The organism is Qipengyuania marincola (assembly GCF_029688625.1).
Lineage (GTDB): Bacteria > Pseudomonadota > Alphaproteobacteria > Sphingomonadales > Sphingomonadaceae > Qipengyuania.
Genome location: NZ_JARULC010000001.1, coordinates 956,524 through 1,012,835, shown reverse-complemented (window position 1 = coordinate 1,012,835; position 56,312 = coordinate 956,524). Strand labels below are relative to the sequence as shown.

The 56,312-nt window shown below is 61.3% G+C and carries 57 protein-coding genes and 1 tRNA gene (2 of these 58 only partly in view); 17 read left to right on the top strand and 41 right to left on the bottom strand.

What is annotated here, in order from left to right; genetic code table 11:
• From P8Q88_RS05025 to P8Q88_RS04995, 7 genes are all read right to left on the bottom strand, one after another.
• Positions 1–631, bottom strand: partial view of a hypothetical protein gene (locus P8Q88_RS05025; RefSeq protein ID WP_278322719.1) — the 5' portion only. The gene continues 23 nt to the left of window position 1, outside the view; 631 of the gene's 654 nt are visible here — the first part of the coding sequence; its start codon is at positions 629–631; the stop codon falls past the left edge of the window.
• Positions 632–675: 44 nt separating this feature from the next.
• On the bottom strand, positions 676–1,077 hold the full coding sequence (locus tag P8Q88_RS05020; protein ID WP_278322718.1) for a TadE family protein: 402 nt from the start codon (positions 1,075–1,077) through the stop codon (positions 676–678).
• Positions 1,077–1,532, bottom strand: coding sequence for a TadE/TadG family type IV pilus assembly protein (locus tag P8Q88_RS05015; RefSeq protein ID WP_278322717.1), 456 nt, complete (start codon positions 1,530–1,532; stop codon positions 1,077–1,079). The genes P8Q88_RS05020 and P8Q88_RS05015 overlap by 1 nt, the downstream gene beginning before the upstream one ends.
• The gene (locus P8Q88_RS05010) at positions 1,529–2,782 is read right to left on the bottom strand and encodes a pilus assembly protein TadG-related protein (protein ID WP_278322716.1); all 1,254 of its coding nucleotides are present in this window, start codon (positions 2,780–2,782) and stop codon (positions 1,529–1,531) included. The genes P8Q88_RS05015 and P8Q88_RS05010 overlap by 4 nt, the downstream gene beginning before the upstream one ends.
• A 268-nt stretch (positions 2,783–3,050) precedes the next feature.
• Entirely contained in the window at positions 3,051–4,436 is a 1,386-nt protein-coding gene (locus tag P8Q88_RS05005) for a pyruvate dehydrogenase complex E1 component subunit beta (RefSeq protein ID WP_278322715.1), read from the bottom strand.
• Between the two features lie 3 nt (positions 4,437–4,439).
• Positions 4,440–5,516, bottom strand: a complete 1,077-nt coding sequence (gene pdhA / locus P8Q88_RS05000) for a pyruvate dehydrogenase (acetyl-transferring) E1 component subunit alpha (RefSeq protein WP_278322714.1) — start codon at positions 5,514–5,516, stop codon at positions 4,440–4,442.
• Positions 5,517–5,644: 128 nt separating this feature from the next.
• Positions 5,645–5,959 (bottom strand): FtsB family cell division protein, encoded by a 315-nt coding sequence (locus P8Q88_RS04995; protein WP_446532531.1) that lies wholly within the window; start codon positions 5,957–5,959, stop codon positions 5,645–5,647.
• A 148-nt stretch (positions 5,960–6,107) separates the two neighbouring features.
• Between P8Q88_RS04995 and hppD the strand changes: the two genes are divergently transcribed.
• The 5 genes from hppD to P8Q88_RS04970 all read left to right on the top strand — a co-directional run bounded on the left by hppD (position 6,108) and on the right by P8Q88_RS04970 (position 10,910).
• A complete protein-coding gene (gene hppD, locus P8Q88_RS04990; protein WP_278322713.1) occupies positions 6,108–7,229 on the top strand; it encodes a 4-hydroxyphenylpyruvate dioxygenase in 1,122 nt (373 codons plus the stop codon).
• Positions 7,226–7,798, top strand: a complete 573-nt coding sequence (locus P8Q88_RS04985) for a VOC family protein (RefSeq protein ID WP_278322712.1) — start codon at positions 7,226–7,228, stop codon at positions 7,796–7,798. Before hppD ends, P8Q88_RS04985 begins: the two co-directional genes overlap by 4 nt.
• 78 nt (positions 7,799–7,876) lie before the next feature.
• On the top strand, positions 7,877–8,755 hold the full coding sequence (locus P8Q88_RS04980; protein ID WP_278322711.1) for a mechanosensitive ion channel family protein: 879 nt from the start codon (positions 7,877–7,879) through the stop codon (positions 8,753–8,755).
• 65 nt (positions 8,756–8,820) lie between these two features.
• A complete protein-coding gene (locus P8Q88_RS04975) occupies positions 8,821–9,735 on the top strand; it encodes a haloalkane dehalogenase (protein WP_278322710.1) in 915 nt (304 codons plus the stop codon).
• The gene (locus tag P8Q88_RS04970) at positions 9,732–10,910 is read left to right on the top strand and encodes an MFS transporter (RefSeq protein WP_278322709.1); all 1,179 of its coding nucleotides are present in this window, start codon (positions 9,732–9,734) and stop codon (positions 10,908–10,910) included. The genes P8Q88_RS04975 and P8Q88_RS04970 overlap by 4 nt, the downstream gene beginning before the upstream one ends.
• On the opposite strand, the gene P8Q88_RS04965 is transcribed toward P8Q88_RS04970, so the two are convergent.
• The 4 genes from P8Q88_RS04965 to grxC form a co-directional block, all read right to left on the bottom strand.
• Positions 10,911–10,987, bottom strand: a tRNA-Arg gene (locus P8Q88_RS04965). It abuts the gene before it with no gap.
• Positions 10,988–11,024: 37 nt separating this feature from the next.
• On the bottom strand, positions 11,025–11,504 hold the full coding sequence (locus P8Q88_RS04960) for a DUF1178 family protein (protein WP_278322708.1): 480 nt from the start codon (positions 11,502–11,504) through the stop codon (positions 11,025–11,027).
• Positions 11,501–12,331 (bottom strand): carbon-nitrogen hydrolase family protein, encoded by an 831-nt coding sequence (locus tag P8Q88_RS04955; RefSeq protein WP_278322707.1) that lies wholly within the window; start codon positions 12,329–12,331, stop codon positions 11,501–11,503. The genes P8Q88_RS04960 and P8Q88_RS04955 overlap by 4 nt, the downstream gene beginning before the upstream one ends.
• On the bottom strand, positions 12,332–12,595 hold the full coding sequence (gene grxC, locus P8Q88_RS04950) for a glutaredoxin 3 (RefSeq protein WP_278322706.1): 264 nt from the start codon (positions 12,593–12,595) through the stop codon (positions 12,332–12,334).
• Between the two features lie 157 nt (positions 12,596–12,752).
• On the opposite strand from grxC, the gene P8Q88_RS04945 reads away from it, so the two are divergent.
• Positions 12,753–13,226 carry an Hsp20 family protein gene (locus P8Q88_RS04945; protein WP_278322705.1) on the top strand — a complete coding sequence of 158 codons (474 nt, stop codon included), beginning with the start codon at positions 12,753–12,755 and terminating at the stop codon, positions 13,224–13,226.
• Between the two features lie 339 nt (positions 13,227–13,565).
• On the opposite strand, the gene pyrG is transcribed toward P8Q88_RS04945, so the two are convergent.
• The 3 genes from pyrG to tpiA all read right to left on the bottom strand — a co-directional run bounded on the left by pyrG (position 13,566) and on the right by tpiA (position 16,524).
• Positions 13,566–15,200 (bottom strand): CTP synthase, encoded by a 1,635-nt coding sequence (pyrG, locus tag P8Q88_RS04940; RefSeq protein WP_278322704.1) that lies wholly within the window; start codon positions 15,198–15,200, stop codon positions 13,566–13,568.
• Positions 15,201–15,303: 103 nt separating this feature from the next.
• Entirely contained in the window at positions 15,304–15,660 is a 357-nt protein-coding gene (gene secG / locus P8Q88_RS04935) for a preprotein translocase subunit SecG (RefSeq protein WP_278322703.1), read from the bottom strand.
• Positions 15,661–15,762: 102 nt separating this feature from the next.
• Positions 15,763–16,524: a triose-phosphate isomerase gene (tpiA, locus tag P8Q88_RS04930; RefSeq protein WP_278322702.1), complete on the bottom strand. Its 762-nt coding sequence runs from the start codon at positions 16,522–16,524 to the stop codon at positions 15,763–15,765.
• A gap of 203 nt (positions 16,525–16,727) precedes the next feature.
• Here tpiA and P8Q88_RS04925 point away from each other — a divergent pair, with 203 nt between their 5' ends.
• From P8Q88_RS04925 to lexA, 8 genes are all read left to right on the top strand, one after another.
• Complete coding sequence (locus P8Q88_RS04925) at positions 16,728–18,662, top strand: peptidylprolyl isomerase (protein ID WP_278322701.1); 1,935 nt, start codon at positions 16,728–16,730, stop codon at positions 18,660–18,662.
• The gene (trpE, locus tag P8Q88_RS04920) at positions 18,619–20,169 is read left to right on the top strand and encodes an anthranilate synthase component I (RefSeq protein ID WP_278322700.1); all 1,551 of its coding nucleotides are present in this window, start codon (positions 18,619–18,621) and stop codon (positions 20,167–20,169) included. Before P8Q88_RS04925 ends, trpE begins: the two co-directional genes overlap by 44 nt.
• A complete protein-coding gene (locus P8Q88_RS04915; RefSeq protein WP_278322699.1) occupies positions 20,166–21,011 on the top strand; it encodes a phosphodiester glycosidase family protein in 846 nt (281 codons plus the stop codon). The genes trpE and P8Q88_RS04915 overlap by 4 nt, the downstream gene beginning before the upstream one ends.
• Entirely contained in the window at positions 21,008–21,970 is a 963-nt protein-coding gene (gene pip / locus P8Q88_RS04910) for a prolyl aminopeptidase (RefSeq protein ID WP_278322698.1), read from the top strand. Before P8Q88_RS04915 ends, pip begins: the two co-directional genes overlap by 4 nt.
• A gap of 59 nt (positions 21,971–22,029) precedes the next feature.
• On the top strand, positions 22,030–22,644 hold the full coding sequence (locus tag P8Q88_RS04905) for an anthranilate synthase component II (protein ID WP_278322697.1): 615 nt from the start codon (positions 22,030–22,032) through the stop codon (positions 22,642–22,644).
• A complete protein-coding gene (trpD, locus tag P8Q88_RS04900; RefSeq protein ID WP_278322696.1) occupies positions 22,641–23,633 on the top strand; it encodes an anthranilate phosphoribosyltransferase in 993 nt (330 codons plus the stop codon). Before P8Q88_RS04905 ends, trpD begins: the two co-directional genes overlap by 4 nt.
• The gene (gene trpC / locus P8Q88_RS04895) at positions 23,630–24,415 is read left to right on the top strand and encodes an indole-3-glycerol phosphate synthase TrpC (protein WP_278322695.1); all 786 of its coding nucleotides are present in this window, start codon (positions 23,630–23,632) and stop codon (positions 24,413–24,415) included. The genes trpD and trpC overlap by 4 nt, the downstream gene beginning before the upstream one ends.
• Positions 24,416–24,561: 146 nt before the next feature.
• The gene (gene lexA, locus P8Q88_RS04890; protein WP_278322694.1) at positions 24,562–25,260 is read left to right on the top strand and encodes a transcriptional repressor LexA; all 699 of its coding nucleotides are present in this window, start codon (positions 24,562–24,564) and stop codon (positions 25,258–25,260) included.
• Positions 25,261–25,363: 103 nt separating this feature from the next.
• On the opposite strand, the gene P8Q88_RS04885 is transcribed toward lexA, so the two are convergent.
• Positions 25,364–27,550, bottom strand: a complete 2,187-nt coding sequence (locus P8Q88_RS04885; protein WP_446532530.1) for a ComEC/Rec2 family competence protein — start codon at positions 27,548–27,550, stop codon at positions 25,364–25,366.
• A 28-nt stretch (positions 27,551–27,578) separates the two neighbouring features.
• On the opposite strand from P8Q88_RS04885, the gene gltX reads away from it, so the two are divergent.
• Both gltX and gltA read left to right on the top strand, forming a co-directional pair.
• The gene (gene gltX / locus P8Q88_RS04880) at positions 27,579–29,030 is read left to right on the top strand and encodes a glutamate--tRNA ligase (protein WP_278322693.1); all 1,452 of its coding nucleotides are present in this window, start codon (positions 27,579–27,581) and stop codon (positions 29,028–29,030) included.
• 22 nt (positions 29,031–29,052) lie between these two features.
• On the top strand, positions 29,053–30,327 hold the full coding sequence (gene gltA, locus P8Q88_RS04875) for a citrate synthase (protein WP_278322774.1): 1,275 nt from the start codon (positions 29,053–29,055) through the stop codon (positions 30,325–30,327).
• A gap of 51 nt (positions 30,328–30,378) precedes the next feature.
• Here gltA and P8Q88_RS04870 read toward each other — a convergent pair whose 3' ends face one another.
• The 3 genes from P8Q88_RS04870 to P8Q88_RS04860 are packed head-to-tail and all read right to left on the bottom strand — an operon-like array spanning position 30,379 to position 34,015.
• Positions 30,379–31,821, bottom strand: coding sequence for a sensor histidine kinase (locus P8Q88_RS04870; RefSeq protein WP_278322692.1), 1,443 nt, complete (start codon positions 31,819–31,821; stop codon positions 30,379–30,381).
• Between the two features lie 2 nt (positions 31,822–31,823).
• Positions 31,824–32,771: a hypothetical protein gene (locus P8Q88_RS04865; protein WP_278322691.1), complete on the bottom strand. Its 948-nt coding sequence runs from the start codon at positions 32,769–32,771 to the stop codon at positions 31,824–31,826.
• 53 nt (positions 32,772–32,824) lie between these two features.
• Complete coding sequence (locus tag P8Q88_RS04860) at positions 32,825–34,015, bottom strand: hypothetical protein (protein WP_278322690.1); 1,191 nt, start codon at positions 34,013–34,015, stop codon at positions 32,825–32,827.
• 175 nt (positions 34,016–34,190) lie between these two features.
• Here P8Q88_RS04860 and P8Q88_RS04855 point away from each other — a divergent pair, with 175 nt between their 5' ends.
• Positions 34,191–36,827, top strand: a complete 2,637-nt coding sequence (locus P8Q88_RS04855) for an ATPase (protein ID WP_278322689.1) — start codon at positions 34,191–34,193, stop codon at positions 36,825–36,827.
• Positions 36,828–36,830: 3 nt separating this feature from the next.
• Here P8Q88_RS04855 and P8Q88_RS04850 read toward each other — a convergent pair whose 3' ends face one another.
• The 23 genes from P8Q88_RS04850 to P8Q88_RS04740 all read right to left on the bottom strand — a co-directional run.
• Entirely contained in the window at positions 36,831–37,103 is a 273-nt protein-coding gene (locus tag P8Q88_RS04850) for a DUF1467 family protein (protein WP_278322688.1), read from the bottom strand.
• 9 nt (positions 37,104–37,112) lie between these two features.
• Positions 37,113–38,762, bottom strand: a complete 1,650-nt coding sequence (locus P8Q88_RS04845) for a ribonuclease J (protein ID WP_278322687.1) — start codon at positions 38,760–38,762, stop codon at positions 37,113–37,115.
• The gene (locus P8Q88_RS04840) at positions 38,759–39,532 is read right to left on the bottom strand and encodes a type III pantothenate kinase (protein WP_278322686.1); all 774 of its coding nucleotides are present in this window, start codon (positions 39,530–39,532) and stop codon (positions 38,759–38,761) included. The genes P8Q88_RS04845 and P8Q88_RS04840 overlap by 4 nt, the downstream gene beginning before the upstream one ends.
• Before the next feature lie 3 nt (positions 39,533–39,535).
• Positions 39,536–40,258, bottom strand: a complete 723-nt coding sequence (locus tag P8Q88_RS04835) for a biotin--[acetyl-CoA-carboxylase] ligase (protein ID WP_278322685.1) — start codon at positions 40,256–40,258, stop codon at positions 39,536–39,538.
• The gene (gene nuoN / locus P8Q88_RS04830) at positions 40,255–41,718 is read right to left on the bottom strand and encodes an NADH-quinone oxidoreductase subunit NuoN (RefSeq protein ID WP_278322684.1); all 1,464 of its coding nucleotides are present in this window, start codon (positions 41,716–41,718) and stop codon (positions 40,255–40,257) included. The genes P8Q88_RS04835 and nuoN overlap by 4 nt, the downstream gene beginning before the upstream one ends.
• The gene (locus P8Q88_RS04825; protein ID WP_278322683.1) at positions 41,718–43,262 is read right to left on the bottom strand and encodes an NADH-quinone oxidoreductase subunit M; all 1,545 of its coding nucleotides are present in this window, start codon (positions 43,260–43,262) and stop codon (positions 41,718–41,720) included. Before P8Q88_RS04825 ends, nuoN begins: the two co-directional genes overlap by 1 nt.
• Entirely contained in the window at positions 43,262–45,319 is a 2,058-nt protein-coding gene (gene nuoL / locus P8Q88_RS04820) for an NADH-quinone oxidoreductase subunit L (protein WP_278322682.1), read from the bottom strand. The genes P8Q88_RS04825 and nuoL overlap by 1 nt, the downstream gene beginning before the upstream one ends.
• A 6-nt stretch (positions 45,320–45,325) precedes the next feature.
• A complete protein-coding gene (gene nuoK, locus P8Q88_RS04815; protein ID WP_278322681.1) occupies positions 45,326–45,631 on the bottom strand; it encodes an NADH-quinone oxidoreductase subunit NuoK in 306 nt (101 codons plus the stop codon).
• Positions 45,628–46,251 (bottom strand): NADH-quinone oxidoreductase subunit J, encoded by a 624-nt coding sequence (locus P8Q88_RS04810; protein ID WP_278322680.1) that lies wholly within the window; start codon positions 46,249–46,251, stop codon positions 45,628–45,630. The genes nuoK and P8Q88_RS04810 overlap by 4 nt, the downstream gene beginning before the upstream one ends.
• 27 nt (positions 46,252–46,278) lie before the next feature.
• The gene (gene nuoI / locus P8Q88_RS04805; protein WP_278322679.1) at positions 46,279–46,767 is read right to left on the bottom strand and encodes an NADH-quinone oxidoreductase subunit NuoI; all 489 of its coding nucleotides are present in this window, start codon (positions 46,765–46,767) and stop codon (positions 46,279–46,281) included.
• Positions 46,764–47,819: an NADH-quinone oxidoreductase subunit NuoH gene (gene nuoH, locus P8Q88_RS04800; protein WP_278322678.1), complete on the bottom strand. Its 1,056-nt coding sequence runs from the start codon at positions 47,817–47,819 to the stop codon at positions 46,764–46,766. Before nuoH ends, nuoI begins: the two co-directional genes overlap by 4 nt.
• On the bottom strand, positions 47,816–49,804 hold the full coding sequence (gene nuoG / locus P8Q88_RS04795) for an NADH-quinone oxidoreductase subunit NuoG (RefSeq protein ID WP_278322677.1): 1,989 nt from the start codon (positions 49,802–49,804) through the stop codon (positions 47,816–47,818). Before nuoG ends, nuoH begins: the two co-directional genes overlap by 4 nt.
• Positions 49,804–51,096 (bottom strand): NADH-quinone oxidoreductase subunit NuoF, encoded by a 1,293-nt coding sequence (gene nuoF / locus P8Q88_RS04790; RefSeq protein WP_278322676.1) that lies wholly within the window; start codon positions 51,094–51,096, stop codon positions 49,804–49,806. The genes nuoG and nuoF overlap by 1 nt, the downstream gene beginning before the upstream one ends.
• On the bottom strand, positions 51,096–51,239 hold the full coding sequence (locus P8Q88_RS04785) for a hypothetical protein (protein ID WP_278322675.1): 144 nt from the start codon (positions 51,237–51,239) through the stop codon (positions 51,096–51,098). Before P8Q88_RS04785 ends, nuoF begins: the two co-directional genes overlap by 1 nt.
• Positions 51,239–51,412: a hypothetical protein gene (locus P8Q88_RS04780; protein WP_278322674.1), complete on the bottom strand. Its 174-nt coding sequence runs from the start codon at positions 51,410–51,412 to the stop codon at positions 51,239–51,241. The genes P8Q88_RS04785 and P8Q88_RS04780 overlap by 1 nt, the downstream gene beginning before the upstream one ends.
• Positions 51,412–52,080: an NADH-quinone oxidoreductase subunit NuoE gene (gene nuoE / locus P8Q88_RS04775; protein WP_278322673.1), complete on the bottom strand. Its 669-nt coding sequence runs from the start codon at positions 52,078–52,080 to the stop codon at positions 51,412–51,414. Before nuoE ends, P8Q88_RS04780 begins: the two co-directional genes overlap by 1 nt.
• The gene (locus tag P8Q88_RS04770; RefSeq protein WP_278322672.1) at positions 52,073–52,255 is read right to left on the bottom strand and encodes a hypothetical protein; all 183 of its coding nucleotides are present in this window, start codon (positions 52,253–52,255) and stop codon (positions 52,073–52,075) included. Before P8Q88_RS04770 ends, nuoE begins: the two co-directional genes overlap by 8 nt.
• Entirely contained in the window at positions 52,252–53,463 is a 1,212-nt protein-coding gene (locus tag P8Q88_RS04765; RefSeq protein WP_278322671.1) for an NADH-quinone oxidoreductase subunit D, read from the bottom strand. The genes P8Q88_RS04770 and P8Q88_RS04765 overlap by 4 nt, the downstream gene beginning before the upstream one ends.
• Positions 53,460–54,002: a hypothetical protein gene (locus P8Q88_RS04760; RefSeq protein ID WP_278322670.1), complete on the bottom strand. Its 543-nt coding sequence runs from the start codon at positions 54,000–54,002 to the stop codon at positions 53,460–53,462. Before P8Q88_RS04760 ends, P8Q88_RS04765 begins: the two co-directional genes overlap by 4 nt.
• Complete coding sequence (locus tag P8Q88_RS04755; protein ID WP_278322669.1) at positions 53,999–54,847, bottom strand: NADH-quinone oxidoreductase subunit C; 849 nt, start codon at positions 54,845–54,847, stop codon at positions 53,999–54,001. The genes P8Q88_RS04760 and P8Q88_RS04755 overlap by 4 nt, the downstream gene beginning before the upstream one ends.
• An 11-nt stretch (positions 54,848–54,858) precedes the next feature.
• Positions 54,859–55,404, bottom strand: coding sequence for a NuoB/complex I 20 kDa subunit family protein (locus P8Q88_RS04750; protein ID WP_278322773.1), 546 nt, complete (start codon positions 55,402–55,404; stop codon positions 54,859–54,861).
• Positions 55,405–55,472: 68 nt separating this feature from the next.
• Positions 55,473–55,847, bottom strand: a complete 375-nt coding sequence (ndhC, locus tag P8Q88_RS04745; protein ID WP_278322668.1) for an NADH-quinone oxidoreductase subunit A — start codon at positions 55,845–55,847, stop codon at positions 55,473–55,475.
• A gap of 157 nt (positions 55,848–56,004) precedes the next feature.
• On the bottom strand, positions 56,005–56,312 hold the final stretch of the coding sequence (locus P8Q88_RS04740; protein WP_278322667.1) for a coniferyl aldehyde dehydrogenase. The gene runs 1,123 nt beyond the window's last position; the window shows 308 of its 1,431 coding nt (coding positions 1,124–1,431); its start codon lies off the right edge, out of view — the gene reads right to left on this strand; its stop codon occupies positions 56,005–56,007.

Here is a 56,312-nt window from a genome sequence, read left to right as displayed (position 1 = left end):
GCAATGCCACCAGAGCGCTGCCGCGATCGGCCAGCAATGGCCCGCCCCCCCGCGCAATCGCCCGTCGCGCCAATGCGTCGAGCACCGCTAGTGGGCGAAGCTCTCTGGGCAATGCGACTGTCGGTCCTGTCAAATGGTCCGCTGCGGTCATGATCGTGTCGCGACCGGCCGCGCTATCGATGTTATCGGCGAGTTCGGCCAAGGCCCAGCGCCGAGCAGCGACTTCGATTGCCTCTGTGTCTGCATGCACAGCGCACTTGCGCGCCACGGCCAGCCATCCTGCCGCACGGCCTGCCGCAAAGGCTTGGGCTCCGTCCCCGTCGACCGGGTCTGCGAGAAGAAAAGCCTCCCAGCCATCGACCAGTTTCGCCAGCGATCGACGTTCGCTTCCAAAGGAGGCGGCAATTGCGTCGAGCAGCGGATTGCCAGCAGGGAGAGTGCCATCGTCGGAACCCAAGGCATCGCGCCACCAGGCAAGTCGCAGCTGGCCCACGATGGGTTCGCTCGCACCTGCCACCGACCGGGCGAGATTGCGATCCAGGGACAGAAACAGTTCGAAGAGACTGCGATGCGCGCGCGGCGCATAGCCCAGCGCGACCATCGCCTCGGGTGGCAGGTCTTCGGTGATCATCGGTTCGGCAACACGCGAGGCATTGCCGAACCCTTTGCCGTGGATCAGGTCTGTACGAAAGCCCTGCGCGTCGATTTCACCGGGACCGAACCCAGGTTCAGGAACACCAGGTTGATTTTGTAGCTGCCCGTGCCTTCGAGATCTACGTACTTGCGTCCATCACCCGAGACCCCATGAGTGACAGTCAATTTCGCCGACCCGAAGCTTTTCGCTGTCAGCAACGAGTTTTCGAAATTGGTCTGCAATTGGCTGTCGTTGGGTGTCGGCCACAGGATCGCCGAGCGCGCGGTCGTGTCGATCGCCGCGGACATCGAGTTGGTAAAATAGAGGTAGATGCCGAAATTCATCACCGCCAGTATCAGGGTCATGGCGACCGGAAAGGCGAGGCCGAATTCCACGGCAGCGGCACCCTTGCGGTCGCGGCGAAGGAGAAGAAGGCGTTTCATCATGGGATCTGCAATGTTACCCGGCCGGTGGACGTATGTTTCTTCACGAAATCGGCGTATTTTTCGATGCTGAAAACCGGGTCGTAGTCCTGCGACACCTCGACCGAAACATATTGCGTGTAGCTGAAACCGGCGTTGACGCACGCGGCGAGACTGTTTTTAGATCCATTGCATTCGATCCAGCGATCGACCTTGATCTTGCTCATATCGACGCCGCTACCCTCATTCACACGGGCTTTGATCTCTACGTTCGACGGAACTTCTTCCATTCGCGACATGACATAGTCTGCACCGATCTGCGCATATTGCTGCACTTGCAGTCGATGCACGTAGCCCAGAGCCCCGTCGATACCGGCGAGCGACATCATGAGTAGAAGCGGCGTGGCGACGGCCAATTCGATGGTGGCGGTGCCACGTCGATTGGTCGCAAGCTTGCGAAGAGTTTGCGCAATCATTGGCGGAGCCTCAGAACTTTTGACCCGGCGAACGAGACGACACCGCGACCCGGCTTGCAAGTGTTAGCAACCGAGGTGTTGCCGGTGAAGGTGATGTACTGCGCAACGATCTGCAGACAGTCCGTTTTCATGCTGCTGTTGCCACTGAAATGCACGTCGTTGCTGGGAGCATAAATGGCGCCCTCGAATTCCGAGTCATTATTGCCATTGATGCTAAGTCCGCTCTTGTTTCCAGCGGGGGTCCGACTGTCCTGGTGCATGATAATGCCCGCGTATGGCCCTGTTTCGGGTGCCGTGAGCTGGACCGTCGACGAGCCATTGATCGAAGCAGTGCCGATGGCCGATGCGTTAAAGGTATTGTCGGTATTGGTGTAAACGATCGTTACGCCCTTGCCGATAACGGTGGCTTGGGCGTTTATGACTAGGCCCCCAGAGCCGATGTAATATGTGCCCGGAAGTAGCGTCACATGGGCCTTGCTATTGACCCGAATCCCTTTGTAGCAACCGGGAGACAATGTCGCCGAGCCTTTGACGTTTTCTGAATTATTGCACTTTTCGTTTGGATCAGAGATTTTGTTTGCGAACGGGTCAGTTTCGGCGCCAACCCCAGTGTTGATGCGCGTATCGCTGGTGATCCGATTGCCTTCGTTGACGTAGCCAACAGCTGACAACGCGCCGGCGCGGATCATGTCGCTGGATGTCGCGTCGAAATTCCCGTTGGACTGGAGTCCACAGTTCATATCGACCGACGCAGACCCGGTAATGGAAAGTCCGAACCCGGTCGGCGAGAGCGCAATCATGCAGTTCGCGACTTCGCTCGATGCTTGGGCGATCGCCTCGACCGATACGACGGGAGGCGTCTTTAAAAACAAGCTGGAGAACGGAAGCTTGTTCTGCGTCGAGAGGACGACGCGTACCATGCTCTTGTCGCCCGCGAATTTGCCTACGCTGGGCGGCCATTCGACCGTGTCGATCTTATAAGAGCGCTGCTGGTTGCGACCGAGAATGTTGCGTACCGCAGCGTTTACCGCGTCGCCGTCGCCGCCATTCTTCAATGCGACACCGCCAGCCATCGCTGCAGAGTCAGCGGCGCTGCGCAGGTCGCGCTTCCAGCTGATCCATTGCGCCACGTCGACGGCAAGGCCGAGCGTGCCGATCATCGGGATCATGGAAAGGCCCATCAATGTGAGCACATTGCCGCGCTTGTCCTCGCGGACATCACGGAGCAGATTCTTCATACGATCGATCATTGCACCACATCCTGGCTTTTGCAGAGCCTGCCTTGTGACATTGAGATGTGAGAAGCGCGTAAACCGTCAGGGTTAAGGAAGGATAAAATCGCGCATCCGCTTAACCTGATAAATGGCGCATTCGCGCGGATTTCGCGGCCCGCGGAGTCTCCCGTCGTAACCAATTGGCATCGCGCATGATAAGAATTCGATGCACAGATGCTCTTGGAAGCAGAAAGGCCCACGCCAATGTGGCGCGGGCCTGCTTATGCCGAACGCTGGCGCCCGATCAGTCTCGGTAGCACACCTTCTTCACGGCATCGACAATCCGCGGAGTGTCGATCAGCGCCAGCTTCTCGAGATTTGCCGCATAGGGCAGCGGCACGTCCTCATCGCAAACCCGTGTCACCGGCGCATCGAGATGGTCGAAGCCATCTTCCATGCAGATCGCGATGATTTCCGACGCGATCGAACAGGTCGGCCAGCCTTCCTCAGCGATCACGAGACGATTGGTTTTCGCCAGCGAAGCCAGCACGGCCTCCTTGTCGAGCGGGCGCAATGTGCGCAAATCGATGACTTCGGCATTAATCCCCTCGCCCGCGAGCTCATCGGCGGCCTCTAGCGCGAGGCCGACGGCAATCGAGTAGGCGACGATGGTGACATCGGATCCCTCGCGCATGATCCGTGCCTTGCCGATCGGAAGGACGTAGTCGTCCATGTCGGGAACGTCGAAGCTGCGCCCGTAAACGAGTTCATTCTCAAGGAAGACAACTGGATCCTCGCTGCGAATGGCTGCTTTCATCAGACCCTTTGCATCCGCACTGTCGTAGGGCGCGATGACAATCAGTCCGGGCACGCTGGCGTACCAGGGCCCGAAATTCTGACTGTGCTGGGCTGCTACCCGACTGGCCGCGCCATTGGGGCCGCGGAAAACGACCGGACAACGCATCTGGCCGCCCGACATGTAATTGGTCTTGGCGGCCGAATTGATGATGTGGTCGATCGCCTGCATCGCGAAGTTGAACGTCATGAACTCGACGATCGGGCGAAGGCCGCCCATTGCCGCGCCCGTGCCGATACCCGCGAAGCCGTATTCGGTGATGGGCGTGTCGATGACGCGCTTCGGCCCGAATTCGTCGAGCAGTCCCTGGGTGACCTTGTACGCGCCCTGATACTCGGCAACCTCCTCGCCCATTACGAAGACGCGATCGTCGCGGCGCATTTCCTCGGCCATGCCGTCGCGGAGCGCCTCGCGAACGCTGGTCGCAGTAAAACTCGTGCCCTCAGGTACTTCGGGATCGCGCACGTCGGTCCGGGCCTTGGGCTTGGTAATTTCCGCTTCACTCGGCTCGCGCCCGACATCCTTTCCCTCGCCCGGCACGTCTTCAATCTCGTTGGACGCAGCAGGAGCCTCGATTGCGGAGGCATCCTCGCCCTCACCCGCAAGCATGGCGATGACAGTGCCGACCTTCACGCCCTCGGTGCCTTCTTCGACCAGGATCTTGCCGAGAGTGCCTTCGTCGACCGCCTCGAATTCCATCGTCGCCTTGTCGGTCTCGATCTCCGCGATGATATCGCCGGCGACGATCTCGTCACCTTCCTGCTTGAGCCACTTGGCGAGCGTCCCTTCTTCCATAGTGGGCGAGAGCGCCGGCATCTTAAGTTCGATAGCCATCGCTCAATACTCCTCCACCAGCACATCGGTGTAGAGTTCTCCCGGCTCCGGCTCCGGCGAATTCTCGGCGAAATCAGCCGCCTCGCTCACGATCTTGCGGATATCCTTGTCGATCGCCTTCAAGTCGTCTTCGCTCTTGCCCTGTTCGAGCAGCAGCTTCTTCAGCCCTTCGATCGGGTCCTTGTGTTCGCGCACGTCCTGCACTTCTTCTCGCGTGCGGTACTTCGCCGGATCGGACATCGAATGTCCACGATAGCGATAGGTGTTGCATTCCATCAGCACCGGCCCCTTGCCTTCGCGAACATGAGCGAAAGCGATCTCCGCCGCCTGGCGCACCTCGAGCACGTCCATTCCGTTTACATCCATCCCAGGGATACGGAAGGCTGTGCCGCGGCGGTAGAATTCCGTTTCGGCTGAACTGCGGCCGACAGCGGTTCCCATCGCATACTGGTTGTTCTCCACCACGAACACGATCGGCAGCTTCCACAAGGCCGCCATGTTCATGGTTTCGTAGACCTGCCCCTGGTTCGCGGCACCGTCACCGAAATAGGCGAGGCACAGACCGCCATCGTCATTGTACTGATGCGCGAGCGCCAGGCCTCCGCCGAGCGAGACCTGAGCACCGACGATGCCATGCCCGCCGTAGAATTTATGCTCGGTGCTGAACATGTGCATCGAGCCACCCTTGCCTTTCGAGATGCCCGCTTCGCGCCCGGTCAGTTCGGCCATGATGACCTTGGGATCGATGCCATAGGCCAGCATGTGGCCATGGTCGCGATAGCCGGTGATGACGCTGTCGAGCCCTTCGGTCAGCGCCGATTGCAGGCCGACGGCCACCGCTTCCTGGCCGATGTAGAGATGGCAGAATCCACCGATCAGGCCGAGCCCGTAAAGCTGGCCCGCCCGCTCCTCGAACCGCCGGATGAGCAGCATTTGCTCGTAAAAATGCAGCAATTGCTCTTCGCTCGCATCGAAGCGCCGCTTCTTCTCCAGCGCTTCCTGCAGCGAATGAAGGACGAAATCCTGGTCCTCGGCAGGTGATTTCGTTTTGGTCTTCTTACCCTTGGGAGCTTTGGCCAAGACATCCAATCCTTGTTCTTCCGGGGAGGAATATGCGCTCAGCCTATAGGCACAGCAGGATGCGCGGCGCAACGGGGGGCTCGCATGTGCATACGAAAACCCTTACGAAATGGATGAATTCCGCGGGATCAGTCTTCGAGCTTGATGACTACCTCGTCGGGGTGGACGACGTTCAACTGACTGCGCAGCAATTCGCCCACCATGTCGGGGTCTGCGCGATCCTGATGAAGTAGGGCCACACGATTCTGGAGCGCGGCACGCTCCTGGTCCAGTTCGGCAAGCTGCGCCTTGCGCTGATCGAGGAGACGCAGGTTCTCACTCCATGCAAGGAGACCGGCAGGCCCGGCAATCGCGATCCCACCCATCAGCAGGAGTGCCGCAAGTGCGCCATGCTGGCGTGCCCGCCCTGCCTTGATGCCAGCCACTGGTCGCGTTCTCACCATGGCTGTACAGAATCACAGTTAATGTCTGGGCGCAAGACATATTGCGCGCGGCGGAACCGCATGGGGGCTGCTCAGTTCGAACCTTGACACGAAGCGGTATCAGATGTAACTAGTTTCCATTGCAACCAAGCCAGAACCGAGGACACAAATGCCCGATCTTTTCGAAAACCCCATCGGCCTCGACGGCTTCGAATTCGTCGAATTTTGCGCACCGGAAAAAGGTGTTGTCGAGCCGGTTTTCGAAGCGATGGGATTTACCCACGTCGCCACGCACCGGTCGAAGGACGTGCATCTGTGGCGCCAGGGCGGGATCAATCTGATCCTCAACTACGAACCGCGCAGTGCCGCTTGGTTCTTCGCCCGCGAGCATGGCCCATCGGCCTGCGGCATGGGTTTCCGTGTCCGCGACGCGCGCGAGGCGTACGACGAACTGCTCGAACGCGGTGCAGAACCCGTATCGGTGGACACCGGTCCGATGGAGCTTCGCATTCCGGCTATCCGCGGCATTGGTGGCGCGATCGTGTACTTGATCGACCGCTATGCCGATGAGAACGGCGATGGCCTCTCGATCTACGACATCGATTTCGAGTATCTCGATGGCGTCGAAAAATTCCCCAAGGGCGCCGGCTTCAACGTCATCGATCACCTCACGCACAATGTCTACAACGGCCGCATGAAGTACTGGGCGGATTACTACGAGACCCTCTTCAACTTCCGGGAAATTCGCTTCTTCGACATCAAGGGCGAATATACGGGACTCACTTCGAAGGCGCTCACCGCTCCCGATGGCAAGATCCGCATCCCGCTCAACGAGGAAGGCGAAGGCGGCAAAGGCCAGATCGAGGAATTCCTGAAGGAGTTCAACGGCGAGGGCATTCAGCACATCGCCCTCATCTGCGACGACCTCGTGAAGTGCTGGGACAACCTCAAGGATCTCGGCGTGCCCTTCATGACGGCGCCGCCCGAAACCTATTACGAAATGCTTGCGGAACGTCTGCCGAACCACGGCGAAGACGTTAACGAACTCAAGATGCGCGGCATTCTGCTCGATGGCACCACCGAAGGCGGCTCGCCGCGCCTGCTGCTGCAGATCTTCGCAGAAGCGCAGGTCGGACCGGTGTTCTTCGAATTCATTCAGCGCAAGGGCGACGAAGGCTTCGGCGAAGGCAATTTCAAGGCGCTCTTCGAAAGCATGGAGCGCGACCAGATCAAGCGCGGCGTGCTGAGTGTCGAGGAAGCTAAGTCGGTCGAAGCGGAGCCTGCAGAATGAGCGATATTGGCAGCCATCCCGTCAAGCTCGGCGGTGTCCACCACGCCGCATATCGCTGCAAGGACGCCAAGGAGACCGTCGAATGGTACGGCAAGGTGCTAGGCATGGATTACACCACGGCCTTCGCCGAGGATCACGTGCCTTCGACCGGCGAGTACGATCCCTATATGCACGTCTTCCTCGACGCGGGTAACGGCAACATCCTTGCCTTCTTCGAACTGCCCAACCAGAAGGACATGGGCCGCGACGAGAACACGCCTGCATGGGTGCAGCACCTCGCCTTTCGTGTGAACAGCGAAGACGAGCTGCTGGCTGCGAAGGATCATGTCGAAAGCCTCGGCATCGACGTGCTTGGCCCGACTCACCATGGCATTTTCAAATCGATCTATTTCTTCGATCCCAATGGCCACCGCGTCGAACTCGCTGCGGATATCGGAACCGACGAGCAATATGCGGAGCTCAAGCGTGTCGCACCGCTCATGCTAGAGGAATGGAGCGAGACGAAAAAAGCGCCGCGCCATGCCGATTGGCTGCACCAGATCGCCCGCGAGGAGCACGGGTCCAAGTAAGGCACGGTCGCTCGAAAACGACCGAGCGGAACCCTTTATGCTGCGATTGCGTTCGCTCCCAAAGGGAGTTTCCGAGACGTGAATTACATAGGCACGCTGCGCGACCAGCTGCAGGAGATGGCCGAAGGCTTCGTCGAAAGCCTTCCCAGCCTCGCCATCGCCCTGTTCATTCTGCTTCTTACGTGGATTATCGCGCGTTTCGCGGTGAAAATCTCCGACATGATCGTCGGCCGAACGGAAATTCGCGCGAGCCTCAAGAACCTTATCGACACTTTGGTGAAGCTGGGCATTTGGCTGATCGGCCTTTTCATCGCCGCAGTAGTCGTCATGCCGGATCTGACCCCTGCCAGCCTGCTTGCCGGCTTGGGTATCGGCGCCGTGGCAATCGGTTTCGCTTTTCAGGATATTTTTGAGAATTTCCTGGCCGGTGTACTCATCATGGTGCGCGAGAAAATGCGCATCGGTGACATTATCGAATGCGAGGGGATCACCGGCAAGGTCGAGCACATTACATTGCGTGAGACGCACGTTCGCAAGCTTTCCGGCGAATTGACCGTCGTGCCGAATTCGATCCTTTTCAAGAACCCTGTCGAAATCTTCACGGATGTCGACCAGCGCCGTCACGAAGTAGTGGTGGGCGTATCCTATGATACGCAGCTGGACCATGCGGCCGACGTGATCCGCCGCGCAGTCGAGGAAGTCGAGGACGTCCTGGCGAGCAAGGGCATCGATATCTTCGCGCAGGAATTCAATTCGAGCTCGGTCGATTTTCTCGTCCGGTGGTGGGCGGGATCGACGCCGCGCGCCGGTTGGGAAAGCAAGGACAAAGTCGTTCGCGCAATCAAGGCCGCGCTCGATGAAGCGAATATCGAGATACCGTTCCCCTACGTCACGCACACTTTCAAGGAGACGGTGCCGGTCAGCCAATTGGGTGACACGAAGAACAAGACTCCCTAAGGGTTTCAGTCAAAGACCGATCTGAGCGGCGCATCGCTGTACCGTCGTCCATACGGGAGAGACTCATGGAAATCCTGCGCACCCCCGCTGAACGATTTTCCGACATTCCGGATTACCCTTTCGAGGAAAACTGGTTCGAGGTCGATCTCGGTGAAGGACTTACCGCCCGCCAACACTATGTCGATGAGGGTGATCGGGCGGCACCGCCCCTCTTGTTGTTTCATGGCGAACCGAGCTGGTCTTTTCTCTATCGCAAGATGATCCCGGTCCTTGTCGATGCGGGTTTCCGCGTTCTTGCCCCCGACCTCATCGGCTTCGGCAAGTCTGACAAACCTGACGACATCGAATTTTACACCTATGCGCGCCACGTCGACTGGCTGAAGCAGTGGCGTGCAGCCGTCGAGCCGCGGCCGGCAGCGCTGTTCGTACAGGACTGGGGCGGCCTTCTCGGCCTGCGAATGTTGGCCCATGAGCCTCATCTCTTCGCATGCGTAGTGGCCAGCAATACCTTCCTGCCGGCCGGAGGCAGCCCTTCGGAAGCGTTCCTGGCATGGCGCGAGTTCTCGCGCAGCTCGCCGGATTTCGCTATCGGCCCCCTACTGGACCGGGCGACTGCGACCAAGCGTAGCCAAGCGGAAATCGCCGCATACGACGCCCCCTTCCCCTCGGAGGAATACAAGGCCGGAGCGCGCGCGTTCCCAAGCCTCGTCCCGGTCGAAGACGGCATGGAAGGGGTAAAAGAAAACAAGGAGGCCTGGCCTGCCCTTGCTGCATATGATCGACCCTTCCTGACGCTGTTCGGAGAGGATGATCCTGTGACCAAGGGAAGCGAGAAGTTTCTCATCGAGCGCATAGCTGGCGCCGCGGGTCAACCGCATCGCACTTTGTCCGGTTGTGGCCATTTCAGCCAGGAAGACAGACCGGAAGAACTGGCCGCAGGCGTTATCGACATGGCTCGCAAGGCGGGGCATCTCGCTTGAGCAACTTGGCGCGGCTCACGCGCGCGCAGGAATTCTCGCTTTCCATCGCGGTCGCGGTGGTCACGGCGAATGCCTACTATATACATCCGATCATCGGCGAGGTCGCAGACCATTTCGGCGTCAGCCACGCGCAGATCGGATTGGTCCCAGCTCTGAACCAGCTAGCGCTTGCAGTCGGTATTTTCCTTCTTCTGCCGCTCGGTGACCGGATTTCAAACCGGCGCCTGACGATCGTGTTCGCCTGTGGTCAGACCGCTTCATTGGCAGTGATGACGCTGGCTGGCAGTTTCGCCCTGTTCGTTGCCGGGTCGACCCTGCTCGGCTTCTTCACGATCGCGCCCTATCTGTTGCCCGCCTATGCTTCCAAGCGGGTGGCGCCGGACCGGCTCGGGCAGGTCATGGCCCTGCTGACCGCGGGCGTAATTCTGGGCATTCTGGTTGCGCGGGTCGGCGCGGGGGTGCTGGCCGAATACGGCGGTTGGCGTTCAGTCTATTGGGTGGCCACAACGCTCATGCTCTTGGTGACGCTAGCACTTCCGCGCCTGATGGAAGTGGGCGAACGAAGTGCCGCGACCCGCGAGAGCTATTTCGCGCTCCTGCAATCGGTTTTCCCGCTCATTACACGCCATCGGGAGATATTGCTGTCCGGAGCGATCCAGGCACTCAATTTCGCGCAATTCATCGCCCTGTGGCTTGCGCTTGCTCTGCATCTGACCTCACCCGAACTCGGATACGGGACGGACATGGTCGGCTATCTTGCGGGCATCGCGGCTATCAGCATCTTTTCCACTCCACGCCTTGGGAGCTGGGCTGATCGCGTCGGCGCGCGCAAGGCCCGTCTCGTGTTCGCCGCAATCCAGCTCGTCGGCATCCTGCTGTTGTATCCGCTGGGCTTTGCTCTAGCGACGCTCCTCATTCCCTTGGTACTGGCGAATCTGGTTGGTCCCGGCATCGATGTGACCGGCAGAATGACCTTCCTGACGCTGGAGCCGGATCTCAGGACGCGCCTGACGACGATCTATATCGTGCTGATGTTCCTTGGGGGCGGCATCGGCAGCTTTGCGGGTACAGCCATTTACGACGCGGCTGGCTGGGCAGGCACATGCGGGCTGCTGGCCGTATTTTCGATGGCGCTATGCGGCTTGAGCTTTCTGGCCATGCGGCTGGGTCGGTAGTGGTGCGCCCGACAGGATTCGAACCTGTGGCCCCCAGATTAGGAATCTGGTGCTCTATCCGACTGAGCTACGGGCGCCCGCAGCGGCGTCTAGCAGACGGGTGCCGCTTGGCAATCAGTTGAGTTCGTCCGGCGGAGCGACCGGGAATAGCAGCGGCGCGACCGCGATACCCTCGGCGAGCATTTCCTCGGCTTCGTCCTTGGTGGCCTTACCGTGGATCGGCGCCTCGTCTGCTTCTCCGTAGTGCATCGAGCGGGCCTGTTCGGCAAACTTTTCGCCCACCCAAGTGCTGCTTTTCAGGGCTTTCGCCTGCGCCTTGGCAAGCGTCTCGACGGCCTGCCTTACCTCGGCCGGAAGCTCACCTCGCATGATCGGTGTCGTGCTTCCGGCTGACTCGCTATTGCCCTCGACGACAGTACCGCTGTTGGATTTCGACGAAACGGCAGGCGCCATCGGTGCCTTCGCGACCTTGCTGCATCCGCATTCAGGGCAGGATACCAAGCCGCGCTCGCGCTGCGCTTCGAAATCGGCGGACGAGCCGAACCAGCCTTCGAACCGATGGCCTTCGATACAGGAGAGGTCGTATACTATCATGGTTGCGCCTGAGAGGGGATTTCTCGCCGGTTTTCAAGGCTGGGCACCTGTCGACGAGCTTCGCCGATCCTTGAAAGATCGAAGTCTACGTAGCCAAGTCCGGAACGCGTGTCGCCCATATCAAGCAAAACTTCGCCCCAAGGATCGACTACGAGGCTGTGTCCATAGGTGTGTCTTCCATCCTCGTGTTCGCCCGCCTGGGCCGCGGCAATGACAAAGGCGCTCGCCTCGATCGCGCGTGCACGCTGCAGCACGTGCCAATGCGCCTTTCCGGTCGGAACTGTGAATGCGGCCGGGATCGACAGTGCATCGCAGCGCTCGCGCGCGAGCGCTTCGTACAGTGCCGGGAAGCGGATGTCATAACAGATGGACAAGCCAAGACGGCCAACCGGCGTATCCTCGATCGTGACTACCTCGTCACCCGGCGCATAGGCATTGGACTCCCGCCAGCTTTCCCCGGTGGCCAAGTCTACGTCAAACATATGGATCTTGTCGTACCTGGCCGCGATATCGCCGTCGGGTCCGATCACATAGGCGCGATTGGCCCAGCGTTCGCCATCAGTGCGGACGGCCAGCGAGCCTAGCGAGACCCAGACACCCGCCTTTGAAGCAGCATTGCGTGCTGCGGCCAGGGCCGGCGTATCGTTTTCCCGGTGAATGGATCGTGCAGCGCGCTTCCGGTCACGATCGAGCAAACCGCTCATCTCGGGTGTGAAGAGCATTGCTGCGCCCTCGCCCGCCGCCACCGTGATGGCATCCGCAATGGCGCGAGCATTGGCATCAGGGTCGATGCCCGACGTCATCTGCAGCAAGGCAATGCGGGGCACTCAGGCCTCCAGCAATGTATCGAGTCTGCCTTCGCGCTCCATCGCAGCGAGATCGTCGGAACCGCCGACATGGGTATCCCCGATGAAAATCTGCGGAACCGTACGCGCATTTGGAGCGCGCTCGAGCATCTCGTCGCGCTTGGGACCACCCATGGTGATATCGTGTTCGGTGTAATCGACGCCTTTCTGGTCGAGCAAGCGCTTGGCCCGCACGCAGTAACCGCAACCGAATTTGGTGTAGATCGTGACGGGTGATTGGCTCATGCATTCCTCGTTTCGCAAGGGTTTCTAGGCTCGCGGCGGGAAACTTGAAAGCGCTTTCGCCGGCCCTATCTTGATCGTGTCGCCAAGCTAAGTGGCGGCGACGGGGTGCCACGAAGGGCCCCGCCTTATGAATCGCTCAACAAGAGGATTTGTTTCTATGAACCGTATGGATATGACCCAATACCGCCGTTCCACCGTGGGTTTCGATCGCTTGTTCGATCTTATGGAACGTCAGGCACGCAATGCCGGCGGCGACAACTATCCCCCCTTCAATATCGAGCGTCGCGACGAAGACGAATACCGCATTACCCTGGCGGTTGCAGGTTTCCGTCCTGCCGATCTCGACATCACTGCACAACAGAATCTGCTGGTCGTCCAGGGCCGCAAGCGCGATGAAGCGAGCGATGGCGAGATGTTGCATGTCGGCATCGCCAATCGCGGTTTCGAACGGCGTTTCGAGCTTGCTGACTACGTGCGTGTGGCCAATGCCGATCTGGCCGATGGGCTTCTCGTGATCGACCTCGTGCGCGAGGTGCCCGAAGCCATGAAGCCGAAGAAGATCGCGATTGGCGGACAGAAGCCGCTGGAAATCGTCTCGGACGAAGCTGTCAAAGGTAACGAAGCGGCCTGAGGCCTGAGGGCCTGAACTTTCAAAAAATTCTGGCTAAACGTTTAGGGGGCGGAACGAAAGTTCCGCCCCCGCGACGTTAAACGCCGCCCAACCTCGAAATCGGCCGTCCGGGTCGCAGAAGACGACCGTCATCGAGGCAAGCCCCACCGCGTGGCGGCACTACAGATGTCTCGATTTGCCGCGCCCCTTTGCGCGACAACAATTGTAGTCTGCATGAGATATATCAAAAGATAAACCGGAAAATCGGAGCGTTCTCAGATGCTGTCGCGTACATACAAGCCGCGCTGACCTGCATCCAATAATTTCAATGACTTACTAAAAGAGATAATCCGAAATTTCTCAAACCAGCCGCGCCTGCTCGAGGGCTGCGCCGATAAACCCTGCGAAGAGCGGGTGCGGATCGAACGGCTTGGACTTGAGCTCGGGATGGAATTGCACCCCGACGAACCACGGATGATCGGGACGCTCGACGATTTCCGGCAAAAGTCCGTCTGGCGACATGCCTGAGAATATGAGACCCTGCTTTTCCAGCGGCTCGATATAGGCGCCGTTGACCTCGTAGCGATGACGATGCCGTTCGGAGATCTCCGTCGCTCCATTGTAGACGGACGACACGTGACTATTGGCTGAAAGCCTGGCGTCGTAAGCGCCTAGGCGCATCGTGCCCCCGAGATCGCCACCCGCTTCTCGGGTCTGAAGCCCCTCTTCGGACATCCATTCCGTGATGATGCCAACCACCGGTTCGCTTGTTTCTCCGAATTCGGTGGAGCTTGCTTGCTCGAAACCGGCGGTCCGCGCCCCTTCGATGCACGCCATCTGCATGCCAAGGCAGATGCCAAGAAACGGTACCTTGCGTTCGCGTGCGAACCGGACCGACGCAATCTTGCCCTCCGATCCGCGCTCGCCGAAGCCGCCCGGCACCAAAATCCCGTGCATGGGTTCAAGTTGCGCGGCAATATCGCTCTCGTCCTGCTCGAACACCTCGGCATCGATCCACTTGATATTGACCTTGACGCGGTGAGCCATGCCGCCGTGGATCAGTGCTTCATTGAGCGACTTATAGGCGTCCTGCAAACCGACATACTTGCCAACGACGCCGATCGTGACCTCGCCTTCAGGATTGGAGTGGCGATCGACCACGTCGTACCAGCGTGACAAATCGGGCTCAGGCGCATCGGTAATGCCAAAACCGCGAAGAACCTCGGTATCGAGACCCTCCGCATGGTACTGCAAAGGCACCGAGTAGATCGACGGCGCATCGAGCGCCGGGATGACCGCCTCCATCCGCACGTTGCAGAAATTGGCAATCTTGCGGCGCTCGCCTTCGGGGATCGGATGCTCCGCACGACACAACAGCACGTCGGGCTTTATCCCGAGGCTCGCCAGTTCGCGTACCGAGTGCTGGGTCGGCTTGGTCTTCAGCTCGCCTGCCGCTGCGATATAGGGAACCAGCGTCACGTGAACGCTCAGCGACTGCATCGGCTCGAGCTCGTTCCGCAACTGCCGGATCGCTTCCATGAAGGGCAGACTCTCGATGTCGCCCACTGTCCCGCCGATCTCGCACAGGATGAAATCGTGATCGCCCTGGTCCGCCAGAGCGAATTCCTTGATTGCGTCGGTGACATGCGGGACGACTTGTACCGTCGCGCCGAGATAATCCCCGCGCCGTTCCTTTGCGATGATCTGCTGATAGACCCTGCCGGAAGTGACATTGTCGCCCTGATGCGCGGAAACGCCCGTAAAGCGTTCGTAGTGACCAAGGTCGAGGTCGGTTTCCGCACCATCGTCAGTGACATAGACTTCACCATGCTGATACGGGCTCATCGTCCCCGGATCGACATTCAGGTAGGGATCGAACTTACGGATGCGGACCTTGTAGCCGCGCGCCTGGAGGAGAGCGGCAAGCGATGCCGCCATAAGACCTTTGCCAAGCGAGGAGACCACGCCGCCGGTGATGAAAATATACCGCGCCATGGGAGTCGGGCCTTAAGCTGAGAAATGGATTCGGGGCAAGCGCAAAGCATGCGTGGTCACGCGGCGAATGCCGCGCAATCCACAGCTTCACGAGGGAAAAGGGTTATTCGGTCACGTCGGCCAGCGGATCGTCGCTCGCGGGGGCCGCATCGCCGGTTGTGGCCGGGCCCAGAGGATCGGCGGGAGCTGCGGGCGCGACCGTGCGGTCGAGGGTGGATTCGATCGCACTACCACTGGTCGATTCAACTGCGACGGCGGCCAGGGCGATCGACAGGACGACGAAAAGAACGGCCAGCCATTTCGTCGACCGTGTGAGGAAGTCTGCCGCGCCGCGCGCACTCAGCATGCCCGAGGGGCTGCCGCCAATTCCGAGACCGCCACCTTCGGAGCGCTGCATCAGAATGACGCCCACTAGGGCCGCTGCGACGATGGCCTGGAGCACGGTGAGAAACAGGAACATGACTTCGGGTACTCTTCGATTGAATTGGTCGTTGCCGCTGCGCCGCACTTAGGCGCAGGGCAGGCAAACGACAAGGGCGCGCTGCAATCGCGCAGATATGGGTTACGCGTCTTCGGTTTCCGAAGCGGCCACTACGATACCGAGGAAGGTTTCCGCGCTCAGGCTGGCTCCGCCGACGAGGGCGCCGCCAACCTCGGGCGTTGTCAGGATCTCGCGCGCATTGTCTGGCTTGACCGAACCACCATAAAGAATGCGGACGTCAGCAGACCGCTCGGCACCATACACCTCATCGAGCAAATTGCGGATCGCCTTGTGCATTGCCTCGATATCCAAAGGCGTTGCGGTGCGGCCTGTGCCGATCGCCCAGATCGGTTCATAAGCGATTGTCAGCCGATCGGCAGGGTCCTCGAACTTTTCGAGCGCCGGGCGCAGCTGCCCGAGAACGAAGTCTTCCGCCTGACCGGCATCGCGCGTCTCGAGCGATTCCCCACAGCACAGGATTACCCGCAGCCCGGCCTCGATCGCCGATTCGATCTTGGCGTTGATCAGATCGCCGGTCTCACCGTGATCCTGTCGCCGCTCGCTGTGGCCGAGAATGACGAATTTGGCACCGGCATCCGCCACCATGGCAGCGTTGATGTCCCCGGTATGGGGTCCTTCTTCGCCCGGGTGGCAGTCCTGCGCGCCGACGCCGATCTGCTCGGCTTCCTTATGGACTGCGTGAATCAGCGTATAGGGAGGCGCGACCGCGACCTCGACCTTCATGTAGCGCTGCGCGGCACGGTCGATGGCGCGCGCTTCCGAAAGCATGGCGCGCGTGCCGAACATTTTCCAGTTTCCAACGATATAGGGCCGCTCGGCCATTGCGTGTGTCCTGTCAGGATGGGATGACGGGGTCGCCCGCTATAGGGGCGATGTGTTGCGCTCCGCTAGACAAGGTTTCGCCGCGCGTCAAAACCCTTCGCAACCTGTTGCGGCGAGGTCGCATGGCAGATAAAGGCTGCGACCGAAGGCAGGCGCGCCGAGCGACTGCGGATTGTCAATTCTTCCGGGATCGCCCGAACATCATGCTCACGTTTTTCCGAAACATCTTCAAGACGAAGCTTGGCCTCGCGCTGGCGCTTGTTTTTCTGGGCCTGATCGCGCTCGCCTTCGCCAGTGCGGACGTGTCGAGCACCGGCGCCTTCGGCGGCGTAGCCGGTGGTGACCGCGTGGCTGTCGTCGGAGGGGAGAAGATCGGCACGGCTGATCTCGTTCAGGCGGCGAATAACGGCCTCGATCGTGCGCGCCAGCAAAATCCCACGCTGACGATGGAGGAATTCATCGCGCAGGGCGGTCTGGAGCAATCGCTGGAAACGCTGATCGATCGCTTCGCCATTCGCACATATGCCGAGAAATACGGCATCCGTGCGGGCGACAATCTGGTGAATAGCGAAATCCGCTTGCTTCCGGCCTTCCGAGGCGCAGACGGTAACTTCAGCGAGGACATCTATCGCCAGGCCCTCGCACAGGCGCGCATTTCGGATGCACAGGCGCGCGAGGATTTCGCCACCGGCCTTGTTTCGCAGCAATTGTTCGTGCCAGCCACCTTCGGCGCGCAAGTGCCCGAAAGGCTCGCCTACCGTTATGCCCAGCTTTTCAAGGAGCGCCGCGAGGGCACTATCGCGCTGCTGCCATCGGCCAGCTTTGCGCCGCAGGGCGACCCGTCGCCTGCAGTTTTGCAGCGCTATTACGAGGCCAACACGGCAGACTTCGTGCGGCCCGAACGCCGGATCATTCGCTTCGCCACCTTTGATAGCGAGGCACTCGGTGATCGAGTCAATCCGACTGCAGCCGAAATAGAAGCCCGCTATCAGCGCGATCGCGAGCAATTTGCGGCCAGCGAAACGCGCGACGTCACGCAATTGATCGTACCCACCAAGGCTGCGGCGACGTCACTTCGTCAGCGCATCGCAGGTGGCGCCTCGTTCGATGCCGTTGCCCGCGAAGCCGGTTTGCGCGCAACGCCGCTGACCGGTCTGGAGCAGTCCGAGTTGACAAGTCAGGCCTCGCGAGCGGTCGCTGACGCTTATTTTGCAGCGTCCGAGGGTGCGATCACCGAGCCCGCCCGCAGCCCGCTCGGCTGGCACATTGCGCAGATCGACGACGTCATCACCCAACAGGTGCGGTCGCTCGAGCAGGTGCGCGAGGAGATCGCCACGGCTCTGCGCGAGGAAAAGCGCACCGAAGGGCTGGCCGAACTTGCCATCGAGATCGAGGACCAGTTGGCTGACGGTGCGACCTTGACCGAAGTCGCCGAGGAACTCAACCTGGAGCTGACGACGACGCGCCCCGCGCTCGCCAACGGTCGCATTTACCAGGCTCAGGAAACCCTGCCCGAGGTCCTTGCTCCTGCGTTGCAGACCATCTTCCAGATGGAGGAAGAAGAGCCCGAGATCGCGCCACTGCAAGGGGGTGGATCATACCTCGTTTATGAAGTCGCGCAGATCACGCCTGCGGCCAGAGCCCCTCTTGCGGAAATCCGCGATCGGGTCGAAGCGAGCTGGCGGATTTCCGAAGGTCTCAAGCGCGCGCAGGCTGCGGCCGATCGCGTATTAAAGCGCGTTCGCGGGGGAGCAACGCTTGCTGCCGCGCTTGCGGCGGAAGAGGTCCAACTTCCTGCTCCCGAACAGATCAATCTCACGCGCGAACAGCTCGCTGCGCGGCGCGAGCAGCGCATTCCGCCGCCGCTGGCCCTTCTTTTCAGCATGGCTGAGGGAACAACGAAAAAGCTGGAGGCTGCTCAGGACATCGGTTTTTTCGTCGTCGATCTCAACGACATCACGATGGACGACATTGCTGATGACGATCCGCTTATCGCCCAGGCCCGCCAGCAGCTCGGGCCCGTGATTGGTGAGGAATACGCGCAGCAATTGCGCCTTGCGATGCGCGAGGAACTGGGCGTCGAGCGGAACGAAGATGCGATCGAAGCTGTCCGGCGTCAGCTCCTCGGCACGAATTGAGCCGCCCTTGTCGGACCAGCTAGAAGGCCTGGAAGAGGCGCAAGCAGAACTTGAGGCGGGACGTCCGGCACTGGTCTGGCGCAAGGTCGTCGCCGATACGGAAACGCCTGTCGGCGCCGCGCTCAAGCTGTTCGAACCCGATCGTGGCGATTTTATCCTGGAGTCGGTCGAAGGCGGAGAGACGCGCGGTCGCTACAGCCTGATCGGTATCGACCCGGACCTGGTATTCCGCGCAAGCGGCGAAAAAGCCGAGATAAACCGCAGCTGGCGCGAGGAGCGCGCGGCATTCGAATCCTATAGCGGCAATGCGCTCGACGCCCTGCGCGACCTCGCCAAATCATGCCGCTGCAAAACGCCGCCAGAATTGCCGCCGGCTCTCGCCTGCCTGGTCGGCTATTTCGGATACGAAACGATCGGCCTGGTTGAGAAATTGCCCCGGGCGCCCGCCGCCGAATTGGCTCTGCCAGACATGCTGTTCGTCCGCCCGACGGTCGTCCTCGTATTCGATCGGCTCGGCGATACGCTGTTCTGCGTCGCGCCCGTCTGGCCGGGCATGCGAATTGAGGTTGCGTCCGAACGGATCGACGCGGCTCTCAGCAGATTGGCGCAGCCGCTTGGCCGGCAACCCGAGCAGCAGCTCGAGGGACCGGAGCCTGAGCTGACCTCGTGCATCGCCAAGGATGATTACCGCGCAATGGTCGCGAAGGCGAAGGACTATATCGCTGCCGGAGACATCTTCCAGGTCGTTCTGTCCCAGCGGTTCACCAGTCCGTTTTCGCTGCCAGCGATGGCACTCTATCGCTCCTTGCGGCGCGTAAATCCTTCGCCTTTCCTGTATTTTCTCGACCTTCCGGGCTTCGCTGTGGTGGGCTCCAGTCCGGAGATTCTCGTCCGCGTGCGCGATGGCGAGGTTACCATTCGTCCGATCGCGGGCACGCGACCTCGCGGTGCTTCGCCGGATGCGGATCGGCTCGCCGAGAAATCCCTTCTGGCGGACCCCAAGGAGTGTGCCGAGCACTTGATGCTGCTTGATCTTGGGCGCAACGATGTCGGACGCGTCGCAGTGTCGGGCAGCGTCGCCGTCACCGATAGTTTCACCGTCGAACGGTACAGTCATGTCATGCATATCGTCAGCAATGTGATAGGGCAGCTCGATCCGGGCAAAGACGCCCTCGATGCCCTGTTCGCGGGTTTCCCGGCGGGCACGGTCAGTGGCGCCCCGAAAATCCGCGCATGCGAGATCATTGCCGAACTCGAACCTGCCACGCGCGGGCCATATGCCGGCGGCGTCGGATATTTCGCCCCGGACGGTTCAGTCGACAGCTGCATCGTCCTGCGCACCGCCATCGTGAAGGACGGTATCATGCATGTGCAGGCCGGGGCTGGCATCGTGGCAGACAGCGATCCCGATTACGAGCAGCGCGAATGCGAGGCCAAGGCAGGTGCCCTGCTGGCGGCCGCCCAGGAAGCCGTCAGGATCTCGCGACAGTCGGGATATGGCCAATGAGAGTCCTGTGCGCCTTTCTTGCGCTGACGCTGCTCCCTTCCTGCGAGCAGCAGCCTGCCGGCGAGCCGGTCGTCCGGGCGCGGATCGACGGGAACGGCCAGGCGGCCCAGCCCAGCGCCGCACCCTCGCCCGAAGAGACCGCGACCGTAGCGAGCTCGGTCGAAAGCGCCTGCCGCTCCATCATCTTCGAGGATACGCCGCTAACCCACTGCCTCGCCACACCGGTACGACACAGGATCAGCATGGATCTGGGTCCGTCTGGCGAGGCGCCCTACCGCAGCCTCGAAGCGCTAGCGCGCCAGCGCGGCAGCGGCGAAGTCGCATTCGCAATGAACGCCGGCATGTTCGATGACGACGGCAAGCCGATCGGCTACTTCGTAGAGGCTTCCCAGCGCTTGCAAACGCTGAACACCGCTGACGGCGAAGGCAATTTCCACCTCAAGCCGAACGGGGTCTTCTATGGGTCGGGTGGCGAGTGGAGCGTGCGCACCACCGAAAGCTTTCTCGCAAATGTCAGCGAGCGCCCGGAATTCGGCACGCAGTCCGGGCCCATGCTCGTCATCGATGGCGCGCTGCACCCTGAAATCACCCGCGATGGGCCGTCGCGACTGGTCCGCAATGCCGTCGGCGTCGATGCGGAAGGACGCGCGCATTTCGTTATTTCGAACGCGCCAATATCGTTCGGCAAGCTGGCCCGTTTTTATCGGGACGAACTCGATGTTCCCAACGCCCTGTTCCTCGATGGCAATGTTTCGCAGCTGTGGAACCCCGCAACCGACAGGCTCGATAGTGGCGCGCCGATCGGCCCGATTGTCGTCGTCACCCGCAAGGACACCGAATGACCGAAGAACGCCGCACGCTCTATCCCGAAATCACGCCGTATGAGACCGGCATGCTCGACGTCGGCGAAGGGCATTCGCTCTATTACGAGCGTGTCGGTACGAAGGGTGCCAAGCCGGCAGTCTTTCTCCACGGCGGCCCCGGTGGCGGCATGTCGCCCGATCATCGCCGCCAGTGGGATCCGGATCTCTATGACGTCTTGCTTTTCGACCAGCGCGGCTGCGGAAAGTCTCTACCTTTCGCGGAAATCGAGAACAACGATACCTGGCGCATCGTCGCCGATATAGAGCGACTGCGCGAGATGTGCGGGCACGAGACGTGGCAGGTGTTCGGCGGGAGTTGGGGCGCAACCCTCGCGCTTGCCTATGCCCAAACCCATCCAGGCAGAGTGAGCGAAATAATCCTGCGCGGCGTATTCCTCGCTCGCCAGACGGAAAAGCACTGGCTCTACAGCTATGGTGCCAGCGAGATCATGGCCGAGCAGTGGGACGATTTCACCGGCCTCATTCCCGAGGCAGAGCGCAGCGACCTGGTGCGCGCCTATTACAAACGGCTCACCAGCCCGGACGAGGAAACTCGCCTCGCCGCGGCACGCGAATGGTCACTGTGGGAGGGCAATGTCGCCACCCTTCTGCCAGATGCCGCATTGCTCGACAGCTTTGCCAATCCGGAAAAAGCAGTGCCTTTCGCGCGGATTTGCGCGAAATTCTTTCTTGAGGATTTCTTCCTGAAAGAAGCGCAATTGCTCGCCAATGTCGGGACGATATCTCATCTGCCGGGCATTATCGTGCAGGGACGCCACGATATTTGCACGCCACCCACATCAGCATGGGCGCTCAGGAAAGCCTGGCCGAATGCCGATCTGTGGATCGTGCCCGATGCCGGCCATTCGGCCGCCGAGCCAGGGATTGTCGACGGGCTTGTGCGGGCGACAGACCATTTCGCTGGCAAGCAGGCGTGACGTCACATCAATCCGACTTCCTTGAAAGCCTGGCTTTTCGACGCCATTGATCCGGACGAATGACCGACAACCGATCCATCCTCGTAATCGATAATTACGACAGCTTCACCTTCAACCTGGTCCATTATCTCATGGAACTCGGTGCGGAAGTGGAAGTGGTGCGCAACGATGCGCTATCCGTAGGGGAGGCAATGGCGCGCGACGTTGCCGGCGTTTTGATCTCGCCCGGCCCCTGCACGCCCAATGAAGCGGGCATCAGTCTCGATCTCGTCGCCGCCTGCGCTGAAGGAGCACGCCCGTTGCTGGGCGTTTGCCTCGGGCACCAAGCGATCGGCCAGCATTTTGGCGGCAAGGTCTCCCGTGGCGGATTGATGCATGGCAAGACCTCGGCAGTCGAACACGACGGCACCGGCGTTTTTGCGGGTTTGCCCTCGCCCTTTACCGCGACACGCTATCATTCGCTGATCGTCGAGAACATACCCGACTGCCTCGAGGTCAATGCCACGAGTAGCACGCCGGGGCTCGACGGTACGAGCATCATGGGGCTTCGGCACAAAGAATTGCCGATCCACGGGGTGCAATTCCATCCGGAGAGCATTGCTACAGAGCACGGCCACGCGTTGCTTGCGAACTTCCTCGCGGTTTGCGGCATCGCAGCCAAGGTGCCGGCGTGAAGGCGCTTCCGCAATCCGAAACGCATCTGAGCGAAGCGGAAGCGGAGGAAGTCTTCGGCTGGATCCTTGATGGCGAAACTAGCGATGCCGAGATCGCGCGGTTTCTCAGAGACATGTCGATGCGCAGCGAAACGGCGGACGAGATTGCCGGAGCGGCCCGCGCGCTGCGTGCGCGCCTGATCCCGATCGATGCTCCCGAAGGCACCGTGGATTGTTGCGGGACCGGGGGCGATGGCCATCACACGCTGAATGTTTCGACCGCGGTAAGCCTCGTGGTTGCCGCTTGCGGCGTGCCCGTGGCCAAGCACGGCAACCGAGCGGCGAGCAGCAAGTCGGGTGCCGCGGACACGCTCGAGGCGCTTGGGCTCGACATGGACGCGGCGGGAAGAACGGCCGAGAAGACTTTGGCAGAACTCGGTATTTGCTTCCTCTTCGCTAAGAATCACCATCCCGCCATGGGCCGCATTCAGCCGATCCGTCAGAAGCTGGGCGTACGGACAATCTTCAATCTGATGGGGCCGCTCTCCAACCCCGCGGGCGTCCAGAGGCAACTTATCGGTATCGCGCGTCCCGCATATGTCCCGATCTACGCCGCGGCAAAGGCGAAACTGGGCACGCAAAGGACCTTTATCGCTTCAGGTGATGAGGGATTGGACGAACTCAGCCTTGCGGGAGGGAATGAGCTTGCGGACGTGATCGGGCGAGATTTCGAAATGCGCCGCGTAAGCGCCGTGCAAGCCAATCTGCCCCATGCACCGGTTGAGGCCATCCGTGGCGGGGATCCCGTGCACAATGCGCGGGCACTCGAGGCGCTCTTGTCTGGCACACCCGGTCCCTACCGCGATGCAGTTCTGTTCAACGCGTCCGCAACGCTGATCGTGGCCGGAAGATGCGACGACTGGACCGAGGGCGCAGAAATCGCGGGAGAAGCCATCGACTCTGGCGCGGCAGGCAAGCTGCTGGCAGACTGGATTGCACTGGCACGATGAACAAGCTGCTTGAAATCTGCGAAACCAAGCGAAACGAGGTCGCCGCGCGCAAAAAGGAGCGCTCGATGGGCGCGCTTGATGCGCTCGCCAGCGAGCATTCTGCGCCGCGCGGTTTCCGCGCTGCGCTCGAGCGGGCGCAACGTCACGGTTTCGGGCTCATCGCCGAGATCAAGAAAGCATCGCCCTCCAAGGGGCTGATTCGCGAGGATTTTCAGCCCGCCGAACACGCCAGGCAATACGAAAGAGGCGGGGCGGCGTGCCTCTCTGTTCTGACCGATGCCCCCTATTTCATGGGCCATGAGGATTACCTCGTCGCCGCGCGCGCCGCTTGCGACCTTCCTGTCCTGCGAAAGGATTTCATGATCGATCCATGGCAGGTGGCCGAGGCCCGCGCGATCGGCGCAGATGCGATCCTGATCATAGTCGCCGCACTAGACGATGGCGCGATGCAGGAGATTGAGGCAGCCGCGATCGACTATGATATGGACGTCCTCGTGGAGGTGCACGATGCAGCCGAACTTGACCGCGCGGCCCGACTCAGGTCGCGCTTGATCGGGATAAACAATCGCGACCTGCGCACATTCACGACTGACCTCGCAACGACCGAAACCCTCGCCCCTCGCGCGCCCGATGGCAGCCTCGTCGTCGGCGAAAGCGGCATTGTCGATCATGCCGATTGCGAACGTCTGGCTCAGAGCGGAGTACGCAGCTTCCTCGTCGGCGAAAGCCTTATGCGGCAAACGGACGTTGCCTCGGCCACGCGTGCTCTGCTGAACGGCTAGACGTCCGAATAGCACGTTTCGGGAACGCCTGTTCCATCTGAACTGGATCGAAAATGGCGGAATTGCTTGACTGCCCGCAATCGGTTGCCTAATTGTTCCGTATTCGTTCACCTCTTTGTGAACAGAAGGCACGGGAGTTGCGCAAAATGCTGACGGCCAAACAGCACGAGCTTATCCGGTTCATCCAGCAGCGATTGGAAGAAACCGGAATCTCGCCAAGTTTCGAGGAAATGAAGGAAGCGCTCGATCTGAAGAGCAAGTCGGGTGTGCACCGCCTGATTTCGGCGCTCGAGGAACGCGGATTCATCCGTCGTCTTCCCAATCGCGCGCGCGCACTCGAGGTGGTGAAGCTGCCCGAGGATGCGGTGACGGGGTCAAGCAAGCCGACGGTCGCCAACGATACCGGTGCTACCATGGCAGCTGCTGTGACCGCGAAGGCCGTCGCGCCGGAACCGGCGAATGACATCATTGACGTGCCCCTGCATGGGCGGATTGCCGCAGGCGCTCCGATCGAGGCGATCGAGGGACAGAGCAGTATGCCGGTGCCTGCCGCTCTTCTCGGCCCGGGCGAACACTATGCGCTCGAAGTATCGGGAGACTCGATGATCGAGGCGGGCATCTTCGATGGCGATTTCGCACTTGTACGCCGCTCCGACACTGCGCGGGATGGAGAGATTGTCGTGGCGCTGGTGGACGATGAAGAGGCAACGCTAAAATATCTGCGACGCGACGGCGGGCGAATCCGGCTTGATCCTGCAAACGGCTCCTACGAGCCACAGGTCTACGAATCGCACCGGGTCAAGGTTCAGGGCAAGCTTGCAGGGCTTTTGCGCCGCTATCATTGAGTGCAGCTGGCTTCGAGATGAATATGCAGGAGGGCGCGGGCGGATACCGCGCCCTTCTTTTTGGATGATACCTGCCGTTATGGCAAAGTGCACCAAACCATTTTCACTTGCGTGCATGCGGTTTGAACCAGCCATGCTCGCCCTGCCCTTTTGCCACAGTCTCGATGCGTTCTTCGCCGAGATAGAGGGCAGTGCCGCCCTGCTCCTGAAGGAAGCGTCGATCAGCCTTCAACCACCGCGGTCGGCATGAACGCGGCAGGAAACGATCGGCAATGACAATGTCAGACTGGTCGCATGCGGCGGCCAGGGCCCGTTCCTCGATCAGTTCGCGGCTACGCGCAATCAGGAGGCGCCAGGACCGCCCATCAACAGTTATGACCAAAGTACAAAAGTCGCTGCTGCAGCGCGCTGCCGGCCAGCGCCCCAGCGGTATCGGTTGACCCTCCAAAGCCACCACCTCGCGCAGATTCTCCTGAGCGTAACTGCCATCACTGTCCCGCAAAACGAGCAGCCGCCCCTCAGCACTGGCGATGCCGACATCGCGACCGTCGCGCGTGATGACGACGTCCGGCGCAGGCGTTGCCCACATCCACAATGCACCGACCGCCATTGGCGCAATGCCCCATAGACGCAAGCAGCCGTGCCAGAGAGCCATCCACAAGGCGCCCGCGAGAAAGACGAGTATCGACGCCATCGGCATAGTCGGGGCGAGCTTTACCGCACCCGGCTGAGCAGAGACGAAATGAGCGATGCCGAGCAGCACCTCGAGCGATCGACCAACCAGCCACCAGGCAGGCGCACCCAGCCCGAACAGATCCAGAAACAAGGCCAATGCGACAAGCGGCATCGAGGCGAAGGTGACGAGCGGGATCGCGAGCAGGTTGGCGCCAGCACCGTACAATCCCGCTCGGTGAAAATGGAAGAGGACGATAGGCATGAGAGCCAATTCGATAACCAGACCTGTTGCGAAGAGCATGATCACACGCCGTCCGGACCGTCGGAACCAACTTTCCTCACGTGGTGAAAGAAATGCCCTGACCGGCGAGGAATTGTGAAGCGCGACGATCGCGATCACCGCGGCAAAGCTCATTTGAAAACTCGGTCCGACCAGTGCTTCTGGCCAAAGCAACAGGACTGCCATTGCAGCGATGGCCACAAGCCGCAAAGTCAGAGCCTCGCGGCCAAGAACCAGAGCGATCAGCACCAGCAGCGCGCCTAGACAGCTTCGCACCGTCGGCACCTCGGCTCCGGTCAGGAGGGTATAGGATATGCCGGCAAGGGCTGCTGCCCCCGCAGCGACCACCGGCAGTCTCAGTCGTAGCACCAGCCACGGCCACAAAGCCAGCAATTTCAATGTAATGAGATAAACAGCTGCGATGATTGCGCTGACATGCAGGCCACTTATCGAAAGCAGGTGGGTCAACCCTGCATCGCGCATGGCGGCCTCGTTCTCCTCGGAGATCGAGCCGCGGTCGCCGCTCGCCAGTGTGGCGGCTATGGCACCGGGCGCGCCTTCGACCCGCGACCTTACATGGGCGGAGAGCGCGCGCTGCACCTGCGCTATCCAGCCATCCCGCGCCCCCGCCCCTTCGACGATCTCTATGTCGCCGGTCACACTGCCTGTGGCTGACAACCCTTCGAACCAGGCCCGCCGCGCAAAATCGTAGGCTCCCGGCACAATCGGGGGTGACGGGGGCATCAAGCGAGCGGCGAGCCGGATTCGCGCCCCCTCGCGCAAAGCGTCGTTGGCTTCCGCAAGGGGTACGTTGATACGATAAGCTCGTGCGGTGCCCGTTTCGGCATCGCGAACCGCCACCGTGAGCCTGACGCGGTCGCGCGAGGGTTGCTCCTCACGTTCGAGAATCCGTGCGTCCATTCGCTCGAAACGGGGGCGCTCGATTGGCTCCGCTCCGACCAGTTCGGACCGCGCCCAGACAATTGCGAGCCCTGCAGCAATGACGAGCGCCGCTGCCACCGTCGCGAGCTTCAGATGCGCTCGCTCATCTCGGTCGCGCCAAAGCGCTATGGCAGCCAGCGCGATCAGCATAAGAAGGCCAATGGTCGCCGACCACTGCCATGGTGACTTAAGCGCGAACCAAAGGCCGATTCCTCCGGCGAATGCGACAGCGATCCACGGCCCCCGGTCAAACCCCGCCTGCGCCAGCATGGTCTCGCTGCGATCGGCAAATCTGGACAAGAGCCCGCGCATGCGCCAAGGGCGCGGCACAGCCTGCGCGGGCGCATCGCCCGTACCCCCCATCGGTACAGAAGGCGTCCCTCGCGTCGCCATGCAAGTCTTTGAAAGGAAGCGAGAGACAATGGCAAGCGATAGTGGAACGCCCGCCGGAATGGTCGTAACCCGCTTTGCCCCCTCGCCGACCGGATACCTCCATATCGGTGGAGCGCGCACGGCCTTGTTCAATTGGCTTTTTGCCCGCCACCATGGTGGGCGCGTCTTGCTTCGTATCGAGGATACTGACCGTAAGCGGAGCACGCAGGACGCGATCGACAAGATCATCGAAGGGCTGACCTGGCTCGGCCTCGATTTCGACGAGCCGCCACTGTTTCAGTCAGATCGCGCCGAGCGCCACGCGGAAGTTGCGAGGCAGCTGCTCGAGGCAGGCCATGCCTACAAGTGCTTCGCCACGCCAGAAGAGCTGGAGCAGATGCGCGCCGAACAGCGGGCGGCAAAGCAGCCCATGCGTTATGATCGTCGCTGGCGCGAGCGGGACGAGAGCGAGGCCCCCGAAGGCGCGCCCTATGCGATCCGTCTCAAGGTGCCCACCGAAGGTGAGACCACCATCGACGACGCCGTGCAGGGCAAGGTTACTGTCAAGAATTCGGAAATCGACGATTACGTGATCCTGCGGGCGGACGGCACGCCGACCTATATGCTCGCCGTCGTGGTCGACGATCACGACATGGGCATTACCCACGTTATTCGTGGGGACGACCATCTCAACAACGCCTTCCGCCAGTTGCCGGTGATCCGTGCGATGAATGAGATCGAGGGCAGCTGGCCCGACCCGGTCTACGCACATGTCCCGCTGATCCACGGGCCGGACGGTGCGAAAATGTCCAAGCGTCATGGCGCGGTCGGGGTCGAAGCCTATCGCGACGAAGAAGGGGTGCTTCCTGAAGCGCTGTTCAATTATCTGCTGCGACTCGGATGGGGTCACGGGGACAAGGAGGAGATCAGCCGCGACGAGGCCATTGCGCTGTTCGACCTCGATGGCGTGGGCAAGGGCCCGGCACGCTTCGACATCAAAAAGTTGCAGAACCTGAACGGTCATTACATCCGCGAGGCCGACGATGCGCGCCTCGCCAGCATTGTCGCCGACAATTATGACGACAAGGTAGATGTCGCCTTGCTCGAACAGGCCATGCCTGTGCTGAAAGTACGTGCGAAGTCGATCAATGAACTTATTGACGGATCGCAGTTTCTCTTCGCTCGGCGTCCACTCGAAATGACTGACAAGGCGGCGGCCTTGCTCGATGACGAGGCACGCGAGCGTCTCGCGGGCCTGTCCAAAATGCTGCATGTGCAAAATGACTGGACAACCGAGGCTCTCGAAGCCACTACGAAATCGTATGCCGAGCAGCTCGAACTGGGCCTTGGCAAGCTCGCGCAGCCCATGCGCGCGGCATTGACGGGGACGACCACGTCCCCCGGCATTTTCGATGTGCTGGTCCTTTTGGGCAAGGCAGAAGCGCTCGCGCGGATCGACGCGCAAGCGGCCGACGCCCCCGGGCCGGCCGGAGACCGTTGAGGAGAAACGCGTGCCCGACAACATGGCCACTCTCGATCTGGGCAACCAGACACAAGAATTCCCGGTGCTGCAGGGCAGCGTCGGCCCGGACGTCATCGACATTCGCAAGCTTTATGGCGGAACCGGCAAATTCACCTATGACCCCGGATATAAATCGACGGCCAGCTGCGAAAGCGCACTGACCTATATCGACGGCGAGGAAGGCGTCCTACTCCACCGCGGCTACCCAATCGGACAGCTGGCGGAACATTCGAGCTTCATGGAAGTCGCCTACCTTCTGCTCAATGGCGAACTGCCGAGCCAGGAAGACCTCGACGATTTCGATTACACCATCACGCGCCATACGATGGTGCACGATCAGCTCCGCCAGTTCTACCAAGGCTTCCGGCGTGATGCGCACCCGATGGCGATCATGTGCGGTGTCGTCGGAGCGCTCTCCGCGTTCTATCACGACAGCACGGACATCTCCGATCCGGAGCATCGCAAGATCAGCAGTCATCGCCTGATTGCCAAGATGCCGACGATCGCGGCGATGGCGTACAAGTATTCGATCGGCCAGCCCTTCATGCAGCCGAAAAACGACCTGAGCTACACGGGCAATTTCCTGCGCATGACGTTCGGCGTTCCGGCCGAGGAGTATGAGATTCACCCGGCCATCGAAAAGGCGATGGACCGCATCTTCATACTCCATGCCGATCACGAACAAAACGCTTCCACCTCGACCGTGCGGCTCGCCGGCTCGTCGGGTGCAAACCCCTTCGCCTGTATCGCGGCGGGCATCGCTTGCCTTTGGGGGCCGGCACATGGCGGCGCGAACGAGGCTGCGCTCAATATGCTGCAGGAGATCGGTTCGCCCGACAAGATTCCGCACTATATCGAGCGCGCGAAGGACAAGAACGACCCGTTCCGCCTGATGGGTTTCGGCCACCGCGTCTACAAGAACTACGACCCGCGGGCGACCGTTATGCAGCAGACGCTGCGCGAGGTCTTCGACGCGCTGAACGTGAACGATCCCGTTTTCGAGACCGCGCTGCAGCTTGAGGAAATCGCCCTAAACGACGATTATTTCAAGGAAAAGAAGCTCTTCCCCAATGTCGACTTCTATTCCGGAATCATCCTGAATTCGATCGGTTTCCCGACAACGATGTTCACCGCCCTATTCGCTCTCGCCCGCACGGTCGGCTGGGTGGCCCAGTGGAACGAGATGATTTCGGATCCCGGCCAGGTCATCGGCCGTCCGCGCCAGCTCTACACCGGCCCGACCGAGCGCGACTACGTGGCGATCGACAAGCGTTGAGCCTAGGACAAACCAAACGATCGAGGGGCGCTGCGGCGCCCCTTTTTCTTGTCAGTCGTCCGCTTTGGGACGGGATATGCCCTTGCCTGGACCATCTCGCTGTTCGGAGCGCATGTCGTCTGCCGCAGGCACGGAAAGGGTAAAGCGTGCGCCCTGCCCCGGCGCACTTTCGACCGTCAGATCGCCGTCCATGGCGCGCGCGATCCGGCGCGAGATATAGAGACCAAGACCAGAACCGCCATCGCCGCTTCGGCCCAGTCGCTCGAATTTCCTGAACACCTTTGCCTGCTGCTCTTGGTCCAGGCCGTGTCCTTGGTCGGCCACGGTGATGAGCGCCCTGCTGCCGATGCGATCGAGCCGGATCCACACCTGGCTGTCTTCAGGCGCATACCGGATCGCGTTGCCCACGAGATTGAGCAGGATTTGCAGCACGCGGCGGAATTCGGCGATAGCCAGCTGACTTTCTCCCTCCACCGGAGGCACCAGCGATATACCGCGCTCCTGTGCCCGCACGCCCAGAATGCCGCAGGCGCGCCGTGCGACATCGGCGAGCTCGATGCGGTCGGGTGCGGTCACGAATTGTTCGGATTCAACCACCTCAAGGTCCGAAAGATCATCGATCAGAGCAAGCAGATGCTGCGCTGCGATGGCAATATCGGCGGCATAAGAACTGTATTCGTCGGCAATCGGTCCGGCGAGTTTTGTGCGGATCGTTTCTGCATTCGCAATGATCCGGTTGATCGGCTGGCGTAGTACCGGGGTAAGATCTCGCCCGAAAGAAGCTCCATCGAGCGGTGTGGTGTTATCCGCTCCCGCACGGGTATCAAGGGGCCGGTCCGCGGTCAGATAGAGCACGAACCCGCTGCTTCCGGCATCGCCCTTACCGAGAGGTTCGAGATGGGCCGTCCACATACGGTCCGATCCATCGATCGCGCATCGCGCCCCGTCCAGCAACCGCCAGTGGAGCGGCTGCTCGTGGGCGTTACCCGGCAGTTCGACGAAATCCGTCCAGGGCGCACCCATCGCTGACGCAGTTCGTGACAGGAAGTCAGCGAGATCCGGCGCTTGCGTCTCGACTGAGAGAATGCCCTGCGAGGGATTCAGACGCACGAGGCAATCGGCAAGGTGACGATTGATCTCGATCCGGCGGCTTACTGCCTCGCGATCATTTTCTAGCGGGAGCGGCTCTGCATGCCAGCTGACGACGTCTATGTCGCACTCTGCGACACGTCCGTCGTCCGAGAAGTGTGGTGCGATTTCGACCCATGCGGTCACAGTGTTCTCGCCATCGACGGCGCTGAATTGCCGCGCGAGACGCAAACCATAGTCTGCCGCTTTGTGTACCAGACTCCTTAGTTCGGGAATTGCGACGGCGCCGCCGACCTCACCGCCACACGCCTCCTGAAGACTCGCAAGCGGCTCTTCAGCCGCTACGAGCGAGCCGTCTGCGTCCACTTTGCCATGGGCGATGTATTGGGTGCCGACATTGCCCATGATTATTCGATCCCCGAGCTCCGGCTCTCCGCCAAAATGGTTCGGGCGTCCGCCACGGACAGGCGACCGATCGTTACAGGCACCTCCCGGTTCGGATGCAGGCGCAACACCTCGGCATTTACTTCCTCGCTGGTTAGCCCAGCAGCACGCAAGCCGAGGGCGAGCCGACTCGACTGACCCTCATGCGTTGAGAGAATCGCAAGATCGCGCGACTGGCTTGAACGGACCGCAAGCGCGGTCACGAACAAGGCCACGCCCGACCGCTCCAGATCGAGCGCACCGGCCTGTTCGTTCCCCATGCCCGATACCAGCCGTGCAAGGAGCGAAAGTCTGGCCGATGCTTCGTCATAGGCGTTTCGCAACTTGGTCTCCGCCCGGATCATCGCATCTGATCGGCGATCACCGGCGTGAGCGCGCCATGCGAGCAAGACTTCGTGAAAAAGATCGCCGGGCAATTCGCTCACTGGCAGTTCCATGCGTCGTTGCGTCTGGGCAAAGCGCGCCTGTGCAGCAAGCGTTGCCATCGCGGCACTGGCGACGCCGGAGTCTTCTGAGGCGATAAGGTCTTGCAACAAGGGCGATAGGGCAGGATCTAGGCCATATTGCGCCTCCATGCGCGAAGCCAATTGCCACTCCATCGCCAGGGTATGGCAATGCGACAGAATATGCGGATTGCGATAAAATGCCGCTGCAAGCGCATCGCCGTGTTTCTCTGCAAAGGCCTCTCGCCCTGCCTCCCCGGTGGCCTCCGCCTGTGCCCGCAGAACCTGACCCGCCATGTGATGACACATGCCCTTGATGCGCGCGACAAGTTCATCGCTGAACAGTGAGTGATCGGGCGTCGCCACGAGGTGTTCCAGGATCGGGCCGACATGGGCGAGCACGGCATCGCCATCGGCCACGGCACGGCGAGCCGCAGCGATATCGGCGCTGCGAGCAGCGTCAGGCAAGGACGGGTCCAACCGCATGGCTTATCACTAGCAGATCCATGGTTAATCGACGGTTATTCACCGCGATGAGGCGCCAGAAACAGCGTGACGAGTACGATAAGAGCCAGAACTGCCGTCGCGGGCTGCACCAGGCCGAAGGCCACGCAAGGCACAAGTAGGCCTCCGACGGCAATACGGTCCCTATAGGTCGCCTTCCACCTGTCCGATCGCATCCGATTGCCCAAGCGCATCAGGGCAAACAGGATTATGGGTACGAACAGGCGCAGCCATTGGGTATCCTCAGGTGAAGCCAGCGCGATCAATATGATGAAGACGGGGTCGGTCAACCAATCCAGCGCTGCCGCCGTGCGTGATCGGCGACCGACGGCCTGCCCCGCGCCGGCGATGCGCTCGACCGTTTCTCCGGCAGCACTCAGGACGGCCATGAATGTACCCAGCAGCATTGCTGGAAGGTGCAGACCAACCAAGGCGCATCCGAGTGCGCCGAGCCCACAGATCGCGGCCCCGATGGCTGGCACGCTGGCCGCCCGCGTGCCAAGGGCATCGCGGGCAAGTCGCGCCCCTACGCGCTCCGCGACCGCCAGCCCGGGCGCATTGAACTCGGCGACTTCGGCATGGTCGCGGATCCATTGATCTTCCCGCTCGCCAAGCTCGTCCACAGTTGGCATCCAGTGCCACTTGCCCTCAATCAGCAACCGTTTCTCGAGAGGGAGAACCTTGACCCCCGCCTGTAGGCCAAGCCGCAGCAGAGCGGAGACGATATCACTGTCGGGCGGAAGCTCCGCCAGCGGCTCGACGATCGATCCGGGCAGCAACATCACGCCCGACCAAGCAAATTGCTGGTCAATCCGCTCATGACCGCGTGGGACGGCATCCTCAGCAGGAAAGGCCAGTATCACTGGCAGGCTGACGGATCGCAGCACGGGTTCCGCTGCCGGCAGGTTGCCCGCAGCCACGACCAGGATTTCGTCCGCGGCAGTTACCATACCCGAAAGGGACCGGGTTTGTTGCATGGCGACGAATTTGATCCCTGCCTGCTCGGCGTGACGCTGGGCCTCGGTGACCTCGCGACTTATGCCATCGACGAGGCAGGCGACGGTCTCGCAGCCGGCCGCCAGGGCAAGGTCGATCTGGCGCTCGAGAATGGTCCTGCCCGCAAACTGCCGAAAAGACGCACGCAGTCCTCCGCCCGGAACGGAATTATCGAGGATGGACAGGAGCGCGACGCGCAAAAGTATCTCCATTCGTGCGGCTACGGCGCGGTTTTAGAGTCGCTTCGCAACTACGACCAGCCTCCGGTTCGAGATTCCCCCCGCAGCGGTTTGGGCAGAACTGGAGAGATGATCGCTTGCCCCTGCCTCAGCAGAGCAATTGGTTAAAGTGGGTTTAAGCATAGTGGAAACGTGGTAGTTTCCATCCATGACCCAGCGCTCGATCATCAAGGCCGTCCCCGGCGACGAAACGCCTGCATCACCGGAAATCGAAGCATTCGAAGACGATACCGTCGAAAATTCAGACGCCTTCGAAGAACCCGGCGATGTCGATTTTGTCGAGGACTTTGCCGAAGACGACAGCGAAGTCGTTTCGCGCGAATGGATTGCCCCGGCTCTCGCCATTACGGCGATAGCCGTCTGGACCGGCTTCTTCGCCTGGGCAAACTGGGCCACGCTGTCGACCGGCGGGACACCGGCGCAATGGAGCGGCTGGATCGTCAGCTGGGCAATTCCGGTACTGCTGGTCGTCAGCCTGTGGATGCTGGCGTTGCGGAATTCACGCCACGAAGCACGGCGCTTCGGCGAGGTTGCCCATTCCCTATCAATCGAGTCCGCCAAGCTCGAAGAGAAGCTTGCAGTGGTCAATCGCGAGCTAAGCCTGGCGCGCGAGTTCCTCGGCTCGCAAACCCGCGATCTCGAATATCTTGGCCGTTCGGCGAGCGAGCGTATCTCCGAACATGCCGACCGGTTGCAGGGTCTAATCCATGACAATGGCGAGCAGGTCGAAGCGATTGCGCGAGTCAGCGGCACGGCGCTCGAAAACATGGACCGCTTGCGCGACAATCTCCCGGTCATCGCCAACTCCGCCAAGGACGTCTCCAACCAGATCGGCGCTGCGGGTCAGACAGCACAGTCTCAACTCGATGAACTGATCAAGGGCTTTCGCCGTCTCAACGAGTTCGGCACTGCGAGTGAACGGCAGGTCGCTTCGCTGCAAACACGCGTCGATGAAGCGCTCGTGGCCTTCGAAGCGCAGGCCGAGCAACTCGGTTCGATTACCGAACAACGGTTCGCGACCCTGCGGGCGGAAGGCGAAACCTTCCGTGGCGAGCTCGACAGCCGTGAAGTCGAGGCACTTGCTGCCATGCGCGCCCGGGCGGCTGCCCTGCGTGCAGAAATGGGCGAGAGCAATTCGATGATCGAGGGCGAGATCGAGGCGCTCTTCGCAAGCCTGCAGGTGCGGCTGGAAGCCATGCGAGGCGAAGCCGCGAGCGTGGCAGCCGAAGTTCGGGCGGGCGAGGATATGGCGCTCGCCAAATGGGGCGAACAGATCAACGCCATGCGCGAGCGGCTGGTCAAGGCGATCGAGGAGATTCGCGGCGTCGACAAGGGTGCGATCGACTTCGCCAACAAGAAGCTTCAAGCTCTGGTCGACGAAGCCAAGAAGGTCGACGCGCGCACAGCCGAACGTAATCGCAAATTCGAGGACGAGGCACTCAAGCGGCAGGCACGCCTTGCGGAAGCAGAAGAGCAGGCGGTCGCCCTGATGCAGGAACGGATAGCAGCGCTCGATGCGGCAATCGCGGAGCGCAGGGCGGCCCAGCTCGAGCAGTCGGAGGCGCTAGCGCGCGAAGGGGAAGCCTTGGCCGAAAAGATCGCGCTACTCGGCGAAGTCTTCGAAAAGGCGGATCAGCAGGGCCGCGAGGCGAGCGGGCAGGTTTCGGCCGGTGTCGACGCTCTTAATGCGAAGCTCGTCGAAAGCCGCGAAGCGCTGGACGGAACAGATATGGCTGTCGCAGCCCTAACCGATGCGAGTGTCCGCCTGCTCGAACTGATCCAGGCGAGTGCGCATCATACGCGCGAAGAGCTTCCTGTAGCGATGGCGACCAGTGAGGAACGTCTGGCTGGCCTCGAAGCGCGAGCGAACGAGGTGCATGCCTTGCTCGAAGAGGCGCGCATGGCCGGCGACAAGGCTGGCGCGAGCATGGAGCTTGCAGGCTCAAGCGCGCGCGGCGCAATGGAAGAAATCGATCGATTTCAATCCGCTTTCGGCGAAAATACCATGGCCCAAGCCGACAGTATCGAGCGGCTGCGCGCCGGGGTCGCCGCCCTTGGCGAGGAAAATGCGGCCGTGGCAGAACGCGCCCGAAACGAATTGCAGGCTGCGATCGACACGCTGCAAGCCAGCGCGAAGTCTGCTCTTGCGGCCATCGAAGACGAGCAGGCCGAACGTATCGCGTCACTCGCGGAAAAGGTCGGTGCCCAAAGCAGCGAAGCGATAGAACGCGCGCTCGCCGAGCATACCGAAGGCGCGATTGCAAAACTTGAGGAAGCTACAACCCGGTCGTCGGAAGCTGGGCGCGAGACGGTCCGCCAACTGCGCGATCAGCTAGCCAAGGTGAACGAACTGACCGGCAATCTGGAAAACCGGATCAAGCATGCCCGCGAACGCGCAGTCGACGAGGTCGACAACGATTTCTCTCGCCGCGTTGCGCTGATTACCGAGAGCCTGAATTCCAATGCCATCGATATCGCCAAGGCGCTCTCGACCGAAGTGACCGATATGGCCTGGGCAAGCTATCTGCGCGGCGATCGCGGCATCTTCACCAGACGTGCGGTCAATCTTGTCGACAGCACCGAAGCGCGAGACATCGCCGAGCTATACGATGCGGACAGCGATTTCCGCGAGCATGTGAGCCGCTATATCCATGACTTCGAAGCCATGCTCCGGACGATGCTGAGCACGCGCGATGGACATGCGGTCAGCGTCACCTTGCTGTCGAGTGACATGGGCAAGCTCTATGTAGTGCTCGCCCAGGCGCTCGAGCGTTTGCGCGAGTGATCCCTAGCCGGCCGAAGGTCCCCAGAAAATGAGGTCTTCGGCGACGATCCAGCCATTGATGTAATTGGCCACATAGGCCGTCGTCAAAACGGCAGCGAGAATTGTCGCGCGGAGCATCAATCGTCCGGGGCGAAACTCGACGGGCGCGCTGTCTGCCTGACCTCTGACTTTCTCAATTCCTGCCTCGTCATGCGTCTTCACGCCAAAGGGCAACAGCACGAAGGCGCTGAAGACGAGAAACAGGAAATAGATCGCCAGGATGCTGGTCCACTGCATGGCTGCGTCTCACAGATTTGGCAGGATCACGCGGACCTGCGGTCGCTTGCCCGACCAGCGCAAAGCGGCGCGGCGTGCCGCGAGCCGCGCGGTCTCGTGCACCAGCGCCGCGTCCTTTCGGGCTGCGCCCTTGAGCTTGCGAATTGCAGCCACGACATCCTGCTGTGCCTCGTCGAGAAACTCCGCATAATCCTCATCCAGCGGCAGCCCGACGCTGTCGATGCGTGGATTGAGGTCGCCGTCGAGCGCAACGATTACCACGCCTTCGCGCATGATGCGACGGCGCATGGCGATCGCCTCGCCATCCGCGGGAACGATGATGTCGCCGTCGAGCACGAGCCGGCCGGCCCGAACCTCTGCGATCTTGCCTGGCGCGCCAGGCGCCAGACGCACGATGTCGCCATTTTTCTGAACGACATTTACGGGGATGGCATTGGCTGCACCCAACCGCGCCTGTTCCTGCATATGACGTATCTCTCCATGCACCGGAACGAGCACATCGGGTCGCAGCCAGCCATAGAGCGCTTCGAGTTCAGGGCGCCCGGGATGACCCGAGACATGAATCATGCTCTGCCGGTCGGTGACCATGGTGATCCCACGTTCCGCAAGCTTGTTCTGAACCGATCCAATGCTGATTTCATTGCCCGGGATCTGGCGGCTCGAAAACAGGACGACATCGCCGTCGACAAGCTCGAGCGGATGGTTCCCTTCGGCGATCCGGGCGAGCGCGGCGCGCGGCTCCCCCTGCCCGCCGGTCGCCAGAATCAGCACCTCGCCACGCGGCAATGCCATGGCGGTGTCGAAGTCCACCGGGTCGGGCAAATCCGCGAGATAGCCATTTTCCTGCGAGACCTCGATGATTCGGTCGAGGGACCGGCCGGCAACGCACAGCTGGCGCCCGGTTTCGCGCGCGACATCGCCCAAGGTCTGCAAGCGGGCAACATTGCTGGCAAAGGTCGTCACCAGGACGCGCTTGCCAGCATGCCGCTGCACCTCCTCCAGGAGGCCCCTGTGAACCGCGCCTTCGGATCCGCTCGGGGCTGGGTTGAAGACATTGGTGCTGTCGCAGACCAGCGCAAGCACACCCTCGTCGCCAATTTCGGTAAGCTCCTCTTCGGTCGTTGGCTCGCCGATGATCGGGTCTTCGTCGAGCTTCCAGTCACCGGTGTGGAAAATCCGCCCGTGAGGGGTGTCGATCAGCAAGGCGTTACCCTCCGCGATCGAATGCGCGAGTGGGAGATAGGTAATCGCGAACGGCCCTACTTCGAAGGAGCCATGGTCGTCATTGATGATGTTGAGCTCGATCTCATGCTCGATCCCCGCTTCCTCGAGTTTGCGACGGACGAGTTCGGCCGTGAAGGGGGTCGCGTAGATCGGGACACCCAAATCGGCGGCGAAATAGGGGACCGCGCCAATATGGTCTTCGTGCGCATGGGTCAGCACGATGGCCTCGAGCTGGTCTGCACGCTCCTCGATGAAATCGAGATCGGCAAAGACGAGATCGACACCTGGATACTGATCGCCGGAAAAGGTCATGCCGAGGTCGACCATGAGCCAGCGGCCCTGGCAGCCGTAAAGATTGACGTTCATGCCGATCTCGCCCGAGCCTCCAAGGGCCAGGAACAGCAGCTCGTCTTCCGGCGTAAAGTTTTTCTTCAACGCACCTGCTCCGCCAGAATTGCGAGACCTTCCAGAGTGAGGTCGCTGTCGACCGCATCGAACAGGTCGGTATGCTCATTGAAAAGCAGCGCCAGCCCCCCGGTTGCGACAACCCTGGCCGGGCGCCCGATTTCACGCTTCATCCGCTCGATTAGCCCTTCGATAAGCGCGACGTAGCCCCAGAAGACACCGATCAGCATCTGGTCTTCGGTATTGCGCCCAATCACGCTTTCGCTGGCCGGCTTTTCGATCGCGATACGCGGCAGCTTTGCGGTATTGCCGACCAGCGCGTCGAGCGACAGGTTGATGCCCGGTGCGATAATGCCGCCTTTGTACGCCCCGTTGAAATCCACCGCATCGAAGGTGGTTGCAGTGCCGAAATCGACGACAATGAGATCGCCCTCATATTTTTCATGCGCGGCAAGCGTATTGAGCGCACGATCTGCGCCGAGCGAACTTGGCTGCTCGATGTCCAGCTCGAAGCGATAGGCTGTTTCGCCCTGCCCGGCGACCAGCGGTGTTATGCCGAAGTACTTCTCCGCCAGGACAGTGAGGTTGTGGATCGCGCGCGGTACGACTGACCCGATGATGATCTGGTCGATATCCTCGCGCCTGAACCCCTGCAGTTTGGCCAATTGCAGAAGCCACACGGCGTATTCATCGCCCGTGCGGCGCGGATCGGTGGCGATCCGCCACCGGGCCTTGATTTCGCGACCCTCGAACAGAGCAAAAACCACGTTGGTGTTACCGACATCAGCCGCGAGCAGCATGATCTAGCCCTCCTTGCCTACAAGCATCACATCGCCCGCATGAATGGTGCGGTGGTTGCCGTCCGCCAAGCGGAGCAACAAGGCACCTTCGTTTGTAAGACCAGCGAACGCCGCCGTAATCGGTTCCTCCCCAGGCGGGTACACGGTGAGCAGAGTGCCCGCAGGGTGAGCAACCTCCTGCCAGCGCCGCACGACAGGGTCGATGCCATATGTCCGCCAGCGATCGAGCTCGCGGTCGAAATTCGCCGCCAGATTCTTCGCAAACACATCACGATCGGGTGCCGGACCCAGTGCTGTCAGTGCGATCGTCTTGCGGTCGGGGAGGTCGGGCGCGGCCGCCAGATTCACTCCGATCCCGACGATGATCGCATCCCCTTCGCGCTCCAACAGGATACCGGCAAGCTTGGCATCACGAAGCATGAGATCGTTTGGCCATTTGAGCGATAGCTCCTGCGGAGCGGCGAGATACGAAGCGACCGTTTCGTGAACTGCAAGCCCGGTAACCAGAGCGAGCGTCGCAGGCTCCGGATCGCGCGGATGCAAGCGCACGATCGTCGAGCCCATGAAGTTGCCAGTTCCATCGAACCAGCTCCTCCCCTGACGGCCACGACCTGCGATCTGGCGGTCTGCGACCAGCCAATCGCCCTCGTGAACGGCCTCCGCGTTCCGGATCTGTCCGACAAGATCGCTATTGGTGGACCCGGTCTCGGTTATGAAGCGGATCACATCGCGGCGACGAAACTTGCGGCAGCGGCAGCGCTCCACTCACCGAGCGGAATGGTCAGGAAATAGCCAAGCGGTGAAATCACGGCGACGCTGAGACCCAAGACGACCCAGTGCCCGGCGGGACTCTCGTGTTCCAGATCCCGGGTCGGTTCGTCGAAGAACATCACCTTGATGAACTTCAAATAATAAAACGCACCGATCACGCTAGCGGCGATACCGATGGCAGCCAAGGCAATCAGATCGGCCTGCACGGCTGCCTGGAATACAACGAACTTACCCCAGAAACCGAACAGGGGCGGAATTCCCGCAAGGCTGAACATGAGCGCCAGCAGGCACCATGCCAATACCGGGCGCCGTGTGGACAGGCCAGCGATGTCCGCAAAGGTTTCAAGGTTCTCACCCATCGGATCGCGAAGCATCAGCAAAGCGGTAAAGCTGCCTACGGTCATCGCCACGTAAATCGCGAGATAGGTCATCACACCCGCAACGCCTGCGGGGGTGGCTGCGGCGAGACCGATGAGGATGAAGCCGACATTGTTAATCGAGGAATAGGCAAGCAGGCGCTTGAGATTCTGCTGCCCGATTGCACCCAGAGCGCCCACCACGATCGAAGCAAGCGCTGCGAAGATCACGATTTGCCGCCACGCGTCGACCTGCCCGGCGAAGGGCTCCATCGCCATGCGCACCAGCATGCCCATTGCCGCGACCTTGGGCGCGGTCGCGAAGAAAGCGGTGACCGGCGTAGGGGCGCCCTCGTAGACGTCGGGCGTCCACATGTGGAATGGCACAGCGCTGACTTTGAAAGCGAGGCCAGCCAGCACGAACACCACGCCGAACAGTGCGCCAGTCGAGAACTCGAGCGAGAATGCCGCGCGAATGCCGTCGTAATTGGTGCTGCCGGTGAAGCCGTAGACCAGGCTCACACCGTAAAGGATAATGCCCGAAGCGAGCGCGCCGAGGACAAAATACTTCAGGCCCGCTTCCGCCGAGCGTGTGTCATTGCGCAGGAAACTTGCGAGCACGTAGCTCCCAAGGCTCGACATCTCGAGGCCGATGTAGAGCGTCATGAGATCGGTGGCCGAAACCATCATACCCATGCCGACGGCGTTGAACAGCATAAGCACCGGATATTCCGGGCGGTAAGCGCCGCGCTGGTCAAAGAAGCGCGGCGTGACCATCAGGACGGCGATCGTCGCGAGATAGATGAGGATCTTGGCAAAGCTGCCGAACGTATCGGCACGATAAAGATCACCGAAGGCGCGGCCTGCCATATCGCTCGCCGCGAGGTCGAACAGGTGCCCACTGAACAGCGTTGCGCCGAACAGCGCCGATACGGTCAGAATGGTGACCATCCGCGCCGAGCGCGGGCCACCCCAGGCCGACACCAACAACAGCACGAGGCCGACAATCGAAAGCCCGACCTCCGCGCCGGTGAAATAGAGGGAACTGCCGAGATTCATCAGTGCGCTCCCTCCGCACCATGTGCGGCTGCGACAAAATTGGCGTTGCGCTCCATCGGCTCGCCGACCCGGAGCTGGCTGTCGCCCTCCGGTGCGGCGCGCGCCATACGGACTTCGAGCGCGGCGATGTCCTGCCGCATCGGCGCGAGGAAGCTTTCCGGATAGACGCCCATCCACAGTGTGGCCGCAGCGATGGGTGCAAGCATCATCCACTCGCGTGCATTCAGGTCGGGCATGCGCGCCGCATCGGCATTGCGCTGCTCTCCGAAGGCCACGCGGCGGTAGAGGTAAAGCATGTATGCGGCACCGAGGATGATGCCCGTGGTGCAGACCAGCGTCACAAGGGTCGAGACCTTGTAAAGGCCGGCCAGCGCGAGGAATTCGCCGACGAAATTGCTGGTCCCCGGCAGGCCGATGCTGGCCATGGTGAACAGCAGGAAGAACAAAGCGTATTTCGGCATGTTGATGCTGAGCCCGCCGTAACGGTTGATCTCGCGAGTGTGCAGCCGGTCGTAGATCACCCCAACGCACAGGAACAGCGCGCCGGACACGAGGCCGTGGCCGAGCATGACCATCATCGCGCCCTCGATGCCCTGCACGTTGAAGGCGAACAGGCCCGCCGTAACAATCGCCATGTGCGCGACCGAGGAATAGGCGATCAGCTTCTTCATGTCGTGCTGCACCAGCGCGACGAGCGAGGTGTAGATCACTGCGACCATCGACAGGGCGAAGACCAGCCAGGCGAATTGCGCGCTGGCCTCTGGAAACATCGGCAAGCTGAAGCGGATGAAGCCGTAACCGCCGAGCTTCAGCAAGACGCCTGCAAGGATGACGGAGCCGGCCGTCGGTGCCTGGACGTGCGCATCGGGGAGCCAGGTATGGACCGGCCACATCGGCATCTTCACCGCGAAGCTCGCGAAGAAAGCCAGCCACAGCCACGTCTGCGCTTGCGGGCTGAAGTCGTAATTGAGCAGCGTCGGGATGTCGGTGGTGCCCGCTTCGTTCACCATCCACATCATCGCGATCAGCATCAGCACCGAGCCGAGCAGCGTGTAGAGGAAGAATTTGTAGCTCGCGTATATGCGGTTGTCGCCGCCCCACACGCCGATGATGAGGTACATCGGGATGAGGCCTGCCTCGAAGAAGATGTAGAACAGGAACATGTCCTGCGCCGCGAACACGCCGATCATCAGCACTTCCATCAGCAGGAAGGCCGCCATGTATTCGCCCACACGCTTGGTTATGCCGTCCCAGCTTGCAAGGATGCAGATCGGCATCAGGAAGACGCTGAGCATGATCAGCATCAGCGCGATACCGTCGATCCCGAGCGCGTAGCTGAAACCGGCGAAGATCTCGGCTCGCTCGACGAATTGCCACTGCGCGCCGCCGATATCGAAGTTAAGCCACAACAGCACGCCCAGCGCCAGATCGAACAGCGTCGCGAACAGTGCGACCATCCGGGCACTCTGCGCACCGAGGAACAGGCAGGCGATGGCGGCGACAAGCGGCACCGCAAGCATCAGCGAGAGGATGGGGAATTCCATCAGAACAGCACCCAGGTGACAGCGGCGACGAGCCCGAGGAGCATCACCAGCGCATAGCTATAGAGATATCCGGTCTGAAACTTCTTCGCGCCGACCGAGCCCTTCTCGACCACCCAGGCCACTCCATTGGGACCGAAGCGGTCGATCGTGCCGACATCGCCGAGTTTCCAGAACTGGCGTCCGAGCCAGAAGGCAGGGACGATGAAGAGGTAGTGATAGAGCTCGTCGAAATACCACTTGTTGTAGAAGAACCGGTAGATCGGTCCGAGTTGTTCGGCGCCCTTGGCCGGGATCGACGTGTCCTTGATATAGGCCAGCCAGGCGATACCGAGGCCGATCAGCATGACAAAGGTCGCCGTCAGCTTCACCCAGTACGGCACATTGTGCAGGGCGTAGATTAGGTTCTCGTTGAAATAGATCGAGCCGTCCCAGAAATCCGCGCCGTCGATGAAGGCGTCCTTGAAGACAAAGCCGGCAAAGACCGCGCCGATCGACAGGATACCGAGCGGGATCAGCATGCTGAGCGGGCTTTCATGCGGGTGGTAGCCGCCCGTCCCCGCTTCGTAGTTCGGCGATGGCACGGCATGTGTCACATCGTGGCCGGCATCTTCCTGCGCGGCGGGATTGTGATCGTCCGGCTCGTCGTGGCCGTGGTGGACGGCGTGCTGGATATGCTCGCTATCGGCCCAGCGGGGCTTGCCCCAGAAGGTGAGGAACATCAGCCGCCAGCTATAAAAGCTGGTCAGCAGGGCCGCGATTGCGCCCATCCAGAAGGCGAACATGCTCATGTCGGTGCCGCGCGCGAAGGCAGCTTCTAGAATGGCGTCTTTCGAATAGAAGCCCGCGAAACCGAATACGTAGAGCACGCCGACACCCGTGATCGCGAGCGTACCGGCCATCATGGCCCAAAAGGTCCACGGGATTTCCTTACGCAGCGCACCGTAATAGCGCATGTCCTGCTCGTGGTGCATGGCATGGATGACCGAGCCTGCGCCGAGGAACAGCAGTGCCTTGAAGAAAGCGTGCGTAAACAGGTGGAACATGGCTGCGCCATAGGCTCCGACACCGGCAGCAAAGAACATGTAGCCCAGCTGCGAACAGGTCGAATAGGCGATCACACGCTTGATATCCCACTGCGTCGTACCGACGGTGGCGGCGAAAATGCAGGTGGCAGCGCCGATGAAGGTCACGACGCCGAGTGCGACCGGCGCAGTCTCGAACATGGGCGAAAGGCGGCAGACCATGAACACGCCGGCGGTCACCATGGTGGCGGCGTGGATCAATGCGGAAACCGGCGTCGGGCCTTCCATCGCGTCGGGCAGCCAAGTGTGCAGGCCGAGCTGCGCCGACTTGCCCATCGCGCCGATGAACAGGAGGATGCAGAGCACGTCCATCGTCGCGACGCGGTAACCGAGGAAGCCGATCGTCGCGCCGCTCATCGAAGGTGCAGCCTCGAGGATTTCGGGGATCGAGACCGTGCCGAACACCAGGAAGGTGCCGAAGATGCCGAGCATGAAGCCGAGGTCGCCGACGCGGTTGACGACGAAGGCCTTGATGGCCGCGGCGTTGGCGCTGGGCTTCTTGAACCAGAATCCGATGAGCAGGTAGCTGGCGAGGCCCACCCCTTCCCATCCGAAGAACATCTGGACGAGGTTGTCGGCCGTCACCAGCATCAGCATGGCGAAAGTGAACAGCGAGAGATAGGCGAAGAACCGCGGCTGGTCCGGGTCCTCCTCCATATAGCCCCAGCTATAGAGGTGAACGAGCGCCGATACGGTAGTGATGACCACGAGCATCACGGCGGTCAGAGTATCGACGCGCAGGGCCCAGTCGAAAGCGAGATCGCCCGATTGCATCCACTGAAGCACAGGGACGACGGTGGCGGTGCTGTCGCCCAGCCAGAAGCCGATGAACACCGGCCAGCTCAGCGCGCAGCTGATGAATAGCGCACCCGTCGTGATCGACTTGGCAACGACGCTCGGCGCGGACTTGTTGATGAAGCCGCCGACGATCGCTGCCAGCAGGGGCAGGAAGACGATGAACAGGATGGGATGCACCGGTGCTTACCCCTTCAACCGGTCGACGTCGTCGACGGCAATCGTGCCGCGACCACGGAAATAGATGACGAGGATGGCAAGCCCGATGGCCGCCTCGCCCGCCGCGACGGTCAGGACGAACATGGCGAACACCTGCCCGACCAGATCGCCCAGGAAGGCGGAAAAGGCGACGAGGTTGATATTCACCGCCAGCAGGATCAGCTCGATCGCCATCAGGATGACGATGATGTTCTTCCGGTTGAGGAAGATGCCGAGCACGCCAAGCACGAAGAGGATCGCACTTACGACAATGTAATGTTCGATGCCGATCACAACTCGACCCCCGTGCCGATGCCCGGCTGCTTCATCACCGTGGCCTCTTCGGGCCGGCGGCGGTTCTGCTTGCCGATGTCCTGCTGGCCGCGCGCATCCTTCGGACCCTTGCGATGGGTGAGGACGATCGCGCCGATCATGGCGACGAGCAGAATGATGCCGGCCGCTTCGAACAGGAAAATATAGTCGCGATAGAGCAGCGCGCCGATGCTCTCGATGTTCGAACGGTCGAGCAGCGGAGCGGATTCACCGTCCGGCGTGCCCAGCTCGATTGCTCCGACACGATAGGCGCCGATGCCGAGAACCAGTTCCGCCAGCAAGACGGCAGCGATGGCTATGCCAAGGGGGAAGTTCTTGATGAAGCCAGCACGCAACTCCGCAAAGTCGATGTCGAGCATCATCACGACGAACAGGAACAGCACGGCGACCGCACCCACGTAGACGATGACCAGCAGCATCGCGATGAACTCCGCGCCCACCAGCACCATCAGCCCCGCCGCATTGAAGAAGGCGAGGATCAGCCAGAGGACCGAATGCACCGGGTTGCGCGACATGATGACCATGACGGCGCTGGCGATCACCAACACGGCGAACAGGTAAAAGGCGAAGGTCTGAATCATGTGCCCCGTTTCTCGTTGGCGCGGCGGTTAGCGATAGGGCGCGTCGGCTTCAAGGTTTGCGGCAATCGCCCGCTCCCACTTGTCACCATTCGCGAGCAGCTTGGCCTTGTCGTAAAGCAGCTCTTCGCGCGTTTCCGTCGCGTATTCGAAGTTCGGACCCTCGACCACAGCATCCACCGGGCAGGCTTCCTGGCAGAAACCACAGTAGATGCACTTCGTCATGTCGATGTCGTAGCGCGTGGTGCGGCGGCTGCCGTCCTCGCGCGGTTCGCTTTCGATCGTGATCGCCTGCGCCGGGCAGATCGCCTCGCATAGCTTGCAGGCGATGCAACGCTCTTCTCCGTTGGGATAGCGGCGCAGCGCGTGTTCGCCGCGGAAACGCGGGCTGATCGGGTTCTTCTCGAACGGGTAGTTGATCGTGACCTTGGGCTTGAAGAAATACTTCAGCGTGAGGGCATGCGCCTTCACGAATTCCCACAGGGTGAACGATTTTACCAGATGCGCGATCGTGCTCATGCCGCGCCTCCGAAGTGACCGGTTGCCATTAGATAGCCCGAAATAACGACGATGAAGAACAGGCTGAGCGGGAGGAATACCTTCCAGCCAAGCCGCATCAGCTGGTCGTAACGATAGCGCGGAACCGTCGCCATAACCCAGCTGAAAAAGAAGAAGAACATGAACGTCTTGAGCAGCAGCCAGACGATGCCCGGGACGTAGTAGAGCGGCTCCCAGTCGATCGGCGGCAGCCACCCGCCCCAGAACAGCAGGGCGTTGAGGATGCACATCAGCAGGATGTTGGCATACTCGCCCAGCCAGAACATGGCGAAGGCCATGGAGCTGTATTCGGTCTGGTAACCGGCGACGAGCTCGCTCTCCGCCTCGGTCAGGTCGAACGGCACTCGCTGCGTTTCCGCGAGGCAGGAGATGAAGAACATGACCCAGATCGGGAAGATCAGCGGGTGCACGACGAAGGCATTGACGACGCCCAGCCCGAACTCCGCCTGCGCGTTTACGATGCCCGACAGGTTGAAGGTGCCGGCAAACAGCACGACGCACACCAGGATGAAGCCGATCGAGACCTCGTAGGAAATCATCTGCGCCGCGGCGCGCATGGCGGAAAAGAACGGATATTTCGAGTTCGACGCCCAGCCCGCCATCACCACGCCGTAAACCGACAGCGAGCTGATCGCGAGGATGTAGAGCAGGCCGACATTGATGTCCGCCAGCACCACGCCCGCATCGAAGGGCACCACTGCCCAGGCGGCCAGCGCCACGGTGAAGGTGACGATCGGCGCGAGGATAAAGATGCCCTTGTTCGCGGCCGAGGGAATGATCGTTTCCTGCAGCATCACCTTCAATGCGTCGGCGAAGCTCTGCAGCAGGCCGAACGGGCCGACCACATTGGGGCCGCGACGCAGGTTGATCGCCGCCCAGACCTTGCGGTCGACATAGATGACCATGGCGACGGCCAGCATTACCGGCAGCGCGATCAGCAGGATGCCGGCGATCGTTGCGGTGAACCACGCGAACTCGTAATTCATGCCGAGGGATTGGAAGAATTCGGTCATTCCGCGGCCTCCGCCAGATCTTCGCCGTGCAGCAGTTCTGCCGAGCAACGCTGCATCACTTCGCTGGCACGGGCGATCGGGTTGGTGAGGTAGAAATCCTTGATCGGATAGGCGCTGATCGTGCCTTCCGCCTTCGCCTTGGCGTCAGCCTTGGGCAACGCACCGTAGTCGGCGAGGCCTTCTTCGCCCAACGCAGGCACTTCCTTGATCATCGCGGCCTGCAATTCGGCGAAGCTGTCGAAGCCGACATCGACCTTGAGAGCATCGGCCAGCGCTCGCAGGATCGTCCAGTCTTCGCGCGCATCGCCTGGCGCAAAAACGGCTTTCTCGGCAAACTGCACGCGCCCTTCGGTGTTGACGTAGGTCCCGTCCTTTTCGGCATAGCTTGCCGCGGGCAGGATCACATCCGCTGCATGCGCGCCCTTGTCGCCATGGTGACCGATATAGACCTTGAGTGCGTCGGCAAACGGCTCGAAATCCATCTCATCCGCACCGAGGCTCAGGACGACCTTGGGCTTGGCATTCACGATATCCGCCATGCCGCCGGTCTGTGCAAAACCGAGCATCAGCCCGCCCATGCGCGCGGCGCTGAAATGCAGGACGTTAAACGCCGCGCCGAACTTCTCGGCGAGTGCCAGCACCTTGCCATGCGCGCCCTTGAGACCAGCTCCGCCGACGATGATCGCGGGGCTCTCGGCATTCTTCAGCGCATCGCCAAGCGCCTTGGGCAGCTTGTTGAGCACGCCCAGGTCTTCGCCGAGGAATTCGGCCGGATAGGTCGTATCCCACCACGGGCCGACCACAAACACCTTCGCGCCGCGCTTCACCGCCTTGCGGATGCGGACATTCACCAGCGGCGCTTCCCAGCGCACGTGGCTACCGACGATCAGGATCGCATCGGCTTGCTCGATACCGGCGAAGGTCGAATTGAAGTTGACCGCGGCAAGGTTCGAGGTGTCGTAGTCCATGCCGGTCTGGCGGCCCTCGACCAGCGTCGAACCGCAAGCCTTCAGAAGCGCCTTGGCCGCGAACATGGTTTCGCAGTCGAGCATGTCTCCAGCGATGGCCGCGATGTTCTTGCCCGGCTTGGCCTTGGCGATCGCCTTGAACGCCTCGTCCCAGGTCGCCGCCTGCAGCTTGCCGCCCTTGCGGATATAGGGCTTGTCGAGGCGGCGGCGCATCAGGCCATCGACCTGATAGCGGGCCTTGTCCGAAATCCACTCCTCATTGACGTCGTCATTGATGCGAGGAAGCGCGCGCATGACTTCGCGGCCCTTGCTATCGAGGCGAATGTTCGAACCGACCGCATCGGATACGTCGATGCTGAGCGTTTTCTTGAGCTCCCATGGACGCGCTTCGAAAGCGTAGGGACGGCTGGTGAGCGCGCCGACGGGGCAGAGGTCGATCACGTTCGCAGACAGTTCGTGCTCGGCCGCCTGCTCGAGATAAGTGGTGATCTGCATGTCCTCGCCGCGATAGAGCGCGCCGATTTCGTCCACGCCGGCGATCTCTTCGGAGAAACGAACACAGCGGGTGCAGTGGATGCAGCGGGTCATGACCGTCTTGATCAGCGGGCCCATGTATTTCTCGGTCACCGCGCGCTTGTTCTCGTGATAGCGCGTCGCGCCGCGACCATAGGTCATCGACTGGTCCTGCAGGTCGCATTCGCCTCCCTGGTCGCAGATCGGGCAGTCGAGCGGGTGATTGATGAGCAAAAACTCCATCACCCCTTCGCGTGCGGTCTTAACCATTTCAGTGTCGGTGCGGATTTCCTGCCCGTCGGTGGCCGGGAGCGCACAGCTAGCCTGCGGCTTGGGCGGCCCGGGCTTCACCTCGACGAGGCACATGCGGCAGTTGCCGGCGATGCTCAGCCGCTCGTGATAGCAAAAGCGCGGGATTTCCTTGCCCGCAAGCTCGCACGCCTGCAGGACGGTGGCGCCGTCCGGAACCTCGATTTCCTGTCCGTCTACGGTGACTTTAGGCATTATTCGGCTGCCTCTGCGAATTTCGCATTGTGTTCTTCGATCCTGCGTTCCAGCTCGGGGCGGAAGTGGCGGATGAGGCCTTGGATCGGCCAGGCTGCCGCATCGCCGAGCGCGCAGATGGTGTGGCCTTCGACCTGCTTGGTGACCTGCTGCAGCATGTCGATTTCCTCGATTGCCGCGTCGCCTGTGCGCAGACGTTCCATCATGCGCCACATCCAGCCCGTGCCTTCACGACAAGGCGTGCACTGGCCGCAGCTCTCGTGCTTGTAGAAATAGCTGATGCGGCTGATCGCGCGGACGATGTCGGTGGACTTGTCCATCACGATGATCCCGGCGGTGCCGAGGCCCGAGCCGAGTTCCTTGAGCCCGTCGAAATCCATGATCGCCTGGCGCATCTGGTCGCCGGGGATCAGCGGGACGGAAGAGCCGCCGGGGATCACGGCCAGCAGATTGTCCCACCCGCCGACGATGCCGCCGCAATGGGTATCGATGAGTTCCTCGAAGGTGATGCTCATGGCCTCTTCCACGACGCAGGGCTTGTTTACGTGCCCGCTGATCTGGAAGAGCTTGGTGCCCTTATTGTTCTCGCGCCCGAAGCTTGCGAACCAGCTCGCGCCGCGGCGCAGGATGGTCGGGACGACGGCGATCGATTCCACGTTGTTGACCGTGGTCGGGCAGCCGTAGAGGCCTGCGCCTGCCGGGAACGGCGGCTTGAGGCGTGGCTGGCCCTTTTTGCCTTCGAGGCTTTCGATCATCGCGGTTTCTTCGCCGCAGATGTAGGCACCTGCGCCGCGGTGCAGAAAGACGTCGAAATCGTAGCCCGACTTCGATGCGTTCTTACCGATGAGGCCCGCATCATAGGCTTCGTCGATCGCGGCCTGCAGCGTCTCGGCCTCGCGGATATATTCGCCGCGGATGTAGATATAGGCCGCGCGCGCCCGCATGGCGTAACCGGCGACCAGCGCGCCTTCGATCAGCTTGTGCGGATCGTGGCGGATGATCTCGCGGTCCTTGCACGAACCGGGCTCGGATTCATCGGCATTGATGACGAGGAAACTGGGACGGCCGTCCTTCGATTCCTTCGGCATGAAGGACCATTTGAGGCCGGTCGGGAATCCCGCCCCGCCCCGCCCGCGCAGGCCGGACGCCTTCATTTCTTCGATAATGTCGTCATGCCCGCGCGCGATCAGCGACTTGGTATCGTCCCAGTCGCCGCGCTGCTGCGCTGCCTTCAGGCCCCAGTCCTGGAAGCCGTAGACATTGGTGAAGATGCGGTCCTTGTCGGCAAGCATCAGGCGAACCCTCCGAATACAAAGACGGCAGCGGCGATCAGGATCGCAGCCAGCACAGCCGTCTTCACCACGCCCTTGAAGACTTTCCACGCGATGACGATCAGGATCAGCGCGACGATGATCGAGATGAGATTGCTATCCATCAGTGATCCTCCGGTCCGCCCTTGGCACGTCCCTGGCCTGCTCCGATAGCAAGGAAGACGATTCCGAGCGCCAGAAAGGTCGCGCCCATCGAGCCGCGTTCAGCGAGGAAATATGCAATCGCAGCGGCAATGAAAAACAGCGCGGCCGCGATCATGAAAAGCGTTTTGCTCATCACCACTCGCTCCGGTAATCGTGGTTGGCGTCGACCATTTCCTTCAGCGTGCTCAGCGCATTGGCAGGCTCGCTCGTGTGGCGGCCGGGCTCCTGCGTACCGGTCTTCGGCTGCTCGCCTGCGGCCAGCGCGTCGAGGATCGCGTCAAGGCGCTCGGGCGTGAGGTCTTCGTAATTGTCGTCGTTGATCTGGACCATCGGCGCGGTGGCGCAATTGCCCATGCATTCGACTTCGGTCAGCGTCCAGAGGCCGTCGTCGGAGACATGGCCCTTGCTCATGCCGCGCTTCTTGCAAGTTTCGATCAGGCCATCGGACCCGCGCAGCATGCAGGGCGTCGTGCCGCAGACCTGCACGTGGTACTTACCAACCGGCTTCATGTTGTACATGAAATAGAAGGTCGCGACCTCGAGCACGCGGATGACCGGCATGTCGAGGTAGTCGGCGACATATTCGATCACCGGCAGCGGCAGCCAGCCCTGCGTATTGGTCTCTTCGCCGACCTGACGCTGGGCGAGATCGAGCAGCGGCATCACTGCGGAGCGCTGGCGCCCTTCAGGATAACGCGCGATCGCCTTGTCCGCCTTAGCGCGATAGGCATCGGTAAATTCGAAGCCGCCCCAGCGCTCACGCAGTTCGGGCGTGTCGGGTGCGGGAGTACGGTCAGCCATGGGTCAACCTGTGCTGGAGATAGCGGCCGAGGTAGAGGCCGATGACGGCAGCGAAGGCCGTCGAAAGGATTTCCTTGAGCGAGCTTTCGCCATGGAAGGCGAGCAGATAGGCCGCCACCGCCGAAGCGAAGGCCGCGAACGCCGCGATGAAGATGAAGATTTCGCGCGCGATCACCGGTCGCACTCCCCGAACACGACGTCGATGGCGCCGAGGATGGCAGTGGCGTCGGGCAGCATGTGGCCACGGCTCATGAAGTCCATCGCCTGCAAATGCGAGAAGGCCGTCGGGCGGATCTTGCAGCGATAGGGTTTGTTCGACCCGTCGCTGACGAGGTAGACACCAAATTCGCCCTTGGGGCTTTCAGTCGCGACATAGACTTCGCCCGCAGGCACGTGGAAGCCTTCGGTATAGAGCTTGAAGTGGTGGATCAGCGCTTCCATCGACTGCTTCATCTCGGCGCGCTTGGGCGGCGCAACCTTGCGGTCGTCGCTGGCGATGGGACCGGAGGGCATGTCGCGCAGACACTGCTTGATGATCTTCGCGCTCTCGTAGACTTCCTTCACGCGCACCACGAAGCGGTCGTAGCAGTCGGAATTGGTGCCGACGGGGATGTCGAACTCCATCCGCTCATAAACGTCATAGGGTTGCGACTTGCGCAGGTCCCACGGAATGCCGGCCGCGCGGATCATCGGACCGGAGAAGCCCCACGCCACGGCGTCGTCCTTGCTAACGACAGCGATATCGACGTTGCGCTGCTTGAAGATGCGGTTGTCGAGCACGAGGCTCATCGCATCGCCGAACAGTTCGGGCAGCCGGGTGTCGAGCCATTCGCCGATATCCACGAGAAGCTTTTCCGGCACATCCTGGTGGACGCCGCCGGGGCGGAACCACGCCGCGTGCATGCGCGCGCCCGATGCCCGTTCGAAGAAATTCATGCAGTCTTCGCGCAGCTCAAACACCCACAGGTTCGGCGTCATCGCGCCGACGTCCATCACATGCGCGCCGATGTTGAGCATATGGTTGCAGATGCGCGTCAGCTCGGCGAACAGCACACGCAGATATTGCGCCCGCTCCGGCACTTCGACGTTGAGGAGCTTCTCGATCGCGAGGACGTAGCTGTATTCCTGTGCCAGCGGGCTGCAGTAATCGAGCCGGTCGAAATAGGGCAGCGCTTGCAGATAGGTCTTGTTCTCGATCAGCTTCTCAGTGCCGCGATGCAGCAGGCCGACATGCGGATCGATCCGTTCGATGATCTCGCCGTCGAGCTCCATCACCATGCGCAGCACACCGTGCGCCGCAGGGTGCTGGGGCCCGAAGTTGATCGTGTAGTTGGTGATGACTTCGTCGCCAGTGGTGGGCGACTCTTCAAGCTGCATACTCATGCGCAAATCCAGTTGCCGGAGTAACTCTGCGACTTGCCGGCCGCATCGGTCACGGTGACATTCGCCGGACGGCTCTGGTCGCCGCCTGCCGCGGGCGCGACCGAGACGGTGAAGCCCTCGCCGACGAAATTGGTCCCTTCCCTGATCGATTCCAGACCGCCATTGGCAGCGTCGGTCATGACCAGCGTATCGCCCACACGCACAACTGCCTTGCCGGGGATCGAGCGATCGCGCATTCCCGCAGCGATAATCATCTCGCGCTCGCCGACCATGAAGGTGCAACCACCTTCGCGGGGACCCAGATTCACTCCACCCACATCGCCCAGTTGCTGGAGCGACGTAAGATCGGCCTGCGCCGGGGGCTGTGCCACAGCGACATTGGGCGCATCCGGATCGGGCTGCGACGGGTCGACTGTGGCTCCCTCGCCCGTCCCGCCAATGCGATCGGCAAAGTCGTCCGCGCTTTCGGGCTCGCTAGCAGGCTCCTGCGAGCAGGCTGCGGCCAGCAAGGCGAGCGGAAGCAGGGCCAATCGGATCATTTCCCCTTCCCCTTCGGTTCGGTCGCCTTGGCGGTCTTGCTCGTCTTGCCCTTGCGCTTTGCACGCGCAGGACGGTCTTCGGTCGGCTCGGGCGGATCGATCGCCTCGCCCCCGTCCTTTTCGGCAGGAGCGGCGGCACTGACCTTTTCGGCGGCATGCTTGTCCGTCTTGACGCCTGCTCCGGTGTCCGAAGGCTTTTCGGTGACCTTCGGATCGTCGATCGGCGGCATGTCGGCCTTCTCGTCGCCCGGCAAGACGTAATCCGCGCCCTCCCATGGCGAGAGGAAATCGAACTGCCGCAGATCCTGGGCAAGCTCGACCGGCTCATAGACAACGCGCTTCAGGTCTTCCGAATAGCGTAGCTCGGTGTAGCCGGTCAGCGGGAAGTCCTTGCGGAAGGGATGCCCCTCGAATCCGTAGTCGGTGAGGATGCGGCGCAGGTCGGTATTCCCGGCGAACAGCACGCCGTACATGTCGAATACCTCGCGCTCCAGCCAACCGGCATTGGGCCATAGCGTGGTCGCAGTCGGAACGGGAGTGTCCTCGCTCGCGCGGCACTTGACGATGATGCGGCTGTTGGTGGTGAGCGACAGCAGCATGTAGACAATTTCGAAACGCTCGGCACGGCTCGGATAGTCCGCCCCGGCAATCTCCATCAGCTGCTGATAGGCGTGATCGTCGCGCAGGAGGCGCAGCACGTCCTCGATGCTGTCGCGCTTTACATGCAGCAGCAGCTCGCCATGCTCCTCATGCGCTTCGACCAGATGGTCGCCAAGCGCCTGCGAAAGCGTGTTCTTCAGCCCTTCGATCTGCGTGAAGCGGGGCGCGGAATGTAGCGTAGCCATGTCCTTCGCCCTTACCTCTGGATCGTGCCCGAGCGGCGGATCTTGCGCTGCAGCTGCATCACGCCATAGAGGAGCGCTTCGGCCGTCGGCGGGCACCCGGGAACATAGATGTCGACCGGCACAATCCGGTCACAGCCGCGAACGACCGAATAGCTGTAGTGATAGTATCCGCCACCATTGGCGCAGCTACCCATGCTGATCACGTATTTCGGATCGGACATCTGGTCGTAGACCTTGCGCAGTGCCGGGGCCATCTTGTTGCACAGCGTGCCGGCCACGATCATCACGTCCGACTGGCGCGGCGATGCGCGCGGGGCGACGCCGAAACGCTCCATGTCATAGCGCGGCATGTTCACGTGGATCATCTCGACCGCGCAGCACGCGAGGCCGAAGGTCATCCACCACAGGCTTCCGGTGCGCGCCCAGTGAAACAGGTCCTCGGTCGACGTGACGAGGAAACCTTTGTCGTTAACTTCGCTCTGCAGCGCGTTGAAATAGTCGGCGTCAGGCTGCCGCACTTCGCCGCCCTTGGCGGTCGGCAGGGCGCTGTCGCGCATCCGCTGCCCGTCGAGCGCGGGATTAAGCGAGGTTTCGCCAGCGAAGGCGGGATCGTTGGTTGCGTTGCTCATTGCCAGTCCAGCGCTCCCATCTTCCATTCATAAGCGAGACCGATGGCGAGTATGCCGAGGAAGATCATCATGCCGATCCACCCGGTCCAGCCGGTCACGTCCAGGCTCACCGCCCAGGGAAACAGGAACGAGGCCTCGAGGTCGAACAGCAGAAAGCTGATCGCCACGAGGTAGAACTTGACATCGAACTGGCTGCGCGGGTCCTCGAATGCAGGAAAACCGCACTCATATTCGCTCAGCTTTTCCGCATCCGGATTGTGCGCGCCGGTCAACCGCGAGACACCCATCGGCAGGAACACGAAGGCTGCCGAAAGGATGACCGCGATGAACAGGAATATGAGGATTGGCAGATATTGTTCGAGGTCGACCACGTAGAGTTCCTTGCCGCGGAGGCGATTCCGCTTGGGTACGGTTCGCGCACGCCTCTAGGCCCCTCGGCGGGTCGGTGCAAGGGTGCGGGGCGCGCAAATCCTGCACAAGCGGTTGCATCGCTTGCGCGCCCGGTTGGCAGGCACACAAGCGATAAGATCACTTCATTATCGACTTGAGCGCTTTTCTGGTCGCATCGCCATAGGGTGGCTTGAATCCGCCGAGTTTGGCGATGTCAATCTTGGGCTGCGTGTAGACACTGCGCGCGTGGCTGAATTCGCGGAAACCCTCGACCCCGTGATAGCTACCCATTCCCGAGGGGCCGATACCGCCGAATGGCAAGTCGTCCATCGACACATGGAAGATCACGTCGTTGACGGTCACCCCGCCGCTGATCGTCTTGCCCAGCACCTTCTCACGTTCGCTGTCGTCGTCACCGAAATAATAAAGGCCGAGCGGACGATCGT

Excerpts from the sequence above, each read along its gene's own strand:
- P8Q88_RS05010 (WP_278322716.1), bottom strand. The coding sequence starts at position 2,782 with ATGATCGATCGTATGAAGAATCTGCTCCGTGATGTCCGCGAGGACAAG.
- P8Q88_RS04885 (WP_446532530.1), bottom strand. The coding sequence starts at position 27,550 with ATGGCGACGCGAGGGACGCCTTCTGTACCGATGGGGGGTACGGGCGAT.
- P8Q88_RS04760 (WP_278322670.1), bottom strand. The coding sequence starts at position 54,002 with ATGATCCGATTGGCCCTGCTTCCGCTCGCCTTGCTGGCCGCAGCCTGC.
- pip (WP_278322698.1), top strand. The coding sequence starts at position 21,008 with ATGACCGAAGAACGCCGCACGCTCTATCCCGAAATCACGCCGTATGAG.
- secG (WP_278322703.1), bottom strand. The coding sequence starts at position 15,660 with ATGTTCCTGTTTCTCACCGTGCTCCAGGCCATCGTCGCAGCGGCCCTA.
- P8Q88_RS04840 (WP_278322686.1), bottom strand. The coding sequence starts at position 39,532 with ATGCTGCTCGCGGCTGATGTCGGTAACACCAACGTGGTTTTTGCTCTG.
- P8Q88_RS04755 (WP_278322669.1), bottom strand. The coding sequence starts at position 54,847 with ATGGCTACGCTACATTCCGCGCCCCGCTTCACGCAGATCGAAGGGCTG.
- lexA (WP_278322694.1), top strand. The coding sequence starts at position 24,562 with ATGCTGACGGCCAAACAGCACGAGCTTATCCGGTTCATCCAGCAGCGA.
- P8Q88_RS04960 (WP_278322708.1), bottom strand. The coding sequence starts at position 11,504 with ATGATAGTATACGACCTCTCCTGTATCGAAGGCCATCGGTTCGAAGGC.
- P8Q88_RS04870 (WP_278322692.1), bottom strand. The coding sequence starts at position 31,821 with ATGGGCAATGTCGGCACCCAATACATCGCCCATGGCAAAGTGGACGCA.
- nuoF (WP_278322676.1), bottom strand. The coding sequence starts at position 51,096 with ATGCTTGCCGACAAGGACCGCATCTTCACCAATGTCTACGGCTTCCAG.
- hppD (WP_278322713.1), top strand. The coding sequence starts at position 6,108 with ATGCCCGATCTTTTCGAAAACCCCATCGGCCTCGACGGCTTCGAATTC.
- P8Q88_RS04985 (WP_278322712.1), top strand. The coding sequence starts at position 7,226 with ATGAGCGATATTGGCAGCCATCCCGTCAAGCTCGGCGGTGTCCACCAC.
- P8Q88_RS04855 (WP_278322689.1), top strand. The coding sequence starts at position 34,191 with ATGACCCAGCGCTCGATCATCAAGGCCGTCCCCGGCGACGAAACGCCT.
- P8Q88_RS04850 (WP_278322688.1), bottom strand. The coding sequence starts at position 37,103 with ATGCAGTGGACCAGCATCCTGGCGATCTATTTCCTGTTTCTCGTCTTC.
- pyrG (WP_278322704.1), bottom strand. The coding sequence starts at position 15,200 with ATGGCGCGGTATATTTTCATCACCGGCGGCGTGGTCTCCTCGCTTGGC.
- gltX (WP_278322693.1), top strand. The coding sequence starts at position 27,579 with ATGGCAAGCGATAGTGGAACGCCCGCCGGAATGGTCGTAACCCGCTTT.
- P8Q88_RS04810 (WP_278322680.1), bottom strand. The coding sequence starts at position 46,251 with ATGATTCAGACCTTCGCCTTTTACCTGTTCGCCGTGTTGGTGATCGCC.
- P8Q88_RS04825 (WP_278322683.1), bottom strand. The coding sequence starts at position 43,262 with ATGGAATTCCCCATCCTCTCGCTGATGCTTGCGGTGCCGCTTGTCGCC.
- P8Q88_RS05020 (WP_278322718.1), bottom strand. The coding sequence starts at position 1,077 with ATGAAACGCCTTCTTCTCCTTCGCCGCGACCGCAAGGGTGCCGCTGCC.
- P8Q88_RS04945 (WP_278322705.1), top strand. The coding sequence starts at position 12,753 with ATGAACCGTATGGATATGACCCAATACCGCCGTTCCACCGTGGGTTTC.
- P8Q88_RS04925 (WP_278322701.1), top strand. The coding sequence starts at position 16,728 with ATGCTCACGTTTTTCCGAAACATCTTCAAGACGAAGCTTGGCCTCGCG.
- nuoN (WP_278322684.1), bottom strand. The coding sequence starts at position 41,718 with ATGAATCTCGGCAGTTCCCTCTATTTCACCGGCGCGGAGGTCGGGCTT.
- P8Q88_RS04975 (WP_278322710.1), top strand. The coding sequence starts at position 8,821 with ATGGAAATCCTGCGCACCCCCGCTGAACGATTTTCCGACATTCCGGAT.
- P8Q88_RS05005 (WP_278322715.1), bottom strand. The coding sequence starts at position 4,436 with ATGGCTATCGAACTTAAGATGCCGGCGCTCTCGCCCACTATGGAAGAA.
- P8Q88_RS05015 (WP_278322717.1), bottom strand. The coding sequence starts at position 1,532 with ATGATTGCGCAAACTCTTCGCAAGCTTGCGACCAATCGACGTGGCACC.
- nuoI (WP_278322679.1), bottom strand. The coding sequence starts at position 46,767 with ATGAGCACGATCGCGCATCTGGTAAAATCGTTCACCCTGTGGGAATTC.
- P8Q88_RS04785 (WP_278322675.1), bottom strand. The coding sequence starts at position 51,239 with ATGGATAGCAATCTCATCTCGATCATCGTCGCGCTGATCCTGATCGTC.
- nuoE (WP_278322673.1), bottom strand. The coding sequence starts at position 52,080 with ATGGCTGACCGTACTCCCGCACCCGACACGCCCGAACTGCGTGAGCGC.
- P8Q88_RS04995 (WP_446532531.1), bottom strand. The coding sequence starts at position 5,959 with ATGGTGAGAACGCGACCAGTGGCTGGCATCAAGGCAGGGCGGGCACGC.
- trpC (WP_278322695.1), top strand. The coding sequence starts at position 23,630 with ATGAACAAGCTGCTTGAAATCTGCGAAACCAAGCGAAACGAGGTCGCC.
- trpE (WP_278322700.1), top strand. The coding sequence starts at position 18,619 with ATGCGATCGAAGCTGTCCGGCGTCAGCTCCTCGGCACGAATTGAGCCG.
- P8Q88_RS04905 (WP_278322697.1), top strand. The coding sequence starts at position 22,030 with ATGACCGACAACCGATCCATCCTCGTAATCGATAATTACGACAGCTTC.
- gltA (WP_278322774.1), top strand. The coding sequence starts at position 29,053 with ATGGCCACTCTCGATCTGGGCAACCAGACACAAGAATTCCCGGTGCTG.
- nuoH (WP_278322678.1), bottom strand. The coding sequence starts at position 47,819 with ATGACCGAATTCTTCCAATCCCTCGGCATGAATTACGAGTTCGCGTGG.
- tpiA (WP_278322702.1), bottom strand. The coding sequence starts at position 16,524 with ATGGCCGAGCGGCCCTATATCGTTGGAAACTGGAAAATGTTCGGCACG.
- P8Q88_RS04780 (WP_278322674.1), bottom strand. The coding sequence starts at position 51,412 with ATGAGCAAAACGCTTTTCATGATCGCGGCCGCGCTGTTTTTCATTGCC.
- P8Q88_RS04860 (WP_278322690.1), bottom strand. The coding sequence starts at position 34,015 with ATGGAGATACTTTTGCGCGTCGCGCTCCTGTCCATCCTCGATAATTCC.
- nuoG (WP_278322677.1), bottom strand. The coding sequence starts at position 49,804 with ATGCCTAAAGTCACCGTAGACGGACAGGAAATCGAGGTTCCGGACGGC.
- P8Q88_RS04750 (WP_278322773.1), bottom strand. The coding sequence starts at position 55,404 with ATGCGCGACAGCGCCCTGCCGACCGCCAAGGGCGGCGAAGTGCGGCAG.
- grxC (WP_278322706.1), bottom strand. The coding sequence starts at position 12,595 with ATGAGCCAATCACCCGTCACGATCTACACCAAATTCGGTTGCGGTTAC.
- P8Q88_RS04765 (WP_278322671.1), bottom strand. The coding sequence starts at position 53,463 with ATGAGTATGCAGCTTGAAGAGTCGCCCACCACTGGCGACGAAGTCATC.
- P8Q88_RS04915 (WP_278322699.1), top strand. The coding sequence starts at position 20,166 with ATGAGAGTCCTGTGCGCCTTTCTTGCGCTGACGCTGCTCCCTTCCTGC.